Here is a 57671-nt window from a genome sequence, read left to right on the forward strand (position 1 = left end):
ATCATGTGCGCGGCAGCCGCCTGGCTGGCGTAGACAAGTCCCTTGAGGTTGGTGTCCAGCAACGATTCCAGGTCTTGAGGGCTGTAGTCGACGAAGGGTTTGGGCAGGAAGAACCCGGCATTGTTCACCAGACCGTCAACAGCCCCGAACGCTTCGATGGCCTGGGCGATGAGCTGGGTCGACGTGGCAGGGGCGGCGATATCGCCGGCCACACCGATGAAACGGGCCGAGTGATCGAGCTGGCCAGCGGCATCGTCCAGTCCCGAGCGGGAGCGGGCATTGCCGACCACGTTATAACCCCGGTCCAGAAACGCCTTGACCAGACCCAGGCCGATGCCACTTGAGGCGCCGGTGATGATGACGGTTTTATTGAGACTCATGATTTGACTCCTGATCACATTGGGTTGAACCGCTGCGCCGTTGGGGCGGTGGTTGAGATCAGAGTATTAGTGCGCTGGAGATTGATAAACGGGGCTGACGGTACTTGAGTTGATACCTGATGTAATCAATCTCTCATTCAACCCAAGCCCCTTGTGGTGCGAGCCTGCTCGCGACAGCGGTCTGTCAGTAAAACAATTTTCAGCTGACACACCGCTATCGCGAGCAGGCTCGTTCCCACAGGGGAAACAGGGCCGACAGACATAAAAAAGCCCGGTCAATCAGGCCGGGCTCGATAGAAGCAGGTGCTCACTCCTTGGGAAGACTTCGGTACTGCGTGGTCGTCATGCCCGCGTAACCCCAGTTATCGGTATCGACCTCCTCGATCACGATATGGGTCAGGTGCGGATCTTTGCCCAGTACACGCTGGAGAGTTTCGGTGATCTCCGAAATCACCTGGGCTTTCTGTTCGCGGGTGACGCCATCACGGGTGATCCGCACATTGACGAAAGGCATGTTGCACTCCTGCTGGTTGAGAGAAGGTACGCAGGCTTTCCTGCGAACCGAAGCCACTGTATTTATACGCTACGGACTGATAAACAGGCATCTGCGATCTTCAGTTGATACACGGTGTAACGAATCATGAAGCGACATTTTGAAGACCTGCAGTTGGGCAGCATAGAACTGTTTTGCCTGGCGGCCGAAGCGGGCAGCTTCACGGCGGCGGCCCAAGTGGCGGGTGTTACCCCGGCGGCGGTAAGCCGTTCGATCTTTCGCCTGGAGGAGCGCCTGGGCTCACGTCTGTTCGTGCGCACCACCCGCAGCATCCGCCTGACCGATGCCGGCAAGACCTATTTCGAGCAGTGTCGGCAGGCGCTGACCCAGTTGGTGGAGGCGCAACAGGAGATGATGGGGGCGCAATCGATGCCGTCAGGGCAACTGCGCATCAGCCTGCCTACTACCTATGGTCATCACCGGATCCTGCCCTTGCTTCCGGCCTTCCGTGCGCTGTATCCGCAAGTCAGCGTGGACGTGCACCTGAGCAATCGGAACATCGACTTCGTCGCCGAGGGCTATGACCTGGCGATTCGGGTCCGGGCCCAGCCGGACTCTTCCTTGATCGCCCGGTTACTGGAGGACGCCAGGCTGGTAGTGGTCGCCGCGCCGGACTATCTGCGCAAGGCCGGCACGCCACGAGCCCTCGAAGACCTGGACGATCACGAATGCATTCAGTTCGAGTTGCCCAGCAGCGGTCGACGAATTTCCTGGCTGTTTAATGTCGATGGCAAAGAGCGGGAGGTGTTCGGCCAAGGCAACTATTGCTGTTCGGATGATGTGCTGGGCGGGGTGACGCTGGCCAGGCATGGTGCGGGATTGTTCCAGACCTACCGGTTCATCGTCGAACAGGAACTGGCGGACGGGAGCCTGGTGGAAGTGCTGCAACCTTTCAGTGGCCGGTCACGCCCCTTCACTTTGCTCTACCCCCATGGCCGATACATGCCCCAGCGGGTTCGCGCCTTCGTCGATTTCCTGTTGCAGCATCGGGAGCAGTGGGCTGGCAGCTGAGGACACTCCCTTGTGGGAGCGAGCCTGCTCGCGATAGCGGTAAGTCAGTCGATACTGAGCTGACTTGAAGGACGCCATCGCGAGCAGGCTCGCTCCGACATTGGGTTCAGGGTTGACCGCAAGCTCATTGTCTACCGACAAACCCTGTGGAAGTGATTAGAACTTGAACGCCTGCCGCCCGATCAGCAGCCACTTGCCGTCCTTCTGCTTCTGCCAGATCTGAAAGTTCTCGATTTCAGTCGGCACGATGTCGGAACCCTTGATTGACTGGGCCGAGAAGTGGTTGCGCACCAGGGCGGTGTCACCTGACAGGATGATTTTCTGATTCTTCATTTCCAGAGTCTTGAACGCGCTCTTGCCGGTTTCGATGTCGGCGATAAAGGCTTTCTTGTCCTGGATGTTACCGCTGGAGTGACCGTAGGTGAGGCTCTCGGCAGCCAAGGCCTGAAGCTGGGGGATGTCCTTGTGCAGCATGGCCTGGGTCAGATGGTCGACAGCCTGTGCCACGTCTTGCTCGGCCGAAGCAGCGGCTGTGGCTGCGTAGCCGCCGAACAGGCAGAGGAAGCTCATCACCAATGTCGCTTTTTTCATGGAGTGTGTCCTTGTTGTTGTTAGATATGAGAAATGAGCGTTTGAAATACACTCATCTGTCATCGTACAACTACATTGGTGTGACGGAAACAGCTGAGTCGCAGCCTTTTCACTGAAATTGGCCGTGAACCGCCACACATGTGTGCTCGACAAGCCTGCTTCGGCAGGCTACGGATCAGAATCCCTCGCGAACCGCCCCCCGAATCCCTTCCAGCAACATGGTGAACGCCGGGTTGTCATTGTCTTCGTGCCACACCAGATGCAACTCGCTCTGTACGCCTTCGCCCAGATCGATCTCGCGGAACACCACCTGCCTGAACACCACGCTGGTGGCACAGCGTGGCACCAGCGCCAGGCCCATGCCGGCGTTGACCAGTGCCAGGATGGTCAGTGATGACCCCAGCCATTGCACGAATTGCGGTGCGACCCGGGCCGAGCGGAGCATGCCGGTGAGCAATTCGTTGAAGGGTGGGTAGGCGGTATGGGAATACATCAGGAATGGTTGGCCATCAAGGTCCTGGACACTGACGGATTCGGCGCTGGCCAGCGGGTGACCGGCAGGCACCGCCAGGACAAAGGGCTCGCGCACCAGGCATTCGGTGGCGTAGCCGGTTTCCAGCAGCGGCGAGCGGACGATGCCCAGGTCGATGCGCCTCGCGCGAAGGGCTTCGTGCTGCTGGTAGGTGTTCATTTCCGACAGGACGATTTTGACTTGAGGCTGTTTCAGCCGTGCTTCGGCGATGACTTTCGGCAAAAACTCGTACACCGCGCTGCCGACGAAACTGATGGTGACCGAGCCGATGTCGCCTTGGGCAAAGCGCCGGGCGGCCGTGGCGGCTTGTTGCGCCTGCTCCAGCAGGTTCTGCGCTTCGATGAAAAAAGCCCGGCCGGCGGCAGTGAGGGCAACGCTGCGGGTGCTGCGGGTGAACAGTTCGACGCCCAGGTGATGCTCCAGCAATTGGATCTGCCGGCTCAAGGGCGGCTGGGTCATGTTCAGCCGTTCGGCGGCGCGGCGGAAATTGAGTTCCGTCGCGACGGTGGTAAAGCAGCGCAGTTGGGCGAGTTCAAACATTGATTCAATCCAGGTATCAATCAAGTGCCAAGTTAGATTAGACGGGAACAATGTACCCCGTCCATCATCGAGCCGTTCCCCACAAAAACAACGACTGGGAGGCTCCCTTGGATAACGCACTGGACTCTATGTATGACAGTACCCTGGCGCGAGCCAGGCAATGACCTCGCTGGTCGCCGCCGTGGTGATCTTTTTCGCCGTACCTCGCCGCGGCGTGACACACCCGACTCATTCTCCTACAAGCGCGAAACCGCCGCGCAAGCCAATCCGCCGGAAAACAACCAAACCCTGAACCCTGGCCTATCGGGAGCCGCTATATGAAGATCAAACGCGTCACCGTCACCCCCATTGCCTTTCGCGATCCGCCATTGCTCAACGCCAGCGGCATTCATGAGCCGTTTGCGCTGCGCTCGATCATTGAGATCGAGAGTGACAACGGCTACATCGGTTTGGGCGAGAGCTACGGCGATGCCCCGGCTCTGGCGATCCAGCAGCAAGTGCAGGACCAACTGATCGGCCTGGACCCGTTCAACCTCAACCAGTTGCGGGCCATCGTCCAGGCCACCGTCGCCGCTCAACGGCCCGCCAGCGTCGCAGGCGCTGAACTGGCACCGGGTTCCCATGCGAGCAAGGCAGTGAGCAATGCCTACTCGGCATTCGAAGTGGCCTGCCTGGACCTGCAGGCCCACTACCTGAACGTGCCGCTGGTGGATCTTCTGGGTGGGGCGATTCGCGAGGAGATACCGTTCAGCGCATACCTGTTCTTCAAGTATGCCGAGCACATCGATTCGCCGTATCCACCGGACAGCTGGGGCGAGGCGCTCAATGAGCAGCAGATCGTCGCCCAGGCTCGGCGCATGATCACCGACTACGGCTTCAAGAGCATCAAACTCAAGGCCGGCGCTCTGGAGCCGGAGCATGAAGTGGCATGCATCAAGGCGCTGAAGCAGGCGTTTCCTGGCTACCCGTTGCGCATCGACCCGAATGCCAACTGGTCGCTGGAAACCTCCATTCGCATGGCCGGACTGCTTGGCGACGACCTGCAGTATTACGAAGATCCGACACCGGGGCTGGAGGGCATGTCCGAGCTGCACAAGCGCACCGGCCTGCCGTTGGCGACCAACATGGTGGTCACCGATTTCGACGAGTTTCGCCGCAGCGTGGCGCTGAACAGCGTGCAGATCGTGTTGGCCGACCACCATTACTGGGGTGGTCTGCGGGACACCCAGGCGCTGGCGAAAATGTGCGACACCTTTGGCCTGGGCGTGTCGATGCATTCGAACTCGCACCTGGGCATCAGTCTGATGGCCATGGCCCACGTGGCCGCCGCGGTGCCGAACCTGGACTACGCCTGCGACACCCATTACCCCTGGCAGGAGCCGGATGAGGAGGTGATCAAGGGGGGCAAGCTGCCGATTGTCGATGGCTGCGTGAAGATCACCCGGGCACCGGGGCTCGGGCTGGAGCTGGACCGGGATCAACTGGGCATGCTGCATGAACAGTTCCTGCGCTGCGGCATTCGCCAGCGCGACGATGTGCGGCAGATGCAGCGCTACCGGCCGGACTGGAAGACCGTCAAGCCGAGGTTCTGAGTGGGTGCGAGGGGGCCTGTGGGAGCAAGCTTCCTAGCCACAGGAGCTTCGCTGCCACAGCCCCGTGGGAAACCCTGTGGGAGCCGAGCTTGCTCGCGATGACGGCGCTACATTCAACAGAAATGCAAGCTGACACACCGCCATCGCGAGCAAGCTCGGCTCCCACAGGTTTCATTGTTCGCCCACCGATCAATCGGCTCACACCCAAAGTACCGCGCCCATAGGCATGGCAGTCGTACACCCAAACTGCCGCGCCGGGCCGGCGCTTCCAAAGCACTCGCCAATTGCCTCCAAGGCAGCGTATGGCGGGGCCCTCAGCCTTTCGATAATCGCCTCCGACATCCCGTCCCCTGTTGCGGAGCGCGCCATGCACAACAATAAAAATACCCGTCGCCGTTTTATGCCTGCGGTCATCGCCAGCCTTTCGACCCTTGGCCTGACGCCTTTGGCTCAGGCCGAAATCATGCTGTACGACAAGGATCAGACCACCTTTTCCACCGATGGCTACATCAACGCCTTCTACGTCAACAGTGACGTGGACCGGGCGGGGGAGCAGTACGACCGGCGCCAGGCGCGGGTCAAGATGGGTTTCCTGCCCAACTACCTGGGCTTCAACATGAGCAAGCAGGTCGATGACCTCAAACTCGGCGCCCGCGCGTCGTTCTGGGTGACCATCAACGACAGCGAAACCAACGGTACCGATACTGCCATTGATGTGCGCCAGTTCTATGGCACCGTCGCCAACCCGGAGTGGGGCGAGGTGTTGATCGGCAAGGACTTCGGCCTGTTCGCCCGCTCCAATATCCTGCTCGACGAATTGCTCGCCGGTTACGGCCAGGTCAGCGACACCCTGGGGCTGGTGGACGGTGGCGGTGTGTCGTTCGGCAACATCGGCAGCGGCTATCCCTATCCATTCCCGACCTCGCAGATCACCTATCGCACCCCGGTCATGGACGGGCTACGGGTGGCGGTGGGGATCATGGATCCGGTGGACACCAATGACAGCAGCGCCACGGGCAAGGCTTATCAGGAGAACCCGCGCACCGAGAGCGAGATCACTTACCAGTTCGACCTCGGTGGCGCGAAAATCTACAGCTGGCTCAACGGCAGCTACCAGACCTCGGACAACACCGACTCCACCGTCGAGTCGGTGACCTCCAAAGGCCTGGGTTATGGCGTGCAAGCGAAGATGGGTGGCCTGTCTCTCACCGGCTCCGGATTCCAGGCCAAGGGCATCAACCCGTTCTTCACCAACAACGCCGGCGAAGCGACATTGCGCAACGTCGACAGCAAGGGCTATCTGCTGCAAGGCTCCTACAAGCTGGGCAAGAACCGCCTGGCGTTGTCCTACGGCAAGACCGATGACGATGGAAACGGCGTAGTAGGCAGCGGCGCTGATTACGAAACCCGCGGCATTGCGCTGTTCCATGACGTCAACGACAACCTCAAGCTCGTGGCCGAGTACAACCAGTTCGAAATCAACGGCCATGACACCAGCGCCCAGAACGAGGACACCGATACGTTTGCGGTGGGGGCTGTGTTGACCTGGTAATACCTAAGGCAACACAACCCCTGTGGCGAGGGGATTTATCCCCGCTGGGCTGCGAAGCGGCCCCTTTTCAGTCACCCCAGCTTTGTGTCGACTGAACTATTTTCCGGGGCCGCTTCGCGACCCAGCGGGGATAAATCCCCTCGCCACAAAGGGATTCGGTGTTCGAGAGTTTGTGGTGGCCCCAGCCGTGCGCATCGCGGCCCGGGCCGCCACCGTTCTCATCCCATGGAAGCGCACACCCGCTACCCAAGTAGCATTCGTGGGGCCGGCGCGGCTTCGTACACTCAAGGCTCCTGTCACGGAGGCGAAGATGCAGGCCCAGAGCGAAGGCGTGGTAAGCGCGATGTCCCAGGCAATGGATGTCGAGCAGGTGGCCCAGGAACTGGCGCGGCAGTTGCTGCATCCGTACCTGGGCTTCGTGCTGTTTTTCTGTTCCGCCGAGTACGATCTGCCGGCTCTTGGCCAGGCGCTGTCGCAGAGTTTCGGCGGGATTCGCCTGGTGGGTTGCACCAGCGCAGGGGAAATCACCGCCCTGGGCTATGGACGCAACTGCGTGACGGCGGTGGGGTTCGATCACCGGCATTTTTCCATTGCCGCCGAACTGATCGGTGAGATGGGGCACTTCAGCCTGATCGATGCCCAGCAGATGGTCGAGCGACTGGCGAGCGGCTGCCGCAGCAACGCCTTGGCACCGATCAAGGGCCACAGTTTCGCATTGACCTTGCTTGATGGTCTGTCCAGCCGCGAAGAGATGGTATTGGCGGCATTGAGCGCTGCCCTTGGGGACATCCCGCATTTTGGCGGCTCGGCCGGCGACGACAATTACCTGACCCATACCCACGTGTACTTCGAAGGCCAGTTCCACAGCGGTGCGGCCGTGGTGGTGCTGATCAATACCTGGCTGGAATTCGAGGTGTTCACCACCCACCACATCCTGCCCCGGGAAGAAAAACTGGTGGTGACCGGCGCCGACAGCGCTTCGCGCCGGGTCTATGAACTCAATGCCGAACCCGCCGCCGAGGAATACGCCCGGCATATCGGCGTGCCGGTGAGTGCCCTCGACTACCGGGTGTTCGCCGCCCATCCGTTGGCGGTGCGCATCAACGACCAGTATTACGTGCGGGCCGTCCAGCAGGTGCACCCAGACCTGAGCTTGAGTTTTTATTGCGCGGTGGAGAACGGCATCGTCCTCACGGCGATGGCCCCGGGCCCCTTGCTGAACAACCTGGAAAACCTCTTTGACGGCTTGCAGGCGCGTCTCGGTGATCTGTTGCTGACGATCGGCTGCGACTGTTTCCTCAGGCGCCTGGAGCTGGAAGATCGCGGTGGCCTGGAGCAGATCGGCCAGTTCCTGCGCAAACAACGGGTGATGGGTTTCAACACCTACGGAGAACAGTTCAATGGCATGCATATCAACCAGACCTTTACCGGAGTTGCCATTGCCCGACATCGCGTCCCCGGCCATCGCTGATCTGCAGGCGCAGATTGCCGGACTGCAACACGAAAACCACAAGTTGCAGCGCATCAACGCAGCGCTGATCGAGCGGGTGGAGTCCGGCGTGACCCGGGGCAGCGACCCGTACGCGGCGTTCCAGCATTCGGTGGTGCTGGCCGAGCAGGTGCGCGAGCGCACCGATGCACTGAACCAGGCCATGGCCGAGCTCAAGGCCGGCAACCATTTACTTGGTGAGGCGCGGCTGCGGGCGGAAACGGCCCATCGGTACCTGATCGACGCCATCGAGAGCATTTCCGATGCGTTCGTGCTGTTCGACGCACAACAACGCATCGTCCTGTTCAACAGCCGTTTCAAGGCATTCTGGGCCCACAGCCGGGTGCGCATCATGGCCGGGATGCGGCTGGGCGAGGTCAAGCGGCTGATGACCGCCAATGGACTGTTCAGCGAAGAAAATCGCGGCCAGGATGATGAGCATGTGTTGTATCGCTTGCAGAACGGTCGCTGGTTGCAGGTCAGCGAACGGCCGACCCAGGAAGGTGGCCGGGTGATCCTGTTCACCGACATCACCGACGTCAAACTCAGTGAGACCGTGCGCCGCGAGCAGGCCATCGCGCAGAAATCCCACCTGTTGCAGCGTGCGGTAGACAACCTCTCCCAGGGCGTGGCGATGGTCAACGCCCAGGGCGTGCTGGAGTTGTGGAACCGACGTTTCCTGGAGCTCAGCGGCCTGGCCCCGGTGGCGGCCCACCGGCCGTTCAACGAAGTGATTGCCGACAGCGAACTGCAACTATTGACCCCGGCCAGCCGCGACAGCAATGGTCGATTGATTCATGAACGCGAGCAGCGCCTCTCCGATGGCCGGGTCCTGGAAATCCGCACCCATCCGCTGCCCACCGGTGGCTACGTCAATACCTTCACCGATATTACCGAGCGCTATCAGCACGCTGAGGCGTTGAGTGAAAGCGAGCGCTGGATCCGGCTGATCACCGACCATGTGCCGGCACTGATCGCCTACCTCAATGCCGACCTGGTCTATGAGTTCACCAACAAGGTCTACGAACAGTGGTATTGCTGGCCCCGTGGCGTGATGCTCGGCCAGAGCCTGCGCGAAGCCCACAGCGAGCAGCACTATCAGCGCCTGGAGGCCTATGTGGCCCGGGCCCTGGCCGGGGAGAGCGTGACGTTCGAATTCGCCGAAACCAACATCAACAACCAGGAGCGCTACATGTTGCGCTCCTACGTGCCGAATCGCTTGGCCAACGGCGAAGTGGTGGGGATTTTCGTGCTGATCCGCGACATCACCGAACGGCGACGTACCGCCGAGGCTTTGCACCAGGCCTATCAGAACCTGGAACAGCGGGTCCAGGAGCGCACGGCTGAACTGACCACCCTCAACGAACAGTTGCTGCGCGAAATCGATGAGCGCAGCCGCGTGGAGCTGCGCCTGCGTGAAGCCAAGCGCGAGGCCGAGCAGGCCAACCTGTCGAAGACCAAGTTCCTGGCGGCGGTCAGCCACGATTTGTTGCAACCGCTCAACGCCGCGCGGCTATTCACCAGCGCCTTGCTCGAACGTCGTGAGCCAGTGGCGAATGCGCATCTGGTGCGCAACGTCAGCAACTCCTTGCAGGACGTGGAGAACCTGTTGGGTACTCTGGTGGACATTTCCAAGCTCGATGCAGGAGTGATCAAGGCGGACATAGCGCCGTTCGCCCTCAGCGAGTTACTTGGCAACCTGGCCGCCGAATACGCCCAGGTCGCCCGCAGTGAGGGGTTGGTGCTGCGCTTCGTGCCTTGTTCAGTACTGGTGCGCAGTGACATGCAGCTACTCGCCCGGATCCTGCGCAACCTGTTGAGCAACGCCATCCGCTACACCCCCAGCGGCCGCCTGGTGTTGGGGTGCCGGCGCCAGGGGCAGCGGGTGTCGATCCAGGTCTGGGATTCCGGCATTGGCATCGCCGAGGATCGCCTGGAGGAAATTTTCCAGGAGTTCAAGCGCGGCGATGTACAGCGTCCGGACCAGGACCGCGGGTTGGGCCTGGGCCTGGCGATTGTCGAGAAGATCGCCGGCATCCTCGGACACCGGATCCAGGTGCGCTCGTGGCCGGGCAAGGGTTCGATGTTCGCCATCGACGTGCCGCTGAGTGCCACCGCGCCCAAGCCTGTGCCATGCGTGGACATGAGTGAGCCAATGCTCGAACGCTTGCGCGGGGCGCGAATCTGGGTGCTGGATAACGACGCGGCGATCTGTGCGGGTATGCGTACCTTACTCGAGGGATGGGGTTGCCATGTGGTGACCGCACTATCGGAGCAGGACCTGGCGCGCCAGGTGGACAACGAGCACACCGAGGTGGACCTGCTGATCGCCGACTATCACCTGGACAACGACCAGAACGGCGTCGACGCCGTGGCCCGGATCAACGCTGGCCGCGAATCAGCGATCCCGGCGATGTTGATCACCGCCAACTACAGTAATGAACTCAAGCAACAGATCCGCGAGCGCGGGCACACCCTGATGCATAAACCGGTGCGGCCGATGAAGCTGAAGATTGCGATGAGTCATTTGCTGGCCCAATCCAACCGTCCCTGAGCCGAACACTTTTTGTGGCAAAGCAACTGTAGGAGCAAAGCTTGCTCGCGATGCAGGCGCTGGAGTGTCAGAAAGAACACTTGGCCTTCATCGCGGGCAAACCTTGCTCCCACAAAGTTTCTCCCCGCAAGGACGCAGAACATCAACGCCGCAGATACGCCCCGAAATCAATATCCCCCGCACTGAGAATCGCCTGCACCCGGTTGTGCACGTTGAGTTTGCGCAGAATCGCCGAGACGTGGGCCTTGACCGTGGTTTCGGCGATGTCGAGGGTGTAGGCGATCTGTTTGTTCGATTCGCCCTTGGTCATGCGCTCGAGCACCAGCAGTTGCTTGCGGGTCAAGGCCTGGAGCAGTTCGGGCGGGAAGGCCGGGGTTTCATTCAGGCGCCGGCCTACCGGGTTCTTCTGGGTACGGATGATGTCCGGTGGCAGGTACACGTTACCGTTGAGGATCTGTTCGATGGCGTCGGTCATCTGCGAACGTGGCGAGGATTTGGTGATGAACCCCACCGCGCCGTAGGTGATGGCCTGCAAGACAATCTGTTTGTCCTGTTCGGCCGAGACGATCACCACGGGAATGGTCGGGGCCTCGTTGCGCAGGTTGATCAGGCCATTGAGGCCGTGCATGCCGGGCATGTTCAGGTCCAGCAGGATCAGGTCCAGGTCGTCGTGCTCGGTAGTCAGGGCCAGGGCGCTGTCCAGGTCGGCGGTTTCCATGACCTCGCTGCCAGGAAAACCGTCGCTGATGACGTTATGGATGGCTTCGCGAAACAGTGGGTGATCGTCGGCTATCAGGATTTTATACATGGCCATTCACCTCATTATTGTGTTTTGGCTGGAGCAGTTGCACGCACGTTCAAGATCAGGGAAACGGTTCAGGCCGTGCAGCTTGAAGGGGCAGGTGGGCAGCCTCCCACGCATCGACGCCGTCGCGGTACCAATACAGATGCTTATAGCCCATGGCTGCGGCGCGTTTTACCGCGTTCCAGCTCAGCCAGCAATCGGAGCGGCAATAAAAGACCAACGGTTGCTCCGCACGCCCGGCGGTGGCCTGGCGCAGGTGGTGAGCGAAGTAATCCTGCCAGGTCGGGTCGAGCTCGCCGTCGCCGGTATTGGCCAGCCAAAGGCTGCCTGGGAGGTTGGCGTGAGGCTCGTTGTCGATGAAGCGTCCCTGGACCCAGGGCCGGCGATAGACGTCGATCAGCACCGGGCCGGGTGTCTGTTCGAGCAGTTGTTGCAGTGCCGGGGTATCCACCGTCCGGGCGCCTTCCACTGCGTCGGGGGTGGGGCTGCGATACCGGTCGATGCGATAGCCCTGGGGGGAAAACAGTGCCGTGTCGGCCTGCGCGACATTCAACGACAGGCCCAGCAAGACGACCGCCAGTAAACGGAGCATAGGATTGGTCCTTGTTGTTATGCGTCCATTACATGACAGGGTCGCGGTCTTGGGAATGCGACCATGGACAGGGAAAGCAGTACTAAAGTCGTAATTTCTGGCCTTTGCACAATGGTCTTTACGCCCGCGAACCCTGTGGGAGCCGAGCTTGCTCGCGATGGCGGTGGATCAGCTTGCCGCGATGGTGGCTGTGCCGCCGTCATCGCGAGCAAGCTCGGCTCCCACAGGGGGATGTTTTCCTTCAACGGGATCGTATCGGTTTGGATCAACCGGCCTTGCGCAGCGCCGCATGCTGCGGGTTGAACGTCCACACCGCCAGCAGGGCGAACGCCAGGGTCAACCCCGCGCACACCGTCATCGCCAACAGATTGAACTGGCCATACAAGGCATAACGCACCAGCTCCACGCCATGGGTAAACGGGTTCACCGCACACAGCCAGTACAGCCACGGGCTGGCTTCGAGCATCTTCCACAGCGGATACAGCGCGGAGGACAGAAAGAACATCGGGAAGATCACGAAATTCATCACCCCGGCGAAGTTCTCCAGTTGCCGGATCGCATTGGACAGCAGCAGGCCCAGGGCGCTGAGCATCAGCGCCACCAGCAGCAATGCCGGCAGTGCCAGTAACATGCCTGTTGCTGGCGGCTGGACGCCGTATAGCCAGGCGATGGCGAGGAAGGCGTAGACCTGCAGCAACGAGATCAACGAAGTCGCCAGCAGTTTGCTTGTGAGCAGAAAGGCACGGGGCAGGGGACTGGTCAGCAGCACCCGCATGCTGCCCATTTCCCGGTCGTAGACCATCGAGAGCGAACCCTGCATGCCGTTGAAGAGCAGGATCATGCAGGCCAGGCCTGGCACGATGTACACCTCGTAGGGAATGTAGGTGTCATAGGGCGCAATGATCGCGATGCCCAGTGCTGCACGAAAACCGGCGGCGAACACCAGCAGCCATAGCAGCGGACGTACCAGGGCGCTCAGCAGCCGTGTGCGCTGCAATACGAAGCGCAGCCATTCGCGCATGACGATGCCGCTGAAACATTGCCAATACGCGTTCATGCATGGACTCCCGAGGTGGTCAAGCGAGTGAAGGCCGACCCCAGGGTGCCGCCATGTTCCTGGCTCACGTCCTCGGCGCGGCCGCTGGCGACCAGGCGGCCCTGGTGCACGATCAGCAGGTCGTCGCAAGGTTGTACTTCGTCCAGCAGGTGGGTGGTCCAGAGCACACTGATGTCTTGTTCGTCGCACAGTTGGCGAATGTGCCGGCCCAGGGCCAGGCGGCTGGCCGGGTCGAGGCCGACGCTGGGCTCGTCCAGCAGCAACAGGCGGGGTTCGTGCAGCAGCGCCCGGGCGATTTCCACCCGGCGACGATGCCCTCCGTTGAGGTCGCGGACCCGTTCATGGCGTCGCTCGGTCAATTGCTGACGGGCCAGCTCGGCATCGATCCGCGCCATCCCTTCGCGTCGCGACAAACCGTGCAGGGCGAGGTGATAGCGCAGGTTCTGTTCGACGCTCAGGTCCAGGTCCAGGGTACTTTGCTGGAACACCACGCCCAGCTGTTGCAGGGCCGGCCGTGGAGAATGTTGCATGGAATGGCCGCCGACCCGGATCTCGCCACGCTGCACATCGTAGAGGCGCGTGAGTAGGGCGATCAGCGTGGATTTGCCGGCGCCGTTGGGACCCAGCAACGCAGCGAAGCGCCCAGTGGCGACACTGAAACTCATCTGCTTGAGGGCTTCGCGCGGCCCATAGGCAAAGCTCAGGTCGCTGACCTCCAGGGCGCTCATGGAGTCACCACCACACCCCAGGGGTAGCGCCCGACCTTCACCGACTTGAGCACCTTGCGGCTCTGCACGTCGATCACCGAGACATCGCCGCTGACGCCGTTGGTTGCCAGCAATTGACGCTGGTCCGGGGTAAATGCCAGCTGCCAGACCCGGCGGCCTACCAGCAGGTAATCCAGGATCTCGAAGGTCTTGGCGTCAATCACCGCCACATGGTTGGCCGGGCCCAGGGCGACAAAGGCCAGTTGGCCGTCGGCGCTGAGCTTGACGCCCACCGGCTGGACCTTGTCCGGATGAACGCCTTTGATCTGGAAGGTCAGGGTCTTGAGTACCTTGCGGGTGGCGACATCGAGAATCGTCACGGTGCCACCGATCTCCGCCGAGGCCCAGAGCTGGGTGCCGTCGCGATTGAACTCGACGAAGCGTGGTCGCTGATCCACCAGCGTGCTGTCGGCCAGGGTCTGGGTGCTGGTGTCGATCCAGTGCAGCATGTTGGTGGTTTCACTGGTATTGACCGTCCACTTGCCGTCGGGGCTGACGGCCATGCCCTCGGGCTCGACACCGACGCCGATCTGGCTCAGCACTTCGGAGGTCTGGGTGTCGATGACGGTCACCAGCGCGTCGTCTTCGTTGGAAACGTAGAGCCAGCGGTCGTTGGGGTGCAGGGCAAACTGCTCCGGATCCTTGCCGGACGGCAGCTCCTTTATGATCTTGCGGGTGGCGACGTCCATCACCTGGACCCGGTCCGAATCGCTGGCGCAGATGTACAGCAGGCGATTGTCGTGGGACAGCAGCAGACCCCGCGGACGTTGGCCCACCGGCAGGGTTTCGACCACTTCCAGGCTCTGCATGTCGATCAGGCTCAGGCTGTTGTCTTTCTCGTTCGAGACCCAGGCGGTGCTGGCGGCGGCAGGGCCGGTGGCGAGCAAGACCGCGCCGAGGGCGAGAACCTGGCGCAGCAGGATCGGTTGAAACAGCGGGCGGCGCATGGCGGTTTTCCTTGTTGTTGTTTTCGATCAGGGGTAGCGGCAGCTCACTTCGGGCCGGTCGTAGCCCAGGCTGTCCATTTCATTGCTGGGGTGCAGGAAACCGTCCTGGGGCGAGGTGCTGACCAGGGCCCGTGGCTGGACCAGGGGAATCGGTTGGCGCAGTTGTCCGTTCCAGGGGCGATAGCTGAGCTTGCGCCCCTTGAAACCATCCAGCGGCAACTGATCACTCAAGGCCAGTTGACGGATGGCGAACGGGTCGGCCTGGCGCAGTTTGCTCACTGCGCTGGCGACGCTGCGCACGGCGATCCAGGCGGCGAAGTCGCGGTCGTTCATCCAGCGCCCGGCCAAGGCCTCAAAGCGTTTTTGCAGCTGCGCCGCACCGTAGGTTTCGACGGTCTTGTGCCAACCGGTGGGGGTCAGTCCCTGTGTGCCGGCCACCGGACGCGGGTACCAGGTCTGGTAGGGCAGGTACTCGCCGAAGTCGCCGCGCTCATCGGCCACCAGCACCACGTCGTATTCCGCGGTCTGGGTGAACAGCGGCATATCGGCCTGGGCGCTGCGGCGTTGATCATTGTCGAACTGCCAGGTCTTCTCGGCCACGGTCTTCAGGCCGAAGCGTTTCATGGCCCGGCGCAGGGCGCTGGCATAGGCCTGGTCCTCGGGCGTCTGCCCAACAATCAGCAACGCCTTCTGCCATTTGCGCACGACGCTGAATTGCACCAGGGCGTCGGCGAGCATGGCCCGGTCCGGCAGGCTGTGCAGCACGTTGCCCAGACAGTCGGTGGTGCGCAGGCTGTCGTCGGGGCTGCCGGCATTGAACAGCAAACTGTCGGGCAGGGCGGCGCTGAGCTGGCGCAGGCTGGCGACCGGGGCGTTGACCACGAACAGCCGCAGGCCCTGCTCATGTTGCGCGCGGGCGGACTCGAGCAAGGCTTCGGGGCTGTCGACGCTGGCGCTTTCCAGGCGGTAATCCTGTTTGAGAAAACGTCCGGTGCTGTTGCTGTCGATGATCGCCAGCTCGGCGCCGCGCAAGCCTGCGTCGGTGGGCTCGGTGATGACGTTGGACAGCAGGGGCCCCGGATCGGGACGGTAACCCAGGTATCCGATGCGCACCTGCAACGGCGCGACGTCCTCGGCCTGGACCGTGGCGGCGGCCATCAGAGCGATCAAGGTGAAACTGGCGAGCCGGCGCATAACACCTCCATTGCAGGTGACGCCAGCATAGGAAGCCCTTGATCAGGGGGGAATATGCAGAAAGTACCGCCGGGGCAGTACCAAGGTAGTAGCTCGCCGTCGACCTCGGGGTTTTAGGATGCAGGCAATCGTCATTCATCAGGGAGCGAACAGACCGTGCAGACTTTCAAAGCGTTGCTTCTGCCGTTGTTGCTGATCCTGAGTCTGATTGGGGTTGATCGGTTGTCCGGGGGGCACCGCGGCCCCCCTGTGGGAGCGAGCCTGCTCGCGATAGCAGTGGTCCAGCCGGCAGAAAGGTTGGATGTGCCGCCGTCATCGCGAGCAGGCTCGCTCCCACAAGGGCTTTGTGTCGATTCAGTGATGGGGTGTTGAGCATGTCGGCCCTGTGGCGGATCAATCTGTGGGTGACGGCCTTCTTCGGCCTGGTCACGCTGGCTTGTGCGAGCCTGTTGCTGCATCAGGCCATGACCGACGTAAAGCGCGAGCTGCAATCGGCCGGTTCCGTGGTGCAATACCTGCGCGAGACCGCCGAGCGCGATCCGACCAGGCTCCAGGAGCGACTGACCGGCAGCTTGCGCCATATACGGGTGCGCTGGCAGGCGCCGGGGGATCGCCCCCCGACGGGTATCGACAGCGGACTGAAGGCCTGGCTCGGCCGCCAACTGCTCGTCGATGGCCCTGCGCCTCAAGTGGTGAGCCTGGGCGACGGTCGTCGGGCTTGGATCGCCGTCGATCCACGGGATGAAATCGAGGAAATCCTCGATTCGCTGGTGCAACTGCTGGGCGTCTGCGCCCTGGCCCTGTTGCTCAGTCTGTTGGTTATCCGCTGGGCGGTGCGTCGGGGCATGCACTTGCTGGATGAGCTGCTCGACGCACTGCGCCAGGTATCGGCCGGCGATCTGCGGGTGCGCCTGCCCGCCGAAGGCATCCCGGAGGCGCGGCAACTGGCGGGGCACTTCAATCGAATGACTGCCGCCCTGGCCCAATCCCAGGCCGATAACACCCGGCTCACCCAGGCACTGCTGGCTGTGCAGGAACAGGAACGGACCCATTTGGCCCAGGCCCTGCACGATGATCTGGGCCAATACGTGGCTGGTATCCGTGCCCGGGCCTGCCTGCTGCGCCTGGTCACCGACCAGCCGTCGGTACTGGAACAGACGGTCTGCCAGCTCGAAGATCACTGCGAGCACTTGCAACAGGGTTTTCGGGCGCTGGTGCACGACCTGTACCCGGTGGTGTTGCAGCACTTGCCGCTGGACGAAGCCATCGGATTGTTAGTGAGGCAATGCCAGGACACCCATGGCATTGCCTGCGAGCTGCGGATCGATGCCGCGTTGCCGGCGTTGTCCGGTCCAGACAAGACCCATCTGTATCGCCTGGTCCAGGAGGCGCTGACCAATGTTGCCCGTCATGCCAGCGCCACCCGGGTACGGATTCGTCTGCGTCAGCGCGGCGGACGTCTGCGGCTGCTGGTACGCGATAACGGCCTGGGGGCGACGCCGCCGCCCCGACCGGGAGTCGGCCTGCATTCGATGTCCGAACGGGCTCGCAGCCTGGGCGGCGAGCTGCGAGTCATCTGTCGCCCCGGTGCCGGCTGGGCGCTGGCCTTGAACATCCCCCTGGAGGCGCGATGAACATTTTGTTGGTGGATGACCATGCCGTGGTTCGGCAGGGCTTCGCGAGCCTTCTGCGGGCCTTGATGCCCGATTTGCAGGTCCGAGAGGCGGCCACGGGCGAAGAGGCCCTGAGCCAGGTGCAAGAGCAAGTGCCTCACCTGGTGATCATGGATTTCGGCCTGCCCGGCATCAGTGGCCTGGAAACCACCCGGCGCCTGCGCCAACGCCTGCCGCAACTGCGCGTGCTGTTCTTCAGCATGCACGATGAGTTGCCGCTGGTGCGCCAGGCGCTGGACGCCGGCGCCGCGGGTTACCTGACCAAGAATTCGGCGCCCCAGGTGCTGGTGGAGGCGGTGCGGCGGGTATTGGCCGGCCATGCCTACATCGAACAATCCCTGGCGACCCAACTGGCCTGTGCCAGCTCCCGGCACGACGCCGACCCGCGCCTGCAATGCATGACCCAGCGCGAGCTGGAAATCTTCGTCATGCTCGCCAAGGGCACCCCCGCGCGCACGATCGCCGAGCAGCTGTGCATCAGCGCCAAGACGGTGTCCAATCACCTGACGTTGCTCAAGAGCAAGCTGCAGGTCAGTTCCCATGCAGAGCTGGTGCATTTGGGGATCGACATGGGCGTGGTGCGGGTGGCGCGGTGATTGTGGGCACTGTGAGTTACTCGGCCCAAGACGTTGGACACCCGGTACAACCCTCCATGTTAGCCCCCTGGAAATTCCCGTAGTGCTGACGTGATCCGCTCAGGTTGGCCTGTTCCAGGTTGCTTTCCCCCAGCTTGGCTTCCTGCAGGTTGGCGTCGCGCAGGTCGGCGTCCTTGAGGTCAGCCTTGCTCAGCCAGGCCATTTCCAGGTCGGCGGCTTGCAGGTTGGCGCCGTGCAGGCGCGCGCCCGACAGTCGGGAAAACTGCAGGTACGCGGCGCTCAGGTCGGCGTCCTGGAACTGCGCGCCCTGGGCGAACAGCCCCCAGCCCTGAATAGCCTTGAGGGTGGCGTCGGTGAAGTCTGCCAGGCGCAGGTTGCTTTGTTGCAGGCTGGCGCGGGTCAGGTTCGCGCCTTGTAAACGGGCTTTCTCCAGGTTCGCCAGATCCAGCCGCGCATGGCGCAGATCGGCACCCCGCAGGTCCGCGCCGCTGAGGTTCATCTTGCGCAGGTCCTGATTAGCCAGTTGAGCACCGCGTAAATCGGCGCCGGGGCATTGGCTGGATTCGGCGATGACGCAGCCGTTAATGGTCAGGGGAGTATCGGTGTCGTCGGCGTGGGCGTTGAGGGCGAGCAGCAATGCAAGGGGTAAGTAATTCATGGCAGTAAACTCGGTCAGCTCTGTGGGAGCGAGCCTGCTCGCGAAGCGGTGGATCAGCCTGCATGGATGTCGACTGACACACCGCTTCGCGAGCAGGCTCGCTCCTACAGGGGGATGGGATTGAGTTTTGAGGGGGGCGCGCTACTTCTGCGCCATGGCCTTGTCCCAGCCTGGAATCTTGAACACCCAAAATGAGCCACCCTGTGCCACGGGCTTGGTCAGCTCCGCCATGTCGCCGCCCCACAACGGCACGGCGCCGCCATAACCGACAGTCACGCCGATGTACTGCTCGCCGTCCTGTTCCCAGGTGATGGGCGGAGAGACGATGCCGCTGCCGGTCTGGAATTTCCACAGCTCCTTGCCGGTCCTGGCATCGAACGCCTTGAAGAAGCCGTCACCAGTACCGGTGAACACCAGGTTGCCCTGGGTCGCCAATACGCCGGCCCACAGTGGCAGAGGCTCCTGATGCTCCCAGACGACCTTGCCGGTGGTGGGGTTCATCGCCCGCAGGCTGCCGACGTGATCGTCGTACATGCGCTTGATGCGAAACCCCATGCCGAGGTAGGCCGAACCTTTCTTGTAATTCACCTCCTCGGTCCAGTATTCCTCTTTCCATTGGTTGCCCGGGACGTAGAACAGCCCGGTGTCCTGGCTGTACGCCATGGGATTCCAGTTCTTGCCGCCCAGGAACGGCGGCGAGACCTCCACTGGCTTGCCCCTGGTTTCGCCAGGCAATGGCTTGGCCGGACGCTGGCCGGGGTTCTCCACGGGGCGACCGGTCTTGAGATCGATGTGGCTGGCCCAGGTGATGTTATCAACGAAGGGAAAAGCATTCTGCAGCTTGCCGTTGTTGCGATCCACGACGTAGAAGAAACCGTTGCGGTCAGCGTGGGCCGTGGCCTTGATGATCTTGCCGTCCTTGTCCTTGTAGTCGAACAGCACGAGCTCGTTGTTGCCGGAGAAATCCCAGGCGTCGTTGGGCGTGTGCTGGTAGAACCACTTCACTTCGCCAGTGCTCGGGTCGACTCCGACCTGGCCGGAGGTGTAGAGACTGTCGTAGTCGTGGGGATTGCCGTCCTTGGCTGTCCGGGCCCAGGTGTTCCAAGGGCCCGGGTTACCCGCACCGACGATGATGGTGTTGGTCTCGGAGTCGAAACTGGCGCTCTGCCAAGGCGCGCCGCCACCGTGGCTCCAGGCTTGGACCTTACCCGTTTCGGTGGTCTTGTCGTCGGGCCAGGAGGGCGCCTTTACATCGCCGGTGGGGGTGCTGTCCTTGCCATTGAGGCGGCCCATGTGGCCCTCGACGAACGGGCGCATCCAGATTTCCTCGCCTGTGTCGGGATCGCGGGCGAACAACTGCCCGACCACGCCGAATTCATCGCCGGAACTGCCGTGGATCAGCAGCACCTTGCCGCTGGTCTTGTCCTTGATCAGCACCGGGGCACCGGTCATGGTGTAGCCGCCGGCGTGATCGCCGAACTTCTTGTTCCATACGACCTTGCCGGTGTTTTTGTCCAGGGCGACTACGCGCGCATCCAGGGTGCCGAAGTAGATCTTGTCGCCATAGATGGCCGCGCCACGATTGACCACGTCGCAGCACGGGCGAATGTTGTCCGGCAGCCGGTGGTTGTAGGTCCACAAGCGCTTGCCGGTCCTGGCGTCGAGGGCGAATACCCGCGAATAGGAACCGGTGACGTAGACCACGCCGTCGCTGACGATGGCCTGGGATTCCTGGCCGCGCTGCTTCTCGTCGCCGAATGAGTAGGACCAGGCCGGGGTCAGCTTGAACACGTTCTTGTCGTTGACCTGGGCCAGCGGGCTCCAGCGCTGGGCGTTGGTGCCCATACCGTATTGCAGCACGTCCTTGGTGGTCAGGTGATCGTTGGCAATGTCTTCCCAACTCACCCCTGACGTAGCGGCGCTGGCCAGGGGACTCAACGAAAGGCTGCCGGCCAGCAGCAAGGCATGCATGGCGACAGCCAGGGTGCAGGGTGCGGGTAGCGTTTTTATTGTCATGGTGGGGGTTCCCAGTGAAAGGTTTTGGCCTGACTAGGTTGGGTCGCACCGGGGCCTGGCCGATACGGAAAAGATCCCGCCTTTGCCGGGAAGACTTCCCGAACCGCCAGTCTTTGCGACCTGCGTCGGATGGCCTGCTACCAAGGAACTAGGACCCGGCCACCAAAGCAGCATTCGGCTTGCGTGGCACGGTTCCTAAGATGACGGCACGGCCTCTGTAGAGAGGTCAGCGTGCAATCCAGAGGGCATAACAATGACAACAAAACGCAACGCCATCATCGCTACCGCGCTGCTGATGGGGCTGACCGGCGCAGGCTCTGTATGGGCCCATGGCAACGTAGTGCCCCAGGCAGTGGAAACCAAGGGACTGACCCCGATCAAGGACGCCGGCGTAGCCGTGGACGGCGACGGTTGGGCTACGACAAACCCCTATCGTAACTCCCCTGAACATGACCGGGCCCTGGAAATCGGCTCATCGGCCTATAACCAGAACTGTGCAGCCTGTCATGGCTTGGAAGCCAAGTCTGGCGGCATCGCCCCCGACCTGCGTCTGTTGGACGCCGCCGAGGCCGGGGACGAGTGGTTCGTTGAACGGGTGCGTCACGGAGCGGTACGCGACGGCCGGGTCTACATGCCCAAAATGGCCGACTATCTGAGCCAGGAGGCCTTATGGGCGGTGCGCACCTATCTTGACAGCGTGCATGTCGAGGAGTGATCGCCATGCGTCTGTTCGTGTGGGTGATCTGCGGCGCACTGCTGTGTAGCCAGGCCGTACAGGCGCAAGTGCGCAGCTACGATCAGATGATCGCCGCCGGTGAGTTGAAGGTTGCGGTCTACAAGGACTTCGCGCCATACAGCTTCGAAGCCGACGGCCAGCCCAGGGGCGTTGATGTGGAACTGGCCCAGGCCTTGGCGAAGACGCTGGGTGTGCGCCTGAAACTGATATGGGCGCCACCCGGCGAGAAGCTTGATGACGATTTGCGCGATTACATCTGGCGCAGCAGTCCGCTGCATGACCGTCAACTGGCCGATCTGATGATGCGCGTACCCTACGACCACGATTACGTGCAAAGACGCAATGATATCGGTGAACTGGAGAACGCCCAGGTAGTGATGTTCGGCCCTTACCAGCAGGAATGCTGGCAGGTGGCTTATGACCACCGGCGATTGGATTCGGTGGGCAGCGTTGCGGTGTTCCAGCAGCACCCCATCGGGGTTGAAGTGGACAGCGTGCCTTCGTTCTATCTGACGTCGGTATTCAACGGCATGCTCAGCGCCAGGACCCGTCACTACCCCAGCGTCGGCCAGGCGTTCAAAGCCATGCAGGCCGGGGAAGTCGATGCCGTCATGGCCATGCGCGGGGAGGTCGACTGGCAGGTCCACGAGGCGGCCGATCCGCAATTGGCCCTGGCGGAAAATGCCTACCCGAACATGGGCAAGCAGCGTTGGGAGATCGGCATGGCGGTGCATGAGAGCAACCGGCAGCTGGCCTATGCAGTGGAAGAGGCGCTGGAAGGTCTCATCCGCGACGGCAGCCTCAAGGCGGTCTACGCCCATTACGGCCTGCGTTACGACGTGCCGGAAATGTACCAATAGGAGCGCAGGGATGAAATGGCTCGCGTGCTGTCTGCTGGGGTTCGGCTTGCCGATGATGACGCTGGCGGCGGTCGAGCCGGGAAAGGATCCGGTTCCGTCGGTGATGTGGGCGTTCTATCACAAGCAACTGCTGGGTGACGCACCGTTCGTATTCGACGAACGGGTCCGGCTGCTGGCGCCGCCCTTTGCCGAAGATGCGCGCCAGGTGCCGCTGGAAATCGATGCCCGCGCCTTTACCGGTGACGTGGTCCGGATGCTGGCCTGGGCTGAGCTCAATCCACTGCCCAGGATCGTCGATTTCCAGCCGGGGGAGCGGGTGTTGCCCTGGCTGTCGATCCGCATACGCATCGAGCAGGCCACACCATTGCGCGCCGCCGTGCAGACCCGCGACGGCCTGTGGCACGTCGGCTCGACCCTGATCGACGCGGCCGGCGGTGGCTGTACGGCGCCGAGCGTGGTGCGAACCCAGCCGGGCTGGGAAGAGCACTTGGGCGAAGTACTCGGCGCCCGTTATCCACGAGGCGACATCAGCCGCCTGCGCTTGCAGGTGGCCCATCCGATGGACAACGGCCTGGTAAGCGGCATTCCTGAGTTTTTCCTCAACCAGGCTCAATTGCTGGACGCCGACGGCCAAGTGCTGGCGCGCCTTGAGCTGTTCCCGGCGGTCAGCGAAAACCCCAACCTGGGCTTCGACGTACAAGGCCCCGGGCAGACCCGCCTGATGTTGCGCGACAACGGTGGCAATCAATTCGAGGCGGCGATCCCCTGACCCCAAGGAGCGCGCCATGCGCTGGATGTTATTGATCTGCTTGTGCCTGCCGGCGTGGGCCTGCGCGGATTATTCGCTCAAGCCCCGGCAGATTGCCGAGGGCACATGGCTGCTGGAAGGCAGCACCGAGAATTTCGCCAAGGCCAACGGTGGCAACATCGTAAACACCGGCTTCATCGTCACCGATGCCGGCGTGGTGGTGATCGATACCGGACCGTCGAAGCGTTACGGGGAGGCCCTGCGCCAAGTCATTGCGGCGACCACGGGCAAACCGGTGGTCCAGGTACTGTTGACCCATCATCATCCAGATCATGTGCTGGGCAACCAGGCTTTCAGCGACGTACCTATCGGTGCGCTTGCAGGCACCACGGACCTGCTCCGCCAACAGGGCGATGCCATGGCGGAAAACATGTACCGGTTGGTAGGTGACTGGATGCGTGGCACCGAGGTGGTGTTGCCGACCCAGGTATTGGCTCCGGGTACGCTGAAGGTGGGCAATCATTCGTTGCGACTACTGCAACTGGCCGGGCACACCGGGGCTGACCTGGCGATCCTGGACGAAACCACCGGCGTGCTGTTCGCCGGTGACCTGGTGTTCTACGAGCGTGCCCTGACCACGCCAAACAGCCCGGGACTGGAGGTCTGGCTCAATGACCTGGACACCCTGCAGGCCTTGCCCTGGAAACTGATCGTCCCCGGCCATGGCCCGGTGGCGAGCGATGCCGGGCCCTTTGCGCAGATGCGCGACTACCTGGGCTGGCTCGATCAATTGATGCGCGACGGCGCGGCCCGTGGCGATGACATGGCCGAGATGATCCGCAGCCCCATTCCCGAGCGCTTTGCCGGGATCAGCCTGAGCCGCTATGAGCTGATTCGCAGTGTCAGTCATCTTTATCCGCGGTATGAGCGGGTGGGGATGAAGCGGGTGGAAGTCCCTCTCTGTGGGGGCAAGGCTTGCCCGCGATGAAGACACCGCGGTCTATTTGAAACCGAGGCGTTTTCATCGCGAGCAAGCTTTGCTCCCACAGCAAACTCCCTCGCCACAAGGGATTGTGTGTGTCTTACATGTACCAAGGAACTAGAAAACTCAACACAGCGTGCAATTGTTGGCAACGGCCCCGAGCCCAAGAATCTGTGCCAGACCGGGAAAAATTCCCGGGTATAACAATAACCGCAGAGGTAGCCGTCATGACTCATCCCGCACGTCGCCAACCCTTCGCCGTGAGCCTGCTGCTCAGTGCCATGCTGCTGTCCGGTTCGGCCTTGGCCGCCGTGACCGATCAGGAAATTCTCCAGGACCCGAAGAACCCGCAACAGATCGTCACCAACGGCCTTGGTGTCCAGGGCCAGCGCTACAGCCCGCTCGATACCCTCAATGTCAATAACGTCAAGGAACTGCGGCCGGTCTGGGCGTTCTCCTTCGGCGGCGAAAAACAGCGCGGCCAGCAGGCCCAGCCGATGATCAAGGATGGGGTGATGTACCTCACCGGATCCTATTCGCGGGTGTTCGCGGTGGACGCGCGTACCGGCAAGAAGCTCTGGCAGTACGACGCGCGCCTGCCCGATGACATCCGTCCCTGCTGCGACGTGATCAACCGTGGCGTGGCGTTGTACGGTGACCTGGTGTTCTTCGGTACCCTCGATGCCAAGCTGGTCGCCTTGAACAAGGACACCGGCAAGGTGGTATGGAGCAAGAAGGTCGCCGATCACAAGGAAGGTTACTCCATCAGCGCCGCCCCCATTGTCGTCAACGGCAAGCTGATCACCGGCGTGGCGGGCGGCGAGTTTGGCGTGGTGGGCCAGATCAGCGCGTTCGATCCGAAAAACGGTGACCTGCTGTGGACCCGTCCGACCGTGGAAGGCCATATGGGCTACGTCTACAAGGACGGCAAGGCCATCGAGAACGGCATCTCCGGTGGCGAGGCCGGCAAGACCTGGCCGGGAGACCTCTGGAAAACCGGCGGCGCTGCGCCCTGGCTGGGCGGCTACTACGATCCGGAAACCAATCTGCTGCTGTTCGGCACCGGTAACCCGGCCCCGTGGAACTCCCACCTGCGTCCTGGCGACAACCTTTATTCCTCGTCGCGACTTGCCCTTAATCCGGACGACGGCACCATCAAGTGGCACTTCCAGAGCACGCCCCACGACGGTTGGGACTATGACGGCGTCAACGAGCTGATCTCCTTCAACTACAAGGAAGGCGGCAAGGAGATCAAGGCAGCGGCCACCGCTGACCGTAACGGCTTCTTCTACGTGCTCGATCGCACCAACGGCAAGTTCATCCGTGGCTTCCCGTTCGTCGACAAGATCACCTGGGCCACCGGCCTGGACAAGGACGGTCGGCCGATCTACAACGAGGCCAGCCGGCCCGGCGCGCCGGGCAGCGAAGCCAAGGGCAGCTCGGTGTTCGTTGCTCCGGCGTTCCTCGGCGCGAAGAACTGGATGCCGATGGCCTACAACAAGGACACCGGGCTGTTCTACGTGCCTTCCAACGAGTGGGGCATGGACATCTGGAACGAGGGCATCGCCTACAAGAAAGGCGCGGCGTTTCTCGGGGCCGGGTTCACCATCAAGCCGCTGAACGAGGATTACATCGGCGTACTGCGGGCCATCGATCCGAAGACCGGCAAGGAAGTCTGGCGCCACAAGAACTACGCGCCGCTGTGGGGCGGGGTGCTGACCACCAAGGGCAACCTGGTCTTCACCGGCACGCCTGAAGGGTTCCTCCAGGCCTTCAACGCCAAGACCGGGGAGAAAGTCTGGGAATTCCAGACCGGCTCCGGCGTACTCGGCTCGCCGATTACCTGGGAAATGGACGGCGAGCAGTATGTCTCCGTGGTTTCGGGTTGGGGCGGCGCCGTGCCGTTGTGGGGCGGTGAAGTGGCCAAGCGGGTGAAGGACTTCAACCAGGGCGGGATGCTCTGGACCTTCAAGCTGCCGAAGGATCTGGTGGCCAAGCGTTGAGTTGAAGCAGAGCAGGGCGCTGTCTCTGTGGTGAGACAGCAACCTGTGGGAGCACGGCTTGCCCGCGATGGAGACGCCTCGGTTTCAGGATGAGCCGCGTCAACTTCATCGCGGGCAAGCCTTGCTCCCACAGAACAACAGCGCCGATTCCAGCTTTCCGCACTCCAACCCACAAATCTACGACCAAATAACGAGAGCCCCTCCTGCCAACGACGCATTCGTCCGGCAGGCGGGGCTCTCTACCATCGGCCTATCGCCTGTCCCGTGACAGGCATCGACCAGGCAGAGGCCCATCATGATCTACGCACAACCCGGAACCCCAGGCGCCGTCGTTTCCTTCAAGCCGCGCTATGGCAACTTCATCGGTGGCGAATTCGTCGCACCGGTGCATGGCGAATACTTCACCAACACATCACCGGTCAATGGCCAGGTGATCGCTGAATTCCCGCGCTCCAGCGCCGCTGACATCGACAAGGCCCTGGACGCAGCCCATGCCGCCGCCGATGCCTGGGGCAAGACGTCGGTACAGGACCGCTCCCTGGTGCTGCTGAAGATCGCCGACCGTATCGAGCAGAACCTGGAGATCCTCGCTGTCAGCGAAACCTGGGATAATGGCAAGGCCGTGCGCGAAACCCTCAACGCCGACGTACCGCTGGCGGCCGATCACTTCCGTTATTTCGCCGGTTGCATCCGCGCCCAGGAAGGCGGCGCGGCCGAGATCAACGAGTTGACCACCGCTTACCATTTCCATGAACCGCTGGGTGTGGTCGGGCAGATCATCCCATGGAACTTCCCGCTGCTGATGGCGGCCTGGAAGCTCGCGCCAGCCCTGGCGGCGGGCAACTGCATCGTGCTCAAGCCAGCGGAACAGACGCCGCTGTCGATCATGGTTTTTGCAGAACTGATCGCCGACCTGCTGCCGGCCGGTGTATTGAACATCGTCCATGGTTTTGGTCGCGAAGCTGGTGAAGCCCTGGCGACCAGCAAGCGTATCGCCAAGATCGCCTTTACCGGTTCCACCCCGGTGGGCTCGCACATCATGAAGTGCGCCGCCGAGAACATTATCCCGTCCACCGTGGAACTGGGCGGCAAGTCGCCGAACATCTTCTTCGAAGACATCATGCAGGCCGAGCCGGCGTTTATCGAGAAGGCGGCCGAAGGCCTGGTGCTGGCGTTCTTCAACCAGGGCGAAGTCTGCACCTGCCCATCCCGCGCGCTGGTGCAGGAGTCGATCTATGCACCGTTCATGGCCGAAGTCATGAAGAAAATCGCCAAGATCAAACGTGGCAACCCACTGGATACCGAAACCATGGTCGGCGCCCAGGCGTCCGAACAGCAATACGACAAGATCCTTTCGTACCTGGACATCGCCCGCGAGGAGGGTGCCGAACTGCTGACCGGCGGCGCGGTCGAGCGTCTGGAGGGCGACTTGTCGAGTGGCTACTACATCCAGCCGACCCTGCTCAAGGGCCACAACAAAATGCGCGTGTTCCAGGAGGAAATCTTCGGCCCGGTGGTGGGCGTGACCACCTTCAAGGACGAGGCCGAAGCCCTGGCGATCGCCAACGACAGCGAGTTCGGCCTCGGCGCCGGCCTGTGGACCCGCGACATCAACCGCGCCTACCGCATGGGCCGGGCGATCAAGGCCGGGCGCGTCTGGACCAACTGCTACCACCTGTACCCGGCCCACGCGGCGTTCGGTGGCTACAAGAAGTCCGGCGTGGGTCGTGAAACCCACAAGATGATGCTCGATCACTACCAGCAGACCAAGAACCTGCTGGTGAGCTATGACATCAACCCGTTGGGCTTTTTCTAACTTTCGGAAACAGCGCTGAACCCTGTGGGAGCGAGCCTGCTCGCGATGAAGCCGGATCAGTCGACAGTTGTGTTGGCCGACCTGCCGCCATCGCGAGCAGGCTCGCTCCCACATTTGATGTGTAGAACCTGCTACCAACGCACCCCACCCACCGCTTCGAAAGTAGCATTCGAACCCACGGCACCCCGTGCATTAATGACCTTGCCGGAATCACCCGGTACAAGAAGAGGAAAGACCCATGTGGACTAAACCCGCGTACACCGACCTGCGTATCGGCTTCGAAGTGACGATGTATTTCGCCAATCGATGAGTGTCGGCCCGGCCTGATGCGTTCAGGCCGGGCTACCCATTGGTCTGATTGCATTCGCGGCGGGATGCTTTAGGCTCTGGGTATCCAACACAATAAGAACAGGCTTACCAATGAGCCATGCACCTGTAAAGATGAGCCTCAGCCCGCTGCGCAAGTTCGTTTCACCTGAAATCATGTTCGGCGCCGGTTGCCGGCACAATGTCGGTAATTACGCCCAGACCTTCGGCGCCCGCAAGGTGTTGGTGGTCACCGATCCCGGCGTCATCGCCGCCGGCTGGGTGGGGGATGTCGAGTCAAGTCTCCAGGCCCTGGGTATCGATTACTGCATCTACAGCGACGTTTCGCCCAATCCCCGGGTCGAGGAAGTGATGCTCGGTGCCGAGTTGTACCGGGAAAACCACTGTGACGTCATCGTCGCAGTCGGTGGCGGCAGTCCCATGGACTGCGGCAAAGCCATCGGGATCGTCGTCGCCCATGGCCGCAATATCCTCGAGTTCGAAGGCGTCGACACCCTGCATGTGCCCAGCCCACCGCTGATCCTGATTCCCACCACTGCCGGAACTTCGGCCGATGTCTCGCAGTTCGTGATCATCTCCAACCAGCAGGAGCGCATGAAGTTTTCCATTGTCAGCAAGGCCGCCGTGCCGGACGTCTCGCTGATCGACCCGGAAACCACACTGAGCATGGACCCGTTCCTGTCGGCCTGTACGGGCATCGACGCGCTGGTGCACGCTATCGAGGCTTTCGTCTCCACCGGTCATGGCCCGCTCACCGACCCCCATGCGCTGGAGGCGATGCGGCTGATCAACAGCAACCTGGTGCAGATGATCGCTAACCCGGGCGACGTCGCCCTGCGGGAAAAGATCATGCTCGGCAGCATGCAGGCCGGGCTGGCGTTCTCCAATGCCATTCTCGGTGCCGTGCACGCCATGTCCCACAGCCTGGGGGGCTTTCTGGACCTGCCCCATGGGTTGTGCAACGCGGTGTTGGTGGAGCATGTCGTGGCATTCAACTACACCTCGGCGCCGGACCGTTTCAAGGTAATCGCCGAGACGCTGGGCATCGACTGCCGTGGATTGAATCATCGGCAGATCCGCACTCGATTGGTGGAACACCTGATTGCGCTCAAGCGCACCATCGGTTTCCACGAAACCCTGGGACTGCACGGGGTGAGTACTTCGGATATTCCTTTCCTGTCGCAGCATGCAATGCATGATCCGTGCATCCTCACCAACCCTCGGGAGTCGAGCCAGCGGGATGTCGAGGTCGTTTATGGCGAAGCCCTCTGACGAACAGCAAAGAGCCCTGGCCGGGCTGCTGGGGCTGGGCAATCATTCGACGCGCAAGAGCCATTATCCCGAGCTGGCGGCGCGTCTGGAGGATCTGGAGCTGGCCCGCCAGCGCCTGCAACAACTCAACGACCAGTTGGAACAGCGGGTGGCCGAGCGCACCGATGAACTGCTGGAAGCCAATCACAACCTCCAGCAGCAGATCGCCCAGCGCAAGCTCGTCGAGCAACAGTTGCGCGACGCCCGCGACGCCGCACAGGCCGCCAACCGCAGCAAGGACAAGTACCTGGCCGCCGCCAGTCACGACCTGCTCCAGCCGCTCAACGCCGCGCGCCTGCTGATCGCCACGCTGCGCGAGCGTCAGTTGCCGAACCCTGAGCAGGTCCTGGTGGAGCGCACTCACCAGGCCCTGGAGGGCGCGGAAGATCTACTCACCGATCTGCTGGATATCTCCCGGCTGGACCAGGCTGCGGTTCGCCCGGACATCGCGTCCTATCGACTGGACGAGTTGCTGGCGCCGTTGGTTTCCGAGTTTCAATCGGTGGCGGGCGCCGCGGGGCTGGAGTTGCGCGCGCGTTTTGGCGAAGAAGTGGTCATGACCGATCTGCGTCTGCTGACGCGTATCTTGCGCAATCTGCTCAGCAACGCCTGCCGCTACACGGACCAGGGCGGCATTCTCCTGACCGCCAGGCGCCGGGGAGGGCGCTTGAGCCTGGAAGTCTGGGACACGGGGCGCGGTATTGCCGCCGACTGCCTGGAGTCGATTTTTCTCGAATTCAATCAGTTGGACGTGGGCCGGGCGGCGGACCGCAAAGGTGTGGGACTGGGATTGGCGATTGTCGAACGCATCGCTCATATCCTGGGCTATCGGGTCCAGGTGCGTTCCCGGCCAGGGCGCGGCTCGGTGTTCAGCATCGACGTGCCGCTGTCGGATGAAAAACCGCTGCCGTTGTCCGAGACGCCCGTCCAGGCGATTACCGGCAACCCGTTGCCCGGACGCCGGCTGCTGGTGATCGACAATGAACTCAGCATCCTGCAAAGCATGGCTGCACTGCTGGGGCAGTGGGGCTGCGACGTGCTGACCGCCACCGACGAAGCGGCCGCTATCGAAGTGCTGCAAGGCCAAGCACCAGAGCTTATCCTGGCGGATTTCCATCTGGATCATGGTGTGGTCGGCTGCGAGGTGGTCAAGCACCTGCGTGAGCGTTTCCACCAGACCATCCCGGCCGTGATCATCACCGCCGACCGCAGCGACCAGTGCCGCCGGGCCTTGCGCAAACTGAATGCGCCGCTGCTCAACAAACCGGTCAAGCCGGGCAAGTTGCGGGCGGTGTTGAGCCAGTTGCTGGGCTAGCCTCCACCGCAAACACCTTGTGGGAGCGAGCCTGCTCGCGATGGCGGCGGCATGTCTAACATCAATGTAAACTGACCCACCGCTATCGCGAGCAGGCTCGCTCCCACAGGGTTTTGCAAGTAACCCTCAAATTTTTTCGAGCTGAAGACCGCCATCAAAACGCCGCCATTTGGTCGGCGTTTTCGTCCCGAATGAAAAAAGAGGCTTCGGTCTGGTTATTTCATTCTGTAAACTCCCCCCGCTGCGACAATCGGGCACGGCCACGCCTGCCCCGATCGAGTGGCCTGTGCGGCTAATTTGTGTACTCAAATCAACCATACAGGCCACTAGACGTTTTGCAGTGTCCCTCACCCAGCTGAAGCCAAGACCTACAAGAAGTCAGTGCCGGAGAGACATAAAACTTGAGGCCGCCGTTTCGCGCGGTCCTGTAGGTCCATCCTCCAGTCCATTCGAACCCGTCATGCTGGTTTTCCCGGCCATGGGCTTGGTTTGTCCTTGAACAGACCGGAGGGTGGAATGGCGTTCCATCCTAGGGATACACACATGTTGAAGAAAACACACACGGCGCTGCTGGGCCTGGCGATGGCGATGGGTCTTGCGACCACGCACGCCGCCGAGGCAAATAAAGTGGACGTCCTGCTCATTGGTGGGGGCATCATGAGCTCGACACTCGGCGTCTGGCTCAATGAGCTGGAGCCGGGCTGGACCATGGAAATGGTCGAGCGCCTGGACGGTGTTGCCGAAGAAAGCTCCAACGGCTGGAACAATGCCGGTACCGGTCACTCCGCGTTGGCCGAGCTGAACTACACGCCGGAAGACAAGGACGGCAAGGTCGAGATCGCCAAGGCCATCGAGATCAACGAAGCCTTCCAGATCTCCCGTCAGTTCTGGTCCTGGCAGGTCAAGAACGGCGTGCTGAAGAACCCGCGCTCGTTCATCAACTCCACGCCGCACATGAGTTTCCTGTGGGGCGACGACAACATCGCTTTCCTGAAGAAGCGCTACGAAGCCCTCCAGGCCAGCCCGTTGTTCGCCGGTATGCAGTACTCCGAAGACCCCGCGCAGATCAGCAAGTGGGTTCCGCTGATGATGCAAGGGCGTGATCCGAGCCAGAAAGTCGCGGCCACCTGGAGTCCACTGGGTACCGACGTGAACTTCGGTGAAATCACCCGCCAGTTTGCCGCTTACCTGCAAACCAGGCCGAACTTCTCGCTGAAACTGTCCAGCGAAGTGGAAGACATCACTCGCAATGAAGACGGCACCTGGCGCGTGTCCTACAAGAACCTGAAGGACGGTACCGAAACCGAGACCGACGCCAAGTTCGTGTTCATCGGTGCTGGCGGCGGAGCCTTGCACCTGCTGCAGAAGTCCGACATCCCGGAAGCCCGCGAATACGCCGGCTTCCCGGTGGGTGGTTCGTTCCTGGTCACCGAAAACCCGACCGTCGCCCAACTGCACATGGCGAAGGCCTATGGCAAGGCTTCGGTTGGTGCGCCACCGATGTCGGTTCCGCACCTGGACACCCGCGTGCTCGATGGCAAGCGTGTGATTCTGTTTGGCCCGTTCGCGACCTTCTCCACCAAGTTCCTGAAGAACGGTTCGTACTTCGACCTGCTGACCAGCACCACGACTCACAACGTCTGGCCGATGACCAAGGTCGGTATCGAGCAGTACCCACTGGTCGAATACCTGGCCGGCCAGCTTATGCTGTCGGATGAGGATCGTTTCAATGCGCTGAAGGAGTACTTCCCGGAAGCCAAGCAGGAAGACTGGCGCCTGTGGCAGGCCGGCCAGCGTGTGCAGATCATCAAGCGTGACGAGGAGAAGGGCGGCGTCCTGAAGCTCGGCACTGAAGTGGTTGCCTCCCAGGACGGCAGCATCGCCGGCCTGTTGGGTGCATCGCCAGGCGCCTCGACCGCCGCCCCAATCATGCTGAGCGTGCTGGAGAAGGTCTTCAAGGACAAGGTCGCCAGCCCGGCCTGGCAGGAAAAACTGCACCAGATCGTGCCAAGCTACGGCACCAAGCTCAACGAGAGCCCTGAGCGCGTGGCGCAGGAGTGGGCTTACACCAGCCAGGTCCTGCAACTGGATCCGCCGCCGGCGATCGGCAAGCCAGGCGTCCCTGCGGCACCGGCAAAGCCTGCTGTCAAAAGCGACGGCAACCCGGCGGCCGACATGGCGTTGTAAGCCGGATACGGTCTGGTGATATACAAGAACGCCGCTCATTGAGCGGCGTTTTTTATTGGCAAATCAGCGGTGCGCCGCGGTCGCGGGCGCGTCCCGAAAGCGTCGGTCAAAATCCTCCGCCAACTGCGCCAGGGTAATGCTGCCCAAGCGCTTGAGCAGCAATGCCTGGGCCTCATCGAAGGCGTCGGTCAATGCCCCGTTGACCGCTTGTTCTACCAGACATTGGGGGTGGTCAGTGGACAGGCCGATGGAAAAAATCGAGGTACTGCCCAAGGCCTGGTGGATGTCGAGCAAGGTCATGTCCGACAGGGGCTTGCTCAGGGTCCAGCCGCCCCGATGACCTTTTTCCGAGGTGACATAGCCCTGTTCCTTGAGCAACGCCATGGTCCTGCGCACCACCACCGGATTGGTGCCCAGCATCTGGGCGATGGTGTCCGAGGTGGCGGATTGTTGGTGACGGTCCATGTGGATCAGGACGTGGAGCATGCGGGACAGGCGAGTGTCGGTTCTCATGATGGGCGTGGTTTCTGTGGCTTCGGCAGGTGCGAGTATCGCCTGTAATTGTAAAAGTTACGAGATCGTTGACAGGCGCTTTTCAAGGAACTTACGATGTGTCGAGACTTTCCATTCGTCGACACTTCCCTTGGAGATCGATCATGCACTACGACGTCATCATTGCAGGCGGCAGTTACGCCGGTATGTCCGCAGGGCTTCAACTGGCCCGCGCCCGGCGCAAGGTGTTGCTGATCGATGCCGGCCTGCGTCGCAACCGATTCGCCGCGACCTCCCACGGCTTTCTTGGCCAGGACGGCCGGGCGCCCGGTGACATCGTTGATGATGCCCGTGCCCAGCTCATGGCCTACTCGACCGTAGAATGGCTTTCGGACACCGCTATCAGTGCCACTCCCCAGGCAGGTGGCTTCACCCTGGAAACCGCCCAGGGCCAATGCTACAGCGCCCGGCGTCTGCTATTGGCCACGGGAGTCATCGATGATCTGCCCGAGGTTGAAGGGCTGGCGGAGCGTTGGGGCAAGAGCGTTTTCCATTGCCCTTACTGTCACGGTTATGAACTGCAGCAAGGACCTATTGGCGTATTGGCGACTTCAGAAATGTCGTTGCACCATGCGCTGATGCTTCCGGACTGGGGGCCCACCACGTTCTTTCTCAATGGCGCCTTCGAGCCAGACGCGCCACAGCGGGCGAGTCTCGGGCAGCGGGGCGTTACCCTGGTATCTGAACGTATCGAACGCATTGAGGGGGAACGGGCCAATGTCGCCCTGGCAGATGGCCAGGTAGTGGCGATCGATGGTTTGTTTGTCCTGCCACGCACCCGTGTGGCCGGCTCGCTGGCTGCGTCCCTTGGCTGCGATCTGGAAGACGGCCCGCTCGGGGCCTTTATCCAGACCGATCTCACCCGCGAAACCAGCGTACCGGGGGTGTTTGCCTGCGGCGACGCGGCGATGCCATTCGGGTCGGTCGCGCTCTCCGTCGGCGATGGGGTGAGGGCAGGATCGGGGGTGCATCGGTCATTGATATTTGCGAAGGAGTGAGGCCAGGGCCGCAACGCGGCCCCACTGGAGCTCTATTGAGTGCCGAACATGGCGGTCCAGTAGATGCCCGCATCACTCTTCGGGTCCACGGCGTAACCTGCACCCAGTTCGCGAAACTTCGGATTCATCAGGTTGGCGCAATGTCCCGGACTGGCCAGCCAACCGTCCACCACTTTCAGGGCAGTGTCCTGTCCGGCGGCGATGTTCTCGCCGATCAACTGGCCCAGATAGCCGGCCAGCTCGGCGCGGTCACCTGGCATGCGGCCATCGCGGTCCTTGTGGTCGAAGAAGTTGTTGTTCGCCATGGCTCGGGTGTGCGTCACAGCGGCAAGGGCCAGGGTGGCGTTCCAGGACAGTGGCGTGGTCGCCTCGAACGCCTCGCTCCCGCACCGGCGTGGCTGGGCACGAGCGCTATTGATCAGCTTCAGCAGCTTCTGGCCTTCGGTTTGCCAGTCCGCCAGGCGTGCCGACAACAAGGGGCGCGCCAGCACAATGCGCCATTCGCGATCCAGGCGGCTGACGCCGATGTCGACAAACTGCGGGTCCAGCACCACCTGGCAAAAACTTTCCTGTATGGCTTTCATCGCCGATTGCGCGTTGCGCGGCCCGGACAGGCTGATTGCCTGAACATTGACCATCGGATAGGCCGTGCGTGCCAGCGCTTGCTGCAGGTCGCCAATGCCGTTGGCCGACAGGATCAGCCGCGAGTCCATCGCCAACGGCGGCAATTCCAGGGATGCCTGGTCCGAGCAGCTCTGGGATTGGCTGCGATACAGGTTGATGGACTCGATCAGTTGCGTCTCTTCGGTAGCCACGGCACCGACGGTGAACGCCAGCCCCAGTGACAGCACGGCCAGGCGCAGGATGGATGAAATGGCACGCATGTAAATCTCCCTTGAGCGGACGGCGCCTATGATGCGCAATTTTTTGCCCCACTGGGGCAACGGTATTCACGCTCTTTTGAAATCCCGGAACAGTACCGTCTGGTACTGGTTGGGACAATCCTCATGTAGTGGGATCAGTTTTCTGCCGAATAAGTCCACGATTGTCGTTTCAAAGCCATAAAATCCGGAAGAACAGCCCGGCGCCAGTGGTGTACGTGAAGGGATAAGGGAGGCCGTCATGTTGAAAACGATTGAGCAGCAGGCCAGCGCATCGCTGCGTCAGCGGATGGAAAAGGCCGGGTGCGCCTTCGATTTTCTCGTGTGCGCCCTTGACGCCGGTGAGGCGATCACCCCTGCGTATCACCGCCAGGCCGTGGATCAATTATTCCTCGCCATCAAGCATCTGTGGCTGGAGCGACATCGCCAGATGATCCTCGATCCCCGCTGCGCCGGCGCGACGCCTCCCGACATGGCCTGGGACCTGGACATGGCCATGGCGAAGCCTCTGAACCGGCAAGAGATCGCGCAACTCATGGACGCCGACAAGCATGCGCATAACCCGCCACCGTTCGCCTTGTATGAGGCCTTTTGCGAGCCGCCTTACGGTACCCGCTTCAGCGACGGCGACTCAGAAGTGCTGTTCAGGGAGTGGCTCGACCTGCTCGGGCTTGAAGCCGGTGTCGAGGTGGAGGTACTGAACTGGGTCGATAATTTCAACGTCAACTGGCTGGCCAGCGACGAACCCGATCCCGCACGGGATCCCTGGAGTGACTATTTCGACGACGGTCTGCAGTGGTGGGGCGTTTGGTGCCTGAGTGTCTGGAATCCCCAGCGCCGCACACTCAGCGTGTTGGCGGCCAGCATTACGGATTGAACAGTCGCAAGCCTGGATGTGTATAAAGCGAGACATGTGAGTGTGAAATCACCTGTGGCGAGGGAGCAGGCTCCCTGGCCACAGAAGGACCTTCACAACGAAGATTGAGGCAATCAACGCACTGCCTGCGCCCCACTTGGCGGCATTGCGCGAACCATCACACTGATTGCGGCCAACGCCGCGATCAACAACCCTGGCGAAGTCGCCAATAATACCCCCGTAGTTCCCGCTCCGGCAGCCAGGATCTGTCCGGCAGCCAAGGGGCCTGCGACTGAACCCAGCCTGCCGATGGCAACCGCCGCGCCGACGCCGGTGGCACGTACGGCTGTCGGATAAGAGGGAGGCGCCAGGGCGTACAGCACCAGTTGCGCGGCCATGACAAACAGGCCGGCGCAGAATCCGGCGATGGCCATCGGTATGATACCGACCGACAAGCCAACCCCGGCCAGGGCGCTCAACAACCCGGCATAGACGAACAGCACCACCCTGACCCCATCGCAACGGTCCAGCAGCAGGCCGCCAAGCAACGAGCCTAGGGCTCCGCCAATATTGAACAGCATCTGTACCAACCCGGCCTGGGGCTTGCTGAAACCTTGTTCCAGCAGTAACGACGGCAGCCAGTTGAGCAGCATGTACATGACCGTCAGTGTGAAGAAATAACTCATCCACAGCGCGAGGGTGGTGCGTCCCCGCCCGTCCCCGAACAGCGCCTGGCCAGTAGAACCGCGGGCCTCAGCTCCGACATCCCGCGCCTGGCGAAAGGCGCTGGACTCCGGCAGCCACAGCAGCATCAGCGGTACCACCAGCAGTGGCGCCAGGCCGCCGATGAGGAAAGTCATCTGCCAATGTTCACCAAACAGCATCGCGACCACGGCCGCCAACGCCCCCCCCAGCGGTACGCCCGCGTACATCACGCTGATGGCCGTGCCCCGTCGCTGTTCGCCCACGGCCTCGGCGCACAGGGCGATCAGGTTGGGCAGGGCGGCGCCAAGACCCAGGCCCGTCATGAAACGCACCATCAGCAGGCTGGAGTACTGCTCGACATGAGCGGTGCCGAGGGAGAACACACCGAACAGCAGCACAGCACCGACAAGGATCTTCTTGCGGCCGATGCGATCCGCAATCCAGCCCCCGAAAAAGGCCCCGGGTAGCAGCCCGATGATTCCCGCGCTGAACACCCAGCCCATCATTTTCGGGTCCAGCACAAAAGTCTGCCGCAGGCCGGCAGCCGCGGTGCCGGCCGATTGCAGGTCGAAACCCTCAATCAGAGCAACGATGAAACACAAGGCGATGGTCAGCGTCGCACGACGCGCCGGATGGTTCATGACAAGTCCTCTTATTGTTTTTGTCAGGGACTGGCTTTCAGCCAGCCGGAAAGGAGAATTCAGATTAACAAACCTAACTAAAAAATGAATGGTGTCGATTTGTGGCGTTATTGAGCGTAGATCACTAATAAAAACAGTAGGTTGGGATCTAATTTAGGAAGAATCGAAAAAATGGTTAATGATATTAATGTTCGATTATCGGTCATTGCGGATTGACGGGGAGGGGACTCGGTTTCCATTCTCCTGCTCCGGGCTCCCTCAAACCGTAGGGGACCGCTAAAAAACAACAACAATAAAAGGACTTCGAACATGCCGAACCTTGTCCGGGGGGCTTGTGCAGCATCCCCAGCTACACGTCTCGCTCATCTGCTGGTCCTGGGGCTGAGCCTGTCTTCGGCCACTTCGTCGGCCGCGGGATTGATCGACGACAGCCACGGCACCCTGACCCTGCGCAACTACTACATGGACCGCGATTACAAGGACGACGGCGCCAAGACGGCGACCAGGGAATGGGCCCAAGGGGCGATCATGAACATGGAGTCGGGCTTCACGCCCGGCGCCCTCGGTTTCGGCGTCGACGCCCGGGGACTGCTGGGGATCAAGCTCGACTCTTCGCCCGATCGCAGCGGTACCGAACTGCTGCCGGTGTCCAGCAGCGACAAGCGCGCTGCGGACGAGTACTCACGCCTGGCCCTGACCGGCAAGCTGCGCTTTGGTCAGACCCTGGTGAAGACCGGCGATGTGTCGATTTTCTTGCCGTTTGCGTTCGCCAGCCCGTCACGGTTGCTGCCGCAGACCTTCCGCGGCACGACGCTCAGTTCCAAGGACATTGAAGGGCTGACGCTGAACACCGGCTACATCGATCGCATCAACCGGCGCGACTCCACCGACTACCAGCCAATGAGCATCGCCTCACCCAATCGCCGCTTCAACGGCGCGGCCACTGCATCCCACATGGTGTATGCCGGCGGCGATTACCAGATCAACAAAGACCTCAGCTTGCGCGCCTATCACGCCGAGGTGGCGGATCTCTATCAGCAGGACACCCTGGCGTTGCTGCATAACCTGACCTTGGGTGACGGCGTCTTGACTACGGATGTGCGCAGCTTTTTCAGTCGTGAGGACGGTGCCGCCAAGGCCGGCAAGGTGGACAATCGCAATGTTTCGGCGCTGGTCGGCTATCGCTGGGGCGGCCATCGGGTCAGCGTGGGCTACATGCACGCCAGTGGAGATACCGCCACGCCCTATGTGTCCGGCACCGAGTTGATGGGCTTGAGCGAGATGACCATGAGTTCGGATTTCCTCAATGCCCGGGAGCGCACCTGGCAGGCTATCCACGACTACGACTTCGCCGCAGTCGGGGTGCCCGGGCTGAGAACGCGCTTGCGTTATGTGCGCGGTGACCACATTGACCTGGCCGCCCTTGGTGCCGATGACCGCAAGGAGCGTGAGTTTCAGATGGAGCTGGGGTATGTGATCCAGAGCGGTCCGTTGAAGGGTGTCGGGTTGCTGGCGCGCAAGTCGATCTACCGCAATGACTTTCCGGGCAGCGCGGCGTTTCGCGATGAGAACCAGACTCGGTTCCTGGTGACGTACAGCGTGCCCATTTGGTAACAGCCAAACTTTCTTGTGGTGAAAATATCTGTGGGAGCAAAGCTTGCTCGCGAAACAGGCGCCTCGATTTCTGACAGACCGCATCGCCCTTGTCGCGGGCAAGCCTTGCTCCCACACCTCCAGCACCACAAAAGCATCCTGCTACTGATAGACCTTCTTCAACAACCGCAACAATTCTTCCCGCTCCGCACCGGAGAGGGCAGCCGTGGAGTCGAGGTCGCTCTGGGCGGCGATCTGCTTGAGTTCCTTGAGCAGGGTTTCGCCGGTCTTGCTCAGGAATATCCCATAGGAGCGCTTGTCGGGCTTGCAGCGCACCCGCACGGCCAGCGCACGGCTTTCCAGCTTGTTCAACAGCGGCACCACTTGCGGCGGTTCGATCGCCAGGGCCTTGGCCAGGTCGGCCTGCATCAGGCCGGGGTTCTGGTCGATGATCGCCAGCGCCGAGAACTGTGCCGGCCGCAGATCATGAACGGCCAGTTGGCTGATGAGGTTCTGGAACAGTTTCAGTTGGGCGCGACGCAGGGCGTAACCGATCAGGTCATCCAGCGCGGAGTCCAGCGGCGCCGGCGCAGTGCCGCCGTCAGTCACGATCCCGGCGGGTTCGGCAAGCTTGGAAGACTTGGCCATCGAAAAAAGCATCCTCAAGGTAAATTATTAACAAGGCTATCCAGTTTGCCGAGGTTATGCCCCGATGGCTACGGTCGATTAAACATTCGTTGACCGAGCGCGTCATTTTTGTGAACGGACATACTTGGGTAAATCGATTAATAGTTAATTGACATAACTAGTTTTGCGGTTTAGCTTTTGCTCATCTTCAGCCGAGAACTAGAGAGCACGTGTCATGAGCAATTACGAAGGTCGCTGGACAACGGTCAAAGTCGACGTCGAGGAAGGCATCGCCTGGGTCACCCTCAATCGCCCGGAAAAACGCAATGCGATGAGCCCGACCCTTAATCGCGAGATGATCGACGTATTGGAAACCCTGGAACAGGATCCAGCCGCCGGCGTACTCGTGCTGACCGGAGCCGGTGATGCCTGGACCGCCGGCATGGATCTCAAGGAGTATTTCCGCGAGGTGGACGCAGGCCCGGAAATTCTTCAGGAGAAGATCCGCCGCGAAGCCTCCCAATGGCAGTGGAAGTTGCTGCGCATGTACGCCAAGCCGACCATTGCCATGGTCAACGGCTGGTGCTTCGGTGGCGGCTTCAGCCCGCTGGTGGCCTGCGACCTGGCGATCTGCGCCGACGAAGCGACGTTCGGCCTGTCGGAAATCAACTGGGGCATCCCGCCCGGCAACCTCGTCAGCAAGGCCATGGCCGATACCGTGGGGCATCGCCAGTCGCTGTACTACATCATGACCGGCAAGACCTTCGGTGGGCAGAAAGCCGCCGAGATGGGGCTGGTCAACGAAAGCGTACCCCTGGCGCAGTTGCGTGAAGTCACGATAGAGCTGGCGCGCAACCTGCTGGAGAAAAACCCGGTGGTACTACGGGCGGCCAAGCACGGCTTCAAGCGTTGCCGCGAACTGACCTGGGAGCAAAACGAAGATTACCTGTACGCCAAGCTCGACCAGTCGCGCCTGCTGGACAAAGAGGGCGGTCGCGAACAAGGGATGAAGCAGTTCCTCGACGACAAGAGCATCAAGCCGGGCCTGCAGGCCTACAAGCGCTGAGACGAAGGCGCAGCGGGTGGCTCCAGAAGCGCCCGCAGGCTGTTCGTCAAAGGCCCTTGGCGCTACCGTGAACGTATTCCCGATAAAGACAATAAAGAGGAATCACCATGCTGGACGTGCCCCTGTTGATCGGCGGCCAGTCGTGCCCCGCCCGTGACGGTCGGACTTTCGAGCGTTGCAATCCGGTGACTGGAGAAGTGGTGTCCCGTGTGGCCGCCGCCACGGTGGAAGACGCCGACGCGGCCGTGGCCGCCGCGCATGCCGCGTTTCCCGCCTGGGCCGCGCTGGCCCCCAACGAACGTCGCAGCCGTCTGCTGCGGGCGGCCGAGCAGTTGCAGGCCCGCAGCGCTGAGTTCATCGCCGCCGCCGGCGAAACCGGCGCCATGGCCAACTGGTATGGCTTCAATGTGCACCTGGCGGCGAACATGCTGCGCGAAGCCGCCGCCATGACCACTCAGATCAACGGCGAGATCATTCCTTCGGACGTGCCCGGCAGTTTTGCCATGGCCCTGCGCCAGCCCTGCGGCGTGGTGCTGGGCATTGCACCATGGAATGCCCCGGTGATTCTCGCCACCCGCGCGATCGCCATGCCCCTGGCCTGCGGCAACACCGTGGTGCTCAAGGCGTCGGAGATCAGCCCGGCGGTGCACCGCTTGATCGGCCAGGTGCTGCAGGACGCCGGGTTGGGTGATGGTGTGGTCAACGTGATCTGCAATGCGCCTGCGGACGCTGCGGTGATCGTTGAGCGACTGATCGCTAACCCGGCGGTGCGCCGCGTCAACTTCACCGGTTCGACCCACGTCGGGCGTATCGTAGGTGAGTTATCGGCCCGTCACCTCAAGCCGGCGCTGTTGGAACTGGGCGGCAAGGCACCGTTTCTCGTGCTGGATGACGCCGACCTGGACGCCGCGGTGGAAGCGGCTGCCTTCGGGGCGTACTTCAACCAGGGCCAGATCTGCATGTCCACCGAGCGTCTGATCGTGGACGCGAGCGTGGCCGATGCCTTCGTTTCCCGGCTGAAAGCGAAAATCGCCACGTTGCGTGCCGGTGATCCAGCCAGCGGTGATTCGGTGCTGGGCTCTCTGGTCGACGTCAGTGCCGGTCAGCGCATCAAGGGCATGATCGACGATGCCCTGGCCAAAGGCGCCACGCTGGTGGCGGGCGGCCAGTTGGAGGGCAGCATTCTGCAACCGACCCTGCTCGATGGGGTGACGCCGGACATGCGCCTGTACCGTGAAGAGTCCTTTGGTCCGGTGGCGGTGTTGCTGCGCGGCAGCGGTGACGAAGCCTTGCTCCGCCTGGCCAACGATTCCGAATTCGGCCTGTCGGCGGCCATTTTCAGCCGCGACACCAGCCGGGCACTGGCCTTGGCCCAACGGATCGAATCGGGCATCTGCCATATCAACGGTCCGACCGTGCACGACGAGGCGCAGATGCCCTTCGGCGGGGTCAAGTCCAGCGGTTACGGCAGTTTTGGCGGCAAGGCGTCCATCGAGCATTTTACCCAGTTGCGCTGGGTGACACTGCAGAACGGTCCCCGGCATTACCCGATCTGATATCCATCGCATCGCGGGCGGCAGAGTCTCGAAACGTCGCCCCGATGCAGGCCAGACATAACAATAACAAGGTCGCAGCCAGACGCTGCCACGTTCCGCTCGCATCGCGACCCGAGCGTGCCTTGGTGGAGGAAATGTACGTGAGTTCCGAGTTCAGATCGTCCTCCCAAGCCGGCACGGGGCATTATCGCCAAGTGTCGATTGGTCATCCCGCGGTTGAGGTCAGTGAGCAGCAGGGCATCCTGCACATGCGCTCCCTGGAAGCCTTGGCGCCGTTGCCGACGCGCTTGCTCGATCGGCTGGTGCATTGGGCCGAGGTGCGTCCGCAGCAGACCTTCATTGCCGCTCGGCAGAAAGGGGGTGACTGGCGTCGCATCAGCTATGCCGAAATGCTCGACAGCGTTCGCGCTATCGCCCAGGGCCTGCTGGCTTATGGATTGTCTGCCGACAAACCCCTGGCATTGCTTTCAGGCAATGACATCGAACACCTGCAGATGGCCTTTGGTGCGATGTACGCCGGCATTCCCTATTGCCCGGTTTCGCCGGCCTATTCCTTGTTGTCCCAGGATTTTGCCAAGCTGCGGCATGTCTGCGACTTGCTGCAGCCGGGCCTGGTGTTCGTCAGCCAGGCTGCGCCGTTTGAACGTGCAGTCAATGCGGTATTGCCGGCGAATGTGCCGTTGATCACGGTGGATGGCGAGATGGCGGGGCGCTCCCGGGCAAGTTTCGCCAGCCTGTTGGTGCAACTCGGCGGTGCCGAGGCCGAGCGCGCTTTTGCCGCCACGGGCCCCGATAGCATCGCCAAGTTTCTCTTCACCTCGGGTTCCACCAAACTGCCCAAGGCCGTGATCACCACCCAGCGCATGCTCTGTGCCAACCAGCAGATGCTGTTGCAGACCTTTCCGGTGTTCGGCGAAGCACCGCCAGTGCTGGTGGATTGGTTGCCGTGGAACCATACCTTTGGCGGCAGTCACAACGTCGGCATTGTGCTGTACAACGGCGGCACGTTTTACCTGGATGACGGCAAGCCCACCGCCCAGGGGTTCGCCGAAACCTTGCGCAATCTCAAGGAGATTTCACCGACCGCGTACTTGACCGTGCCCAAGGGCTGGGAAGAGTTGGTCAGTGCCCTGGAGCGCGATGGCGAGTTGCGCGAGCGCTTTTTCGAGCGCGTCAGCCTGTTTTTCTTTGCCGCCGCCGGTCTGTCGCAGAGCACCTGGGACCGGTTGGACAAAGTGGCCGAGCAGCATTGCGGTGAGCGCATCAGGATGATGGCCGGGCTGGGGATGACCGAAGCGTCCCCGTCCTGCACTTTTACCACCGGGCCGTTGTCCATGGCAGGCTATATCGGCCTGCCGGCGCCGGGTTGCGAAGTGCGACTGGTGCCGGTGGACGGCAAGTTCGAAGGCCGCTTCCGCGGGCCGCACATCATGCCCGGCTATTGGCGCTCGCCGCAGCAGACGGCCGAGGTATTCGATGAGGACGGTTTCTATTGCTCGGGCGATGCGATCAAGTTGGCCGATTCGGCTAATCCACAGTTGGGGCTGATGTTCGATGGGCGGATTGCCGAGGACTTCAAGCTGTCCTCCGGCGTGTTCGTCAGCGTCGGGCCGCTGCGCAACCGTGCAGTTCTGGAAGGCACGCCCTACGTCCAGGACCTGGTGGTGACCGCGCCGGATCGCGAGTGCCTGGGGGCCCTGGTATTCCCGCGGCTTCCCGAATGCCGACGCCTGTCGGAGCTGCCCGCGGACGCCAGCGATGCCCAGGTACTCGCCAGCGCCCCGGTCCGTCGTTGGTTCGCCGACTGGCTGCAACGCCTCAACCACGGTGCCAGCGGCAATGCCAGCCGGGTCGAGTGGATTGCCTTGCTCGATGAACCGGCGTCCATCGACCGCGGCGAAATCACCGACAAGGGCTCCATCAACCAGCGGGCGGTGTTGCAATGGCGGGCGGCGAAAGTCGAGGCGCTATACCGCGGCGAAGATGAGTCGATCCTGCGGGCAACAGTCGCCTAGATCCACCCTGGAACCTGTGGGAGCGAGCCCTGCTCGCGATAGCGGTCTACCAGTCGACGCTACAGTGGCTGACCCACCGCCATCGCGAGCAGGCTCGCTCCCACACGGGTTCTGCAGGGGACACACATTCCGCGTCCGGCCCCAATCCCCTGTGGGAGCGAGCCTGCTCGCGATAGCGGATTATCAGTCAACGCTGTAGTGGCTGACCCAGCGCCATCGCGAGCAGGCTCGCTCCCACGGGGTTTTGCTTTTACTATGGCGGTCTCTTTTCCCTGGAAGTACCCCGGATGAGTAAGCCCGGCCAAATGGTGCTGGTTGCGTTGCGCAGAATGATTGCCTCTGGCGAGTTGGCAGCCGGTGAGCGGTTGATGGAGATTCCCACGGCGCAGCGGTTCGGTGTTTCGCGGATGCCGGTTCGTATGGCGTTCAGGACGCTGGAGCAGGAGGGGTTGCTGGTGCGCTTCGGCGGGCGTGGGTTCCAGGTGCGTTCGGTCAGTGCCGAGGACATTGCCGGCGCAGTGGAAGTGCGCGGCGTGCTGGAAGGCCTGGCCGCGCGTCAGACCGCCGAACGAGGCCTCGACGCAGAGGCCCGCGCCATCCTCGAACAATGCCTGGTGCAGGGCGACGAACTGTTCGCCAAGGGCTACGTGACCGAGGAGGACCTGGAGGTCTATCACGACCTCAACATGCGCTTTCACCAGGTGATCGTCGAGGGCAGCCACAACCCGGCCATTGCCGATGCGCTGGCTCGCAACGATCATCTGCCATTCGCCTCAGTCACCGCCCTGGCGGTGGATCGGCAGAACATGGCCGGCGAGTATCGGCGCTTCAACTATGCCCACATGCAACACCACTCGGTGTTCGACGCGCTGATCCATCGCCAGGGCGCGCGGGCCGAGGCGATCATGCGCGAACATGCCAACGCCACCCTGCGTTACGCCGAGGTGTTCGGCTCGACCTTGGCGGATGAGCGGATGAAGGTGATCTTGCGTTCCGAGTGAATACCCATTGTGGGAGCGAGCCTGCTCGCGATGGCGGTGTATCAGTTACAGATCTTTCACTGATCCAGCGCCATCGCGAGCAGGCTCGCTCCCACAGGGACTTGTGTTGTTCAGAGACTAAAGGTCCAACACCAGCAACGGCGTCTTCGACCTGGAGCAGCACGGAGTGAACTGATCGTTGCAAGCCTGCTCGGCCTCGGTCAGAAACATGTCGCGATGTTCCGGCACGCCTTCCAGTACGCGGGTCAGGCAGGTGCCGCAGACGCCTTGTTCGCAGGAGATCGGAACTTCGATGCCATGGCTTTCCAGTACCTGCACGACGCTGCGGTCCTTGGGCACTTCGAACACTTGGCCGCTGCTGGCCAGCTTCACGGCAAAGCTGCCATCGGAGCTGGTATCGGTGGGGGCGGCGGCGAAGTATTCGCGGTGCAGGCAGGCGTCCTCCCAGCCCTGGGCCCTGGCGGTGTCCAGCACATGCTGCATGAACCCACCGGGGCCGCACACATAGAGGTGCACGTCTTCACTGGGCGCCGCCAGCACCCGAGCGGTATCCAGTGCGGTTTCAGGCGCTTCATCGAAATGCAGAAACACCCGGTCGACATACGGGGACTGGCGCAGGCGCTCGACAAAAGCTGCGCGCTCCAGCGACCTGGCGCAATAATGCAATTCAAACGGCGCACCATTCTGCGCAAGGTGCTCGGCCATGGCCAGGATCGGCGTGATGCCGATGCCACCGGCAAACAGCAAATGACGTCGGGCCTGGATGGCGAGGGGGAACAGGTTGCGCGGTTCGCTGATGAGCAGCCGCGCGCCGGGTAGAATCTGCTCGTGCAGACTGCTCGAACCGCCCCTCGAGGCTGGATCCTTGAGCACGCCGATGAGGTAACGGTGCCGTTCCTCGGGGTGGTTGCATAGCGAATACTGACGAATCACGCCGCCAGGCAAATGCACGTCGATATGGGCGCCGGCCGTGAATGCCGGCAGGGGCTGGCCGTCGACACGGGTCAGCTCGTAGCTGCAGATGTCCAGGGCTTCGTTGTGCCGCGCCGCGACCTGAACTTCGATCATGGTCTTTGCTCCGCGGGTTGTGGCTGGTGGGTACTGGCAATCAACCCCGCCTGGGACTCGCGCTCACGGGCGATCCAGCGTTCCAGCACCCGGCGCGACTGCACGCCACCGGCATCGATGTTGAGCTTGAGCAGGTTGCGTTGCGGATGCTCCAGCAGGTTGCGCTGCTGGCGTTCGAGCATTTCCAGGTCTTCGCTGAAAATCTTGCCCTGACCTTCGCGAATGCTCGCGGTCAGGGCTTCGTCCTTGGGCTGGAAATGCCGGGCCATGCCCCAGAAATACCAGATGGACGTTTCGGTTTCCGGTGTAATGAAATCCACCACGATGCTCGATGCCTTGAACTGCGGCGCGGCGTGATAGCCGCCGTTGCCGGCGTGGGCGACGCCGACTTCGATCATGACATGGCTGGGCGGGGTGAAACGGCAGATCTGCCAGCGGTCCACCGGCACGTCGTCGGCCAGGTTGTTGCCACGCAGGGCCATGCGCCAGAAGGGCGGGGCCATGATGTTCTCCATATGCCGGGCGGTGATGACCTCGTCGCCTTCGACCGTGGTTACGGGGGGCGCCTCGTCGATCTCCTTCTGGCCGATGCTCGAGGCATGCACGTAGGTTTCGTGGGTCAGGTCCATCAGGTTGTCGATCATCAGGCGGTAGTCGCACTGGATATGGAACAGGCCGCCGCCGTAGGCCCATTCATCGTTTTCCGCCCATTCCAGATAATGGATCAGCGCCGGGTCTGCCAAAGCCTGGTCGCCGGGCCAGACCCAGATGAACCCATGTCGTTCCTCTACGGCGAAGATCTTGTTGCAGGGAAACCCGCGCACCCGTTGCCCTGGCATCTCCACCGTCTTGCCGTCACAGCCCATCACCAGGCCGTGATAACCGCACACCAGGTTGCCGTTTTCGACGTAACCCAAGGAGAGCGGGGCGCCACGGTGGGGGCAGAAGTCCTCGACGGCAGCGACCTTGCCTGCATGCCCACGGTAGAAAACCATTTTCTCGCCGCAGATCTGGCGGCCCAGTGGCTTCTCGGTGATTTCATCGGGGGTGCAGGCAACGTACCAGGCATTTTTGGGGTACATGACGGGTCTCCAGGCTGATTTTGTTTTTCTGTGGATCCATTAAGTCTCTTAACTAGTTTTCCTGTCAACGTATTATCGACAAGTAGAGCAGTATTTCATCTTTAATGGATCCATTGAGGCGGTCGCCCGACGGGCAGGATTTCGAACGGGTTGGCTCGAACTGCCGTGGAGGACATACTGCGACAGGGCTTCTTGCGTGGCACAACGGAGTGATTCATGAAAACCAAGGCAGTACTCACCGAACAAGACGTCGCACAGCTGCTGGTGGCAGCCAAGGAGCTGGCGCATCAGCGTCAATGGGCCGTATCGGTCTGTGTGGTGGATGATGGCGGCCATCCTCTGGGCTTGTTGCGACTGGACGGTGCCTCGCCGTTGTCGGCCTACATCGCTACCGAAAAAGCCCGCACCGCCGCCATGAGCCGGCGTGACAGCAAATTTTTCGAGGACATGATCAACGAAGGTCGCTACGCCTTCCTCAGTGCTCCACATTTGCACGGCATGCTCGAAGGCGGTGTGAGCATTCGCCACGACGGCCAATGCATCGGAGCCATCGGCGTATCCGGGGTCAAGTCCGAGCAGGATGCCGAACTGGCGCGACTGGCGCTGGAAGCGGTGTTGCCGACCCTTGTTCCTGATCCTTGATCGGGTTGGGGAACGCCAGTGTGTCCAGTGTGGGAGCGAGCCTGCTCGCGATAGCGGTGCATCAGTCACTGCAGGGTTGACTGATTGACCGCTATCGCGAGCAGGCTCGCTCCCACAGGGATCTGTGCAAGGCCTTCAGAATTCGCTGCACAAATCTTCCAGACAGTCCTTGCCCTGAGCAGTTAATCTGCCGAAGCGGATAAATCAGGCAGGGGAACCCATGACAGCGCGCAACTGGATCGATCTCAAGCAGGACGCCACGTCCGGTATCGAGACCGTGCGCGCACATTTCGAAGGGCATGCCTACGATCCCCATTGGCATGACGCGTATCTGGTCGGCGTGACCGAGGAGGGGGTGCAGCAGTTTCATTGCCGCCGCCAGCAGCACAACAGCACGCCGGGCAAGGTCTTCCTGCTCGAGCCCGGTGAGCTCCACGATGGAAATGCGCCCCAGGTCGGCGGTTTTACCTATCGCACCTTGTACCTGGAGCCCCACTGGCTGGAGCGAGAGGTGCGCTCGTTGTTCGACGTGGCGCCAGACAACGCGCAGCTGGGGTTCGCCGCCACCCTGGCTGACGATGCGCGCTTGGCGAGCGCGACGGCCCTGGCGTTCCAGAGTCTGCACGACCAGGAAATCCGCATCGTCCGCCAGACGGCGCTCGACACCCTGTTGGCCAACCTGACCCAGCACTTGCACTGGCGGGCGCGGATCAACCCCGACCCACGCCTGCCGTTGGTTGCGCAGCAGGCCCGCGATTATCTGCACAGCCACCTGAGCGAAGACATTGGCCTGGATGACTTGGCGCAGGTCACCGGCGTCGACCGGTTCCGCCTGACCCGTGCATTCAAGGCTGCGTTCGGCCTGGCACCCCACGCGTATCTGATCCAGCTGCGACTGGCCCGGGCGCGGCGTTTGCTGGCCAGCGGTGAAAGCGCCGTGGCAGTGGCCGCACAGCTCGGGTTTGCCGATCAGAGCCACCTGGGCCGCTGGTTCCAGCGCGCCTATCGCTTGAGCCCGGCGGACTACCGCAAGCGCTGCTCAATTGTTCCAGACTGAGCAAGGTCCACGGGGGAGGATAAGGCTGATCCTTCACCGAGAAATTGCTCCATGGACCAGTTACTGCCGTTTGCCTTGTTCGCGTTTGTTGCCTCCATCACCCCGGGCCCGACCAATATCCTGGTATTGAGCCACAGCTCGCGCTTCGGCCTGCCGACCACAGTCCCGATCATCCTCGGGGCCTGCGCCGCGGCGGCGTTGCTGGTGCTGCTGGTCGGCACGGGGCTGGGGGACGTGCTGGCCCGCCACGCGACGATTCAAACAGCACTGTCCTGGGCCGGCATCGCCTGGCTGAGCTGGATGGCCTGGCAGATTTTCAGCGCGCCGGCCCAGGCCATCGATCCCGACCAACCCGTTGAAGGCCCGAGGCTCGGTCTGGCCGGGGCGGCCGGCTTGCAGTTGGTTAACCCGAAGACCTGGATGATGGCATTGGCAGTGGTCAGCGTATTTGCCGGCGCCGAAGCCGACCGCAGCGTGCGGGTCCTGTGGCTGTCCCTGGCGTTTTTTGCGATCTCGATTCCCTGCATGACCGTCTGGGCTTACCTGGGCCTCGGTGCTGCCAGGTTCTGCCGTTCCGCCGTGGCGATGAGGCGGTTCAATCGGGCCATGGCGCTGTTGCTGCTGGCATCGGCGTGGCTGACCTTGCTGGTCTGAGGGGAAGTGACCTCCGTGGCTACCAAAGCCCGCAACCCCTTGCAACGGTTGCGCGGTTTTAAAAAACGGCCATTTCTTGGAGCATCGGGTTCGCGCCCGGTTGAGCGCATCTCGATTCCCAACTGCCCCCAAGGATGGAGGTCCACCATGTCTACCCTCGATACCCATGTCGAGTTCATCCAGGCCCGGCTGCCTGCCTGGTTGAAGCGGGCCGCACGGCCCCAGCAGGAACGCTTCAAGGTGCTTGCCCGGCGACTGCAGCGCGACAGCGACGCGCTGAATGCGTTGCTCACCGACCTGCCATCGCCCTATGCCTTTACCCTCGATCTGCTCAAGGTGCAGCCGCAGCTCCAAGGCTGGAGCCGGGTGAACGGCGGCAGCAGAGTCGTCGATGCGATACGCCGGGCACGGGTCAGGCGTGGACCTTTCGTGACCGATCCCTCGTTGTCGGTGATCGAAGCGGCCATGGGCAACTTTCCTCCCGCCGACGCGGTTGTCGGGGGCGATTTCGACAAGAAGGGCGAGTTGTTCATTCAGGGCAGGCCGGGAGAGTTCAACCGGGGGGATCCCCCAACGAACCGTGCGCCCCTGGACATGACTCCGGCCAGTTTCGCCAGCCTCTGTCGGCAGGTGGACGTCGGTGGGGCATATCGGCGCAAGCTCGAACAGCGGCTGCCCCGCATCGCCGGTGAGACTCCGGCCGTAGCAAAGGCCTATATGGCGTATGCACGCAGCCTGTTGGCTCATGATGCCTACGAGGCGAAGTTGGCCGGACGCCTGGATAGCACCGGTGAACGGCTATTGGCCCATGCCGGTGTCCAGTTGGAAGCGCGGCCCGTGATGCCATTGGCCTGCGAGGTCAAGGCGCTGGAGCTGCTGTCCGCGCCATTGTTCGGTGCCCGGGTGTACTGGGGACTGGCGAGTGACGCCAGCGGTGTTCGTCCGGTCGTCCTGCACATGCCCCACGATACCGTGGCTCCGCTCAAGCAGTTCGCAAGCTTGCAGGCGTTATCGGCGGAACTGACCGATCGGGTCCGTAAACGCAGTTATCGCCAGAGCCTGACGCAATACTTCCCGCTGCGCCTGCAGGCGCGCCTGGGGGAAGCCCTGCACGATCAGGTGGAGTGGACGATCACCGACAACCCCAATCTGTTCCAGGAAATCCATGCTTGCATCACCGGTTGGCGTGAGGGCGAGCAGGGTGAGAGCGGCAATCCCCGTCGCATTCGGATCCCCGTGCCCAGGGTCGCCTGGGGCCTGAATGAGGTGCGCGAGGATCATTGGCACGCTGCCTACCATGAGTGGCGGGGCCATGCGTTGGGCAACGCCTCGGCACTGATGGTGTCGACCCGGGACCAGGATTGGCGGGCGTTGCTGGCGCGGCTCGAGTACTGGGAAGGTCTGGTCGAACGTTCGCTGATGCTTGCGGCAACCTTTTTCCCGTTCTGTATGCCCATCGGCATGGGAGCAGCGGTAGTCGGTGGGGTACGCCTGGTGTATGAGATTTTCGAAGGTATCCAGGCGTTCAACGAAGGCCATGCGCAAGAAGGGATCGAACATATCTTCAATGTGCTCTTCGGGGTCGCTCAAGGCGCCTACCTGGGGTTCATAGGCGCAGCCATTGAACCCATGCCCGTGGCGGACGGTAGCACCCGGTTGTGGAATGGCGACGTCCGTCCCTTCGAAGCGCGGCGCCTGCCGCCTATGGAGGCCGAGCAGGACGCCTGGGGCGTCTGGCGCACGACCGACGCGGCCTGGGTGCGGATCGAGGATCGTTATTTCGAAGTACAAGGCACACAGGACAATCTGAGCCTGCGCCTGCCGTCGGGGCACAGGGGCGTCACGCCGCCGTTGGAATGGAGCCGCGCCCGTGGCTGGCAGTGGGCGCATCGCAACCCGTTGCAGCGCGGTAATCTGGAGTTGCTGCGCACGTTTGCCGAGACACCTGCCGAACTGGACAACCCTACGGTCCTCAGCGTGCAACGCCAGGTTGGCATCAGCGAGGCGCATTTGCGCTACCTGCAAGTCGAGGCGCAGCCGATGCCCGCCATCTTGGCCGATGCCCTGGATGAGGCACGGAACTGGCAATGGGTGCGGCACACCATCGACCGTCTACGCCGTGGCGAAGCCCCGCAGGGCATGCATTTTCGCATCGTCCAGACCCTCGCGGAGCTGCCGGGCTGGCCGGAAGACATGACGTTGCGCTACCACGATGGGATGCGAATTTACCCTGTGGGCGATGCGGCCGACACGCGCTCTATCCTGTTAATGCGAGCGGATCTCGCGCGGGATAACTGGGCCGCTCGAATCCTGGATGGGCTGAACGTGGATGAGCAGACCGCGCTGCTGGGCCAGAACAGCCTCGGCTTGCGCCCGCTGGAGCGCAGTCGCTTGTTGGCCGCGCGCTGGGCCGCGCGGCTGGAACGCGATGGCAAGCGGGTGACCCTGGCCATGGCAAAGTCAATCGCGCTTGACCCGCTGGCCGTTCCCTTGATCCGGGCGTTCCCGGGTTTGCCTGAGTCCATTGCCAACGAGCTAGTCCGCAACGTATCAGGTCAGGATCGACAACGGTTGCTGGAAGGACGGGTGACTGGAGCACTCGGCAAGCAGGGGGCCGAAGCCTTGCGTGAACTGCGCCTGAGTCGGGCCTTGCGCGCCTTGGCGCGAGGTGAAAGCACGGTCGATCGAGACCGCATCGTCATCAACCTGCTGGCCAATACTCCTTCGCTGCGGGGGCGGCTGCACCTGCGCCTGTGGCTGCGCGAGCTGCCGGATCCGATTGAGGTGGGGCAGGATGGTCCGTTCAAAGTCATCCGCCAGGAAGGTGACCGGTATCACCCCTTTGACGAAACCGGCGAGGAACTGGCGAGCGCCATGGCCCTGGAAGATGCGCTGCTCAGGGCGATGCCGGACGATGCCCGCAGGGCATTGGGCTTGAATATCTGGGAGGCGGACAAGCTACGCAACCAATTGCTGGTACAAGCCATGGATGACCGGCAAGCGTTGCGCCCCTACCTGGCGATGCGCCGCCTGGGCAGCCTTGGGTCGCGTCCGCTGTGGTTGAACGGACACCTGGTCTATCCACTCAGCGGCCGTGGCCGGCTGCCGCTGCAAGACTGGAGCGGTAGCTTGAACCAGCGGCTTGAGCGGCTGTATCCCGCTCACGCGGGGGATGCCCTGAGACGGTTGCGGTTTGGCCTGGTCGAGCAGGCCCAACTCGAAGGCGTTCGCTTCGATGACTTGATCAACCGCCTGGAGAACGACTGGACCACCCTGGACCAAGGGTTGCGCCAGTGGGAAGAGCAGGAAGGATTTCACCATCCCGTCGAGCAAACGCTGGGCCGTGAGGCACTGTTGGCGCAACGTCGGAGCGTTGCCCGGATTATCCGCCGTGCCTGGCAGCGCGCACCTGATCCGGGCAGCGAGGGCAGTGAACTGGTGGTGCGGATCGAAAACGTCAACCTCGGCCGGCTGCCTCCGGTGACTGTGCGCTTGGAACATATCGAGACGATGATCCTGACCAACCTGGGGCTGGTGGAGGATCCTTCGGATTTCCTGCGGATGTTCCCCGGCGTCGATTCGCTGAACCTGCAGGACAATCATCTCACCGCTGTCCCCGTTGCGGTGGCGCAGCTACGGGCATTGGTGGATCTGTCGTTGAGCCGTAACCCGCTGCACCTGGACGCGAATGTATTCACGCCTTTGCTGGGTACCGATCCCTACATCCCTTTATGGACCCTGGACCTGTCGGGGATCGGCAGCGCACAGGCGGGCACCGATGCCGAGGTGATTGCCGCCATCGGCAGCCTGGCCGGATTACCCTCCCTGCGTGAAGTCATATGGGCCGACAACCTGAGTTTCACGCCCGAACAGTTGCAGGCCCTGACCTCTTCGCTGCCGGATTTGCGCTCGCTGAACCTGGCGCGCTGCGGCTTGCGCCTGGATGAAGAGGGCAGCGCGTTCCTGCGCACCGCCACGGCTTTGCAGGAACTGCGCTTGAACGAAAACAGCTGCCGGGACCTGCCTGATCTGCCAGAGCTGGTGAACCTGATGACCCTGGAGTTGAGCCGGACCGGGCTCGATCGGGTGCCACCGATCGCATTGTCGGTGCTGGCCAGGCATTCCGAGGTGTTCATTTCCGATACGTTCGTCGTCGATCTCAGCGGCAATCGCATCACCGGCATTCAAGATGACCTGATGCCTGTGCTCGCCCGCTTGAGCGACCAGGACTCCCTCGGGGTCTGGCTTGACGACAACCCGTTGCCCAGTGTCCAGGTCAACGCCCTTCGGGCGATCTTCCCCGAGTCTTTCCGATATACCGTCGATGACTGGTTGTACATTTCGCCCTCGCTCCAGCGGGCACTGGAGGTCGCCCGCGACGATCCGGGGATGCGTAGCTTCATCGACTGGTTCTCTACGCTCGTGCGCGATGCCGATAGCGGGACGACTGCCGGGTTGTCATTCAGCGTTCGTCAGAGGGCGGCCGCTGTCCTGCAGCATTACATGGGCTATCCAGGCGCCTATGACCGCCTGCCGACATTGATCGGCGACTTCGACCAGCAACTGCGGCAACTGCGTAGCCGTCTTCAGGCCCGTACCCTGGACAGGGAACAGCCGGACCTCCCCGAGCTGGAACTGCATTTCAGAATGTTCCAGTCGGTCATGCGCGCGCGCCTTTCCCGACACGGTGCGCCTTTTGCCGGCTTCCTGACGGATCACCTGTCCAATTGGGAATACGTGCTGATGGAGCGATTTCCCAACCCCTCGCAACTTGAAGCGCAGATGACCCGGGACGCGTTCATCGACTGGCTCAGCGATGCCCAGGACACCTTCAACAGCAACGATCAGACCCCGAGCCCGGGCGAGATGCTGTGGCGGCCTTACCTGGGATTGATGTCGCCCCGTTGGGCTGAAGGGCTGGCGATCTGGGAAAACTTAGATGACGACCTGGTGAATGCCTTCAGCGGGCCGGTGAATCCATCCCGCTGGCCCCAGGTGATGCTGGACAACCTGGCACACCCGGACCCCGAGTTGCCCAGCGCCCTGGAGCCGGTCACGGAAGGCGGGCGAACGGTCTGGCGCCGGATCGGGCTCGAAGCCGTCGCGGATGTGGATTGGGCCGCCGGCCGGCCGGTGACCCTCACCGAGGATCAACTGCGCCGCACCATGGCCATCTACCGTTCGGTCAAGAGCCGGGAAATCGAAGCCTTGGTGCGTCGGGTGACCATGGGCCTGGTCAATGCCTGGTGGCCGGTGCTGCCGCTTTGAAGACCAGGGCCTTCAAACCGCACTGACTGTCGATGTCGGGAAACTCCGGTGGGTTGGCCAGGCGTTCGCTGAAGGCCAACCCAGGGGCTTCGCGGGTAACTCCGTCGATGAGAAAGTCCGGGCCGGTGGCCGGGTCATTGCTGCAGGCCAGGACGGTGCCGTCGGCGGCCAGCAGCTCCGGCAGTCGACGCAGCACCCGCTGGTAATCCTTGGTCAGCAGGAAACTGCCTTTCTGGAAGGTCGGCGGATCGATGATCACCAGGTCATACGGTCCGCTGTTGATCACCTTGCCCCAGGACTTGAACAGATCGTGGCCGAGGAAACTCACCTGGCCCAGGTCATGGCCGTTCAAGCGATGGTTGTCGCGGCCCCGGCTCAGGGCCGCGCGGGACATGTCCAGATTGACTACGTGCTGCGCGCCACCGGCGATCGCCGCCACCGAGAAACCGCAGGTGTAGGCGAACAGGTTGAGCACGCGCTTGCCGGCAGCATTGGCTCGGACCCAGTCACGACCATAGCGCATGTCAAGGAACAGGCCGTTGTTCTGCTTCTTGCCCAGGTCGATCCGGTACCGCAGGCCGCCTTCGGTCAGGGTCCATTCGTCGATGGGTTCGCCCACCAGCCATTGGGTGAGGCTTTGCGGTAGATAACGGTGTTGCACCGCCAGGGTATGGGCCTTGCTGTGTTGCCATGCCGGTGCGGCAGTGACGGCAAGCAGTGTCGACAGCAGGTTGCCCAACTGCGCAGGCTCCGGTTCCTTGAACAAGGAAACCAGCATCACACCCTGGAGCCAGTCGACGGTGATCTGTTCCAGCCCCGGCCAGCAGCGCCCGCGGCCATGGAACAGGCGACGGGTTTCTTCCGGCACGGACGCCAGGGCGGTCAGTAGGTGGGTCTGCAGGGTTTGAAGAGCTTCTGGGTTCATCAGGCAATGCCGGCGATTCGAAAGGCCGGCATTTTAACCACCCGCTGATTAGGCGCAATCCCTGGGAGCGATGGGATCTGTGGGAGCACAGCTTGCTCGCGATTGCGGTAAGTCAGTCAGCAACAATGTTGACTGGTCTGTCGCTATCGCGAGCAAGCTGTGCTCCCACAGAATCCTCACAGCAGGCTTCTGTCCGGTGGGCCGTCAGCCACCACTGGTAGCCAGAATGCTCGCCACCTGCTGCGGTTGGCAGTTGAGATAGGCCGAACGTTTGAGCCAGCTTGGGTCCGGGTACCAGGAAAACATGAATTGCCCGCCCTTGAGCTTGTCGATCACTTGACGCGCCACCTGGGGGCGCACGGCAGGACAACCCTGGCTGCGTCCGATACGGCCCTGGCGCTGGCTCCACAACGGATTCACATAGTCGGCGGCGTGGATCACGATGGCTCGATCACGGGCCTGGTCATTGAAGCCAGGTTCCAGGCCATCCATGCGCAACGAATAGCCGTGGGTGCCTTGATAGCTCTCCTGGGTGCGGAACAGCCCCAGGCTGGACTGGTAGCTGCCCAGGCGATTGGAAAATTGCGTGGCGAAATTCTCCCCGGATTTCTGCCCGTGGGCCACCAGGTCGCGCAGCACCAGCTTCTTCTTCTGCAGATCGAAGATCCACAGGCGCCGGGCCGTGGACGGCTGCGAATAGTCGATCACCGCCAGATGGCGGGCCTGGCGGGCACCGTTGGCGACCGCGCATTGCATGGCGCTCAAGGCACTTTTGAGTGCCAGGGGATTGAGTTCCGGCGCGGCGTGGGCGAGGCTGTTGTAAAGCGTTTGAGAATTCGCCTGCTCGGCCAGCGCCGGAGCGCATACCGCGCCCAGTGCTGCCATGGCCAGGCAGAATTGGCGAATAAGCTTCAGCGAGGATGAGAAAAGTCCACGCGGGTCCACAGGCTGGTGTTTGTTTGCGGCATCCCGTCCGTAATTGTTCGTTTGCATCATGATGGCGGGTCGTACCTGTCACAAAGTCAACCGTCAACGAGACGGCCATGGATTGGAGTAAAGCAGTTGTTCAAAAAGCCCGTATGTTACTTGAGCCTTTTATT

General features: G+C 62.1%; 49 protein-coding genes (2 of these 49 only partly in view). 29 read left to right on the forward strand and 20 right to left on the reverse strand.

Features of this window, described 5'->3' with window-relative positions:
* Together QZH45_RS14740 and QZH45_RS14745 are read right to left on the reverse strand one after the other, a co-directional pair.
* On the reverse strand, positions 1-380 hold the 5' portion of the coding sequence (locus QZH45_RS14740; protein ID WP_024777728.1) for an SDR family NAD(P)-dependent oxidoreductase. It extends 355 nt beyond the left edge of the window; only the first 380 of its 735 coding nucleotides appear in the window; it begins with the start codon at positions 378-380; its stop codon lies off the left edge, out of view.
* 307 nt (positions 381-687) lie between these two features.
* Positions 688-894, reverse strand: a complete 207-nt coding sequence (locus QZH45_RS14745; protein WP_003202537.1) for a tautomerase family protein — start codon at positions 892-894, stop codon at positions 688-690.
* A gap of 126 nt (positions 895-1020) precedes the next feature.
* On the opposite strand from QZH45_RS14745, the gene QZH45_RS14750 reads away from it, so the two are divergent.
* Positions 1021-1944, forward strand: a complete 924-nt coding sequence (locus QZH45_RS14750; protein WP_024777727.1) for a LysR family transcriptional regulator — start codon at positions 1021-1023, stop codon at positions 1942-1944.
* A gap of 156 nt (positions 1945-2100) precedes the next feature.
* On the opposite strand, the gene QZH45_RS14755 is transcribed toward QZH45_RS14750, so the two are convergent.
* Together QZH45_RS14755 and QZH45_RS14760 are read right to left on the reverse strand one after the other, a co-directional pair.
* Positions 2101-2535 (reverse strand): nuclear transport factor 2 family protein, encoded by a 435-nt coding sequence (locus QZH45_RS14755; protein WP_055136245.1) that lies wholly within the window; start codon positions 2533-2535, stop codon positions 2101-2103.
* 175 nt (positions 2536-2710) lie between these two features.
* Entirely contained in the window at positions 2711-3607 is an 897-nt protein-coding gene (locus QZH45_RS14760; protein WP_024777725.1) for a LysR substrate-binding domain-containing protein, read from the reverse strand.
* Between the two features lie 317 nt (positions 3608-3924).
* On the opposite strand from QZH45_RS14760, the gene QZH45_RS14765 reads away from it, so the two are divergent.
* From QZH45_RS14765 to nahK, 4 genes are all read left to right on the forward strand, one after another.
* On the forward strand, positions 3925-5199 hold the full coding sequence (locus QZH45_RS14765; RefSeq protein ID WP_053191749.1) for a glucarate dehydratase family protein: 1275 nt from the start codon (positions 3925-3927) through the stop codon (positions 5197-5199).
* 367 nt (positions 5200-5566) lie between these two features.
* The gene (locus QZH45_RS14770) at positions 5567-6751 is read left to right on the forward strand and encodes a porin (protein ID WP_024777723.1); all 1185 of its coding nucleotides are present in this window, start codon (positions 5567-5569) and stop codon (positions 6749-6751) included.
* Between the two features lie 310 nt (positions 6752-7061).
* On the forward strand, positions 7062-8222 hold the full coding sequence (nosP, locus tag QZH45_RS14775) for a nitric oxide-sensing protein NosP (protein ID WP_024777722.1): 1161 nt from the start codon (positions 7062-7064) through the stop codon (positions 8220-8222).
* Complete coding sequence (gene nahK / locus QZH45_RS14780; protein WP_081325340.1) at positions 8152-10794, forward strand: hybrid sensor histidine kinase/response regulator NahK/ErcS'; 2643 nt, start codon at positions 8152-8154, stop codon at positions 10792-10794. Before nosP ends, nahK begins: the two co-directional genes overlap by 71 nt.
* Positions 10795-10936: 142 nt before the next feature.
* Here the strand turns inward: nahK and QZH45_RS14785 are convergent, their stop codons facing one another.
* From QZH45_RS14785 to QZH45_RS14810, 6 genes are all read right to left on the reverse strand, one after another.
* Positions 10937-11602, reverse strand: a complete 666-nt coding sequence (locus QZH45_RS14785; RefSeq protein WP_024777720.1) for a response regulator transcription factor — start codon at positions 11600-11602, stop codon at positions 10937-10939.
* A 55-nt stretch (positions 11603-11657) separates the two neighbouring features.
* Positions 11658-12191: a PQQ-dependent catabolism-associated CXXCW motif protein gene (locus QZH45_RS14790; RefSeq protein WP_055135191.1), complete on the reverse strand. Its 534-nt coding sequence runs from the start codon at positions 12189-12191 to the stop codon at positions 11658-11660.
* A gap of 265 nt (positions 12192-12456) precedes the next feature.
* The gene (locus QZH45_RS14795; protein ID WP_024777718.1) at positions 12457-13248 is read right to left on the reverse strand and encodes an ABC transporter permease; all 792 of its coding nucleotides are present in this window, start codon (positions 13246-13248) and stop codon (positions 12457-12459) included.
* Positions 13245-13976 (reverse strand): ABC transporter ATP-binding protein, encoded by a 732-nt coding sequence (locus QZH45_RS14800; protein WP_024777717.1) that lies wholly within the window; start codon positions 13974-13976, stop codon positions 13245-13247. The genes QZH45_RS14795 and QZH45_RS14800 overlap by 4 nt, the downstream gene beginning before the upstream one ends.
* Entirely contained in the window at positions 13973-14962 is a 990-nt protein-coding gene (locus tag QZH45_RS14805; protein ID WP_024777716.1) for a YVTN family beta-propeller repeat protein, read from the reverse strand. The genes QZH45_RS14800 and QZH45_RS14805 overlap by 4 nt, the downstream gene beginning before the upstream one ends.
* Before the next feature lie 27 nt (positions 14963-14989).
* Positions 14990-16156 carry an ABC transporter substrate-binding protein gene (locus QZH45_RS14810; protein WP_024777715.1) on the reverse strand — a complete coding sequence of 389 codons (1167 nt, stop codon included), beginning with the start codon at positions 16154-16156 and terminating at the stop codon, positions 14990-14992.
* Positions 16157-16530: 374 nt separating this feature from the next.
* Between QZH45_RS14810 and QZH45_RS14815 the strand changes: the two genes are divergently transcribed.
* Positions 16531-17790 carry a HAMP domain-containing sensor histidine kinase gene (locus tag QZH45_RS14815; RefSeq protein WP_055135190.1) on the forward strand — a complete coding sequence of 420 codons (1260 nt, stop codon included), beginning with the start codon at positions 16531-16533 and terminating at the stop codon, positions 17788-17790.
* Positions 17787-18425 carry a response regulator gene (locus QZH45_RS14820; protein ID WP_024777713.1) on the forward strand — a complete coding sequence of 213 codons (639 nt, stop codon included), beginning with the start codon at positions 17787-17789 and terminating at the stop codon, positions 18423-18425. Before QZH45_RS14815 ends, QZH45_RS14820 begins: the two co-directional genes overlap by 4 nt.
* A gap of 16 nt (positions 18426-18441) precedes the next feature.
* Here the strand turns inward: QZH45_RS14820 and QZH45_RS14825 are convergent, their stop codons facing one another.
* Together QZH45_RS14825 and exaA are read right to left on the reverse strand one after the other, a co-directional pair.
* The gene (locus QZH45_RS14825) at positions 18442-19083 is read right to left on the reverse strand and encodes a pentapeptide repeat-containing protein (RefSeq protein WP_024777712.1); all 642 of its coding nucleotides are present in this window, start codon (positions 19081-19083) and stop codon (positions 18442-18444) included.
* Positions 19084-19224: 141 nt separating this feature from the next.
* The gene (gene exaA, locus QZH45_RS14830) at positions 19225-21099 is read right to left on the reverse strand and encodes a quinoprotein ethanol dehydrogenase (protein WP_055135189.1); all 1875 of its coding nucleotides are present in this window, start codon (positions 21097-21099) and stop codon (positions 19225-19227) included.
* A gap of 253 nt (positions 21100-21352) precedes the next feature.
* On the opposite strand from exaA, the gene pedF reads away from it, so the two are divergent.
* The 10 genes from pedF (at position 21353) to mqo (ending at position 33384) form a co-directional block, all read left to right on the forward strand.
* Positions 21353-21814, forward strand: a complete 462-nt coding sequence (gene pedF / locus QZH45_RS14835) for a cytochrome c-550 PedF (RefSeq protein ID WP_024777710.1) — start codon at positions 21353-21355, stop codon at positions 21812-21814.
* Positions 21815-21819: 5 nt separating this feature from the next.
* Positions 21820-22695, forward strand: coding sequence for a substrate-binding periplasmic protein (locus tag QZH45_RS14840; RefSeq protein WP_055135188.1), 876 nt, complete (start codon positions 21820-21822; stop codon positions 22693-22695).
* A 10-nt stretch (positions 22696-22705) separates the two neighbouring features.
* Positions 22706-23464: a quinoprotein dehydrogenase-associated SoxYZ-like carrier gene (locus tag QZH45_RS14845; RefSeq protein ID WP_055135187.1), complete on the forward strand. Its 759-nt coding sequence runs from the start codon at positions 22706-22708 to the stop codon at positions 23462-23464.
* A 16-nt stretch (positions 23465-23480) separates the two neighbouring features.
* The gene (locus QZH45_RS14850) at positions 23481-24431 is read left to right on the forward strand and encodes a quinoprotein relay system zinc metallohydrolase 1 (RefSeq protein WP_069018203.1); all 951 of its coding nucleotides are present in this window, start codon (positions 23481-23483) and stop codon (positions 24429-24431) included.
* 221 nt (positions 24432-24652) lie between these two features.
* Positions 24653-26428, forward strand: coding sequence for a PQQ-dependent alcohol dehydrogenase PedH (pedH, locus tag QZH45_RS14855; RefSeq protein ID WP_024777706.1), 1776 nt, complete (start codon positions 24653-24655; stop codon positions 26426-26428).
* 295 nt (positions 26429-26723) lie between these two features.
* Positions 26724-28244, forward strand: coding sequence for an acetaldehyde dehydrogenase ExaC (gene exaC / locus QZH45_RS14860; protein WP_069018205.1), 1521 nt, complete (start codon positions 26724-26726; stop codon positions 28242-28244).
* A 238-nt stretch (positions 28245-28482) separates the two neighbouring features.
* Complete coding sequence (pqqA, locus tag QZH45_RS14865; protein WP_003243383.1) at positions 28483-28554, forward strand: pyrroloquinoline quinone precursor peptide PqqA; 72 nt, start codon at positions 28483-28485, stop codon at positions 28552-28554.
* A gap of 131 nt (positions 28555-28685) precedes the next feature.
* A complete protein-coding gene (ercA, locus tag QZH45_RS14870; RefSeq protein WP_392396967.1) occupies positions 28686-29843 on the forward strand; it encodes an alcohol dehydrogenase-like regulatory protein ErcA in 1158 nt (385 codons plus the stop codon).
* Positions 29827-31197 carry an ATP-binding response regulator gene (locus QZH45_RS14875; protein ID WP_024777703.1) on the forward strand — a complete coding sequence of 457 codons (1371 nt, stop codon included), beginning with the start codon at positions 29827-29829 and terminating at the stop codon, positions 31195-31197. Before ercA ends, QZH45_RS14875 begins: the two co-directional genes overlap by 17 nt.
* A 543-nt stretch (positions 31198-31740) precedes the next feature.
* Positions 31741-33384 (forward strand): malate dehydrogenase (quinone), encoded by a 1644-nt coding sequence (gene mqo / locus QZH45_RS14880; RefSeq protein ID WP_024777702.1) that lies wholly within the window; start codon positions 31741-31743, stop codon positions 33382-33384.
* Positions 33385-33447: 63 nt separating this feature from the next.
* On the opposite strand, the gene QZH45_RS14885 is transcribed toward mqo, so the two are convergent.
* Positions 33448-33897: an Rrf2 family transcriptional regulator gene (locus QZH45_RS14885; protein ID WP_053191759.1), complete on the reverse strand. Its 450-nt coding sequence runs from the start codon at positions 33895-33897 to the stop codon at positions 33448-33450.
* 143 nt (positions 33898-34040) lie between these two features.
* On the opposite strand from QZH45_RS14885, the gene QZH45_RS14890 reads away from it, so the two are divergent.
* Complete coding sequence (locus tag QZH45_RS14890) at positions 34041-34934, forward strand: NAD(P)/FAD-dependent oxidoreductase (RefSeq protein ID WP_053191762.1); 894 nt, start codon at positions 34041-34043, stop codon at positions 34932-34934.
* Between the two features lie 32 nt (positions 34935-34966).
* Here QZH45_RS14890 and QZH45_RS14895 read toward each other — a convergent pair whose 3' ends face one another.
* The gene (locus QZH45_RS14895; protein WP_024777699.1) at positions 34967-35818 is read right to left on the reverse strand and encodes a CAP domain-containing protein; all 852 of its coding nucleotides are present in this window, start codon (positions 35816-35818) and stop codon (positions 34967-34969) included.
* 238 nt (positions 35819-36056) lie between these two features.
* On the opposite strand from QZH45_RS14895, the gene QZH45_RS14900 reads away from it, so the two are divergent.
* Entirely contained in the window at positions 36057-36692 is a 636-nt protein-coding gene (locus QZH45_RS14900) for a hypothetical protein (protein ID WP_053191764.1), read from the forward strand.
* Positions 36693-36805: 113 nt separating this feature from the next.
* Here the strand turns inward: QZH45_RS14900 and mhpT are convergent, their stop codons facing one another.
* On the reverse strand, positions 36806-38017 hold the full coding sequence (gene mhpT / locus QZH45_RS14905) for a 3-(3-hydroxy-phenyl)propionate transporter MhpT (protein WP_024777698.1): 1212 nt from the start codon (positions 38015-38017) through the stop codon (positions 36806-36808).
* A 309-nt stretch (positions 38018-38326) separates the two neighbouring features.
* On the opposite strand from mhpT, the gene QZH45_RS14910 reads away from it, so the two are divergent.
* Complete coding sequence (locus tag QZH45_RS14910) at positions 38327-39631, forward strand: OprD family porin (protein ID WP_053191765.1); 1305 nt, start codon at positions 38327-38329, stop codon at positions 39629-39631.
* Between the two features lie 141 nt (positions 39632-39772).
* On the opposite strand, the gene QZH45_RS14915 is transcribed toward QZH45_RS14910, so the two are convergent.
* The gene (locus QZH45_RS14915) at positions 39773-40258 is read right to left on the reverse strand and encodes a MarR family winged helix-turn-helix transcriptional regulator (RefSeq protein WP_024777696.1); all 486 of its coding nucleotides are present in this window, start codon (positions 40256-40258) and stop codon (positions 39773-39775) included.
* Positions 40259-40472: 214 nt separating this feature from the next.
* On the opposite strand from QZH45_RS14915, the gene QZH45_RS14920 reads away from it, so the two are divergent.
* The 4 genes from QZH45_RS14920 (at position 40473) to QZH45_RS14935 (ending at position 45875) form a co-directional block, all read left to right on the forward strand.
* Positions 40473-41303, forward strand: coding sequence for a p-hydroxycinnamoyl CoA hydratase/lyase (locus QZH45_RS14920; RefSeq protein WP_024777695.1), 831 nt, complete (start codon positions 40473-40475; stop codon positions 41301-41303).
* A 107-nt stretch (positions 41304-41410) separates the two neighbouring features.
* Positions 41411-42859, forward strand: coding sequence for an aldehyde dehydrogenase (locus QZH45_RS14925; protein ID WP_024777694.1), 1449 nt, complete (start codon positions 41411-41413; stop codon positions 42857-42859).
* Positions 42860-42999: 140 nt separating this feature from the next.
* Positions 43000-44874, forward strand: a complete 1875-nt coding sequence (locus tag QZH45_RS14930) for a feruloyl-CoA synthase (protein WP_024777693.1) — start codon at positions 43000-43002, stop codon at positions 44872-44874.
* 287 nt (positions 44875-45161) lie between these two features.
* Positions 45162-45875, forward strand: coding sequence for a GntR family transcriptional regulator (locus tag QZH45_RS14935; RefSeq protein WP_053191767.1), 714 nt, complete (start codon positions 45162-45164; stop codon positions 45873-45875).
* Between the two features lie 117 nt (positions 45876-45992).
* Here the strand turns inward: QZH45_RS14935 and QZH45_RS14940 are convergent, their stop codons facing one another.
* Both QZH45_RS14940 and QZH45_RS14945 read right to left on the reverse strand, forming a co-directional pair.
* A complete protein-coding gene (locus tag QZH45_RS14940) occupies positions 45993-46943 on the reverse strand; it encodes a PDR/VanB family oxidoreductase (RefSeq protein WP_024777691.1) in 951 nt (316 codons plus the stop codon).
* A complete protein-coding gene (locus QZH45_RS14945) occupies positions 46940-48025 on the reverse strand; it encodes an aromatic ring-hydroxylating oxygenase subunit alpha (RefSeq protein WP_053191769.1) in 1086 nt (361 codons plus the stop codon). Before QZH45_RS14945 ends, QZH45_RS14940 begins: the two co-directional genes overlap by 4 nt.
* Positions 48026-48241: 216 nt before the next feature.
* Between QZH45_RS14945 and QZH45_RS14950 the strand changes: the two genes are divergently transcribed.
* The 4 genes from QZH45_RS14950 to QZH45_RS14965 all read left to right on the forward strand — a co-directional run bounded on the left by QZH45_RS14950 (position 48242) and on the right by QZH45_RS14965 (position 55646).
* Positions 48242-48667, forward strand: coding sequence for a GlcG/HbpS family heme-binding protein (locus tag QZH45_RS14950; RefSeq protein WP_024777689.1), 426 nt, complete (start codon positions 48242-48244; stop codon positions 48665-48667).
* 220 nt (positions 48668-48887) lie between these two features.
* Positions 48888-49724, forward strand: coding sequence for an AraC family transcriptional regulator (locus QZH45_RS14955; RefSeq protein WP_024777688.1), 837 nt, complete (start codon positions 48888-48890; stop codon positions 49722-49724).
* Positions 49725-49775: 51 nt separating this feature from the next.
* On the forward strand, positions 49776-50378 hold the full coding sequence (locus tag QZH45_RS14960; RefSeq protein WP_024777687.1) for a LysE family translocator: 603 nt from the start codon (positions 49776-49778) through the stop codon (positions 50376-50378).
* Positions 50379-50525: 147 nt separating this feature from the next.
* Entirely contained in the window at positions 50526-55646 is a 5121-nt protein-coding gene (locus tag QZH45_RS14965; protein ID WP_053191770.1) for a dermonecrotic toxin domain-containing protein, read from the forward strand.
* On the opposite strand, the gene QZH45_RS14970 is transcribed toward QZH45_RS14965, so the two are convergent.
* Positions 55615-56571: a class I SAM-dependent methyltransferase gene (locus QZH45_RS14970; RefSeq protein ID WP_024777685.1), complete on the reverse strand. Its 957-nt coding sequence runs from the start codon at positions 56569-56571 to the stop codon at positions 55615-55617. The genes QZH45_RS14965 and QZH45_RS14970 overlap by 32 nt on opposite strands.
* A 204-nt stretch (positions 56572-56775) precedes the next feature.
* Positions 56776-57456, reverse strand: coding sequence for a murein L,D-transpeptidase catalytic domain family protein (locus QZH45_RS14975; RefSeq protein ID WP_053191884.1), 681 nt, complete (start codon positions 57454-57456; stop codon positions 56776-56778).
* A 177-nt stretch (positions 57457-57633) separates the two neighbouring features.
* On the opposite strand from QZH45_RS14975, the gene QZH45_RS14980 reads away from it, so the two are divergent.
* Positions 57634-57671, forward strand: partial view of a L,D-transpeptidase family protein gene (locus tag QZH45_RS14980; protein WP_024777683.1) — the 5' end (the start) only. The gene runs 1534 nt beyond the window's last position; only the first 38 of its 1572 coding nucleotides appear in the window; its start codon is at positions 57634-57636; its stop codon lies off the right edge, out of view.

Origin of the sequence: Pseudomonas corrugata, assembly GCF_050920615.1 — a bacterium.
GTDB classification, from domain to species: Bacteria; Pseudomonadota; Gammaproteobacteria; order Pseudomonadales; family Pseudomonadaceae; genus Aquipseudomonas; species Aquipseudomonas corrugata.

What these genes read in the sequence shown, in the direction of transcription:
- QZH45_RS14745 (WP_003202537.1), bottom strand. Translation starts at nt 894, where the DNA reads ATGCCTTTCGTCAATGTGCGGATCACCCGTGATGGCGTCACCCGCGAA.
- QZH45_RS14750 (WP_024777727.1), top strand. Translation starts at nt 1,021, where the DNA reads ATGAAGCGACATTTTGAAGACCTGCAGTTGGGCAGCATAGAACTGTTT.
- QZH45_RS14755 (WP_055136245.1), bottom strand. Translation starts at nt 2,535, where the DNA reads ATGAAAAAAGCGACATTGGTGATGAGCTTCCTCTGCCTGTTCGGCGGC.
- QZH45_RS14760 (WP_024777725.1), bottom strand. Translation starts at nt 3,607, where the DNA reads ATGTTTGAACTCGCCCAACTGCGCTGCTTTACCACCGTCGCGACGGAA.
- QZH45_RS14765 (WP_053191749.1), top strand. Translation starts at nt 3,925, where the DNA reads ATGAAGATCAAACGCGTCACCGTCACCCCCATTGCCTTTCGCGATCCG.
- QZH45_RS14770 (WP_024777723.1), top strand. Translation starts at nt 5,567, where the DNA reads ATGCACAACAATAAAAATACCCGTCGCCGTTTTATGCCTGCGGTCATC.
- nosP (WP_024777722.1), top strand. Translation starts at nt 7,062, where the DNA reads ATGCAGGCCCAGAGCGAAGGCGTGGTAAGCGCGATGTCCCAGGCAATG.
- nahK (WP_081325340.1), top strand. Translation starts at nt 8,152, where the DNA reads ATGGCATGCATATCAACCAGACCTTTACCGGAGTTGCCATTGCCCGAC.
- QZH45_RS14785 (WP_024777720.1), bottom strand. Translation starts at nt 11,602, where the DNA reads ATGTATAAAATCCTGATAGCCGACGATCACCCACTGTTTCGCGAAGCC.
- QZH45_RS14790 (WP_055135191.1), bottom strand. Translation starts at nt 12,191, where the DNA reads ATGCTCCGTTTACTGGCGGTCGTCTTGCTGGGCCTGTCGTTGAATGTC.
- QZH45_RS14795 (WP_024777718.1), bottom strand. Translation starts at nt 13,248, where the DNA reads ATGAACGCGTATTGGCAATGTTTCAGCGGCATCGTCATGCGCGAATGG.
- QZH45_RS14800 (WP_024777717.1), bottom strand. Translation starts at nt 13,976, where the DNA reads ATGAGCGCCCTGGAGGTCAGCGACCTGAGCTTTGCCTATGGGCCGCGC.
- QZH45_RS14805 (WP_024777716.1), bottom strand. Translation starts at nt 14,962, where the DNA reads ATGCGCCGCCCGCTGTTTCAACCGATCCTGCTGCGCCAGGTTCTCGCC.
- QZH45_RS14810 (WP_024777715.1), bottom strand. Translation starts at nt 16,156, where the DNA reads ATGCGCCGGCTCGCCAGTTTCACCTTGATCGCTCTGATGGCCGCCGCC.
- QZH45_RS14815 (WP_055135190.1), top strand. Translation starts at nt 16,531, where the DNA reads ATGTCGGCCCTGTGGCGGATCAATCTGTGGGTGACGGCCTTCTTCGGC.
- QZH45_RS14820 (WP_024777713.1), top strand. Translation starts at nt 17,787, where the DNA reads ATGAACATTTTGTTGGTGGATGACCATGCCGTGGTTCGGCAGGGCTTC.
- QZH45_RS14825 (WP_024777712.1), bottom strand. Translation starts at nt 19,083, where the DNA reads ATGAATTACTTACCCCTTGCATTGCTGCTCGCCCTCAACGCCCACGCC.
- exaA (WP_055135189.1), bottom strand. Translation starts at nt 21,099, where the DNA reads ATGACAATAAAAACGCTACCCGCACCCTGCACCCTGGCTGTCGCCATG.
- pedF (WP_024777710.1), top strand. Translation starts at nt 21,353, where the DNA reads ATGACAACAAAACGCAACGCCATCATCGCTACCGCGCTGCTGATGGGG.
- QZH45_RS14840 (WP_055135188.1), top strand. Translation starts at nt 21,820, where the DNA reads ATGCGTCTGTTCGTGTGGGTGATCTGCGGCGCACTGCTGTGTAGCCAG.
- QZH45_RS14845 (WP_055135187.1), top strand. Translation starts at nt 22,706, where the DNA reads ATGAAATGGCTCGCGTGCTGTCTGCTGGGGTTCGGCTTGCCGATGATG.
- QZH45_RS14850 (WP_069018203.1), top strand. Translation starts at nt 23,481, where the DNA reads ATGCGCTGGATGTTATTGATCTGCTTGTGCCTGCCGGCGTGGGCCTGC.
- pedH (WP_024777706.1), top strand. Translation starts at nt 24,653, where the DNA reads ATGACTCATCCCGCACGTCGCCAACCCTTCGCCGTGAGCCTGCTGCTC.
- exaC (WP_069018205.1), top strand. Translation starts at nt 26,724, where the DNA reads ATGATCTACGCACAACCCGGAACCCCAGGCGCCGTCGTTTCCTTCAAG.
- ercA (WP_392396967.1), top strand. Translation starts at nt 28,686, where the DNA reads ATGAGCCTCAGCCCGCTGCGCAAGTTCGTTTCACCTGAAATCATGTTC.
- QZH45_RS14875 (WP_024777703.1), top strand. Translation starts at nt 29,827, where the DNA reads ATGGCGAAGCCCTCTGACGAACAGCAAAGAGCCCTGGCCGGGCTGCTG.
- mqo (WP_024777702.1), top strand. Translation starts at nt 31,741, where the DNA reads ATGTTGAAGAAAACACACACGGCGCTGCTGGGCCTGGCGATGGCGATG.
- QZH45_RS14885 (WP_053191759.1), bottom strand. Translation starts at nt 33,897, where the DNA reads ATGAGAACCGACACTCGCCTGTCCCGCATGCTCCACGTCCTGATCCAC.
- QZH45_RS14890 (WP_053191762.1), top strand. Translation starts at nt 34,041, where the DNA reads ATGCACTACGACGTCATCATTGCAGGCGGCAGTTACGCCGGTATGTCC.
- QZH45_RS14895 (WP_024777699.1), bottom strand. Translation starts at nt 35,818, where the DNA reads ATGCGTGCCATTTCATCCATCCTGCGCCTGGCCGTGCTGTCACTGGGG.
- QZH45_RS14900 (WP_053191764.1), top strand. Translation starts at nt 36,057, where the DNA reads ATGTTGAAAACGATTGAGCAGCAGGCCAGCGCATCGCTGCGTCAGCGG.
- mhpT (WP_024777698.1), bottom strand. Translation starts at nt 38,017, where the DNA reads ATGAACCATCCGGCGCGTCGTGCGACGCTGACCATCGCCTTGTGTTTC.
- QZH45_RS14910 (WP_053191765.1), top strand. Translation starts at nt 38,327, where the DNA reads ATGCCGAACCTTGTCCGGGGGGCTTGTGCAGCATCCCCAGCTACACGT.
- QZH45_RS14915 (WP_024777696.1), bottom strand. Translation starts at nt 40,258, where the DNA reads ATGGCCAAGTCTTCCAAGCTTGCCGAACCCGCCGGGATCGTGACTGAC.
- QZH45_RS14920 (WP_024777695.1), top strand. Translation starts at nt 40,473, where the DNA reads ATGAGCAATTACGAAGGTCGCTGGACAACGGTCAAAGTCGACGTCGAG.
- QZH45_RS14925 (WP_024777694.1), top strand. Translation starts at nt 41,411, where the DNA reads ATGCTGGACGTGCCCCTGTTGATCGGCGGCCAGTCGTGCCCCGCCCGT.
- QZH45_RS14935 (WP_053191767.1), top strand. Translation starts at nt 45,162, where the DNA reads ATGAGTAAGCCCGGCCAAATGGTGCTGGTTGCGTTGCGCAGAATGATT.
- QZH45_RS14940 (WP_024777691.1), bottom strand. Translation starts at nt 46,943, where the DNA reads ATGATCGAAGTTCAGGTCGCGGCGCGGCACAACGAAGCCCTGGACATC.
- QZH45_RS14945 (WP_053191769.1), bottom strand. Translation starts at nt 48,025, where the DNA reads ATGTACCCCAAAAATGCCTGGTACGTTGCCTGCACCCCCGATGAAATC.
- QZH45_RS14950 (WP_024777689.1), top strand. Translation starts at nt 48,242, where the DNA reads ATGAAAACCAAGGCAGTACTCACCGAACAAGACGTCGCACAGCTGCTG.
- QZH45_RS14955 (WP_024777688.1), top strand. Translation starts at nt 48,888, where the DNA reads ATGACAGCGCGCAACTGGATCGATCTCAAGCAGGACGCCACGTCCGGT.
- QZH45_RS14960 (WP_024777687.1), top strand. Translation starts at nt 49,776, where the DNA reads ATGGACCAGTTACTGCCGTTTGCCTTGTTCGCGTTTGTTGCCTCCATC.
- QZH45_RS14965 (WP_053191770.1), top strand. Translation starts at nt 50,526, where the DNA reads ATGTCTACCCTCGATACCCATGTCGAGTTCATCCAGGCCCGGCTGCCT.
- QZH45_RS14970 (WP_024777685.1), bottom strand. Translation starts at nt 56,571, where the DNA reads ATGAACCCAGAAGCTCTTCAAACCCTGCAGACCCACCTACTGACCGCC.
- QZH45_RS14975 (WP_053191884.1), bottom strand. Translation starts at nt 57,456, where the DNA reads ATGGCAGCACTGGGCGCGGTATGCGCTCCGGCGCTGGCCGAGCAGGCG.